Source organism: Geobacter grbiciae (assembly GCF_018531165.1).
Lineage (GTDB): Bacteria > Desulfobacterota > Desulfuromonadia > Geobacterales > Geobacteraceae > Geobacter > Geobacter metallireducens.
The window spans coordinates 688,981-735,322 of record NZ_JAHDIW010000001.1 but is presented as its reverse complement, the minus strand read 5'-3'; the positions used below and the strand labels follow the sequence as shown (position 1 = coordinate 735,322).

At 59.5% G+C, this 46,342-nt stretch carries 47 protein-coding genes, 3 tRNA genes and 1 pseudogene (1 of these 51 cut by a window edge); 30 read left to right on the top strand and 21 right to left on the bottom strand.

The window, feature by feature from the left end; all coding sequences use genetic code 11:
• Nucleotides 1-95 precede the first annotated feature (95 nt).
• From mce to KJB29_RS03285, 13 genes are all read left to right on the top strand, one after another.
• A complete protein-coding gene (gene mce / locus KJB29_RS03345) occupies nucleotides 96-500 on the top strand; it encodes a methylmalonyl-CoA epimerase (RefSeq protein ID WP_215733367.1) in 405 nt (134 codons plus the stop codon).
• 538 nt (nucleotides 501-1,038) lie between these two features.
• Nucleotides 1,039-2,382 (top strand): histidine kinase, encoded by a 1,344-nt coding sequence (locus KJB29_RS03340; RefSeq protein ID WP_215733366.1) that lies wholly within the window; start codon nucleotides 1,039-1,041, stop codon nucleotides 2,380-2,382.
• A gap of 129 nt (nucleotides 2,383-2,511) precedes the next feature.
• Nucleotides 2,512-2,790, top strand: a complete 279-nt coding sequence (locus KJB29_RS03335) for a hypothetical protein (protein WP_215733365.1) — start codon at nucleotides 2,512-2,514, stop codon at nucleotides 2,788-2,790.
• A gap of 159 nt (nucleotides 2,791-2,949) precedes the next feature.
• The gene (locus tag KJB29_RS03330; protein ID WP_215733364.1) at nucleotides 2,950-3,231 is read left to right on the top strand and encodes a type II toxin-antitoxin system Phd/YefM family antitoxin; all 282 of its coding nucleotides are present in this window, start codon (nucleotides 2,950-2,952) and stop codon (nucleotides 3,229-3,231) included.
• Nucleotides 3,228-3,650, top strand: a complete 423-nt coding sequence (locus KJB29_RS03325) for a type II toxin-antitoxin system VapC family toxin (RefSeq protein ID WP_215733363.1) — start codon at nucleotides 3,228-3,230, stop codon at nucleotides 3,648-3,650. Before KJB29_RS03330 ends, KJB29_RS03325 begins: the two co-directional genes overlap by 4 nt.
• Before the next feature lie 138 nt (nucleotides 3,651-3,788).
• Entirely contained in the window at nucleotides 3,789-4,112 is a 324-nt protein-coding gene (locus KJB29_RS03320; protein WP_215733362.1) for a nucleotidyltransferase domain-containing protein, read from the top strand.
• A gap of 70 nt (nucleotides 4,113-4,182) precedes the next feature.
• Nucleotides 4,183-5,715 carry an FG-GAP-like repeat-containing protein gene (locus tag KJB29_RS03315; protein WP_215733361.1) on the top strand — a complete coding sequence of 511 codons (1,533 nt, stop codon included), beginning with the start codon at nucleotides 4,183-4,185 and terminating at the stop codon, nucleotides 5,713-5,715.
• Nucleotides 5,716-5,723: 8 nt separating this feature from the next.
• Complete coding sequence (mntA, locus tag KJB29_RS03310; protein ID WP_246560156.1) at nucleotides 5,724-6,140, top strand: type VII toxin-antitoxin system MntA family adenylyltransferase antitoxin; 417 nt, start codon at nucleotides 5,724-5,726, stop codon at nucleotides 6,138-6,140.
• A complete protein-coding gene (gene hepT, locus KJB29_RS03305) occupies nucleotides 6,133-6,555 on the top strand; it encodes a type VII toxin-antitoxin system HepT family RNase toxin (RefSeq protein ID WP_215733360.1) in 423 nt (140 codons plus the stop codon). The genes mntA and hepT overlap by 8 nt, the downstream gene beginning before the upstream one ends.
• A gap of 130 nt (nucleotides 6,556-6,685) precedes the next feature.
• A complete protein-coding gene (locus KJB29_RS03300; RefSeq protein ID WP_215733359.1) occupies nucleotides 6,686-7,990 on the top strand; it encodes an ATP phosphoribosyltransferase regulatory subunit in 1,305 nt (434 codons plus the stop codon).
• A 13-nt stretch (nucleotides 7,991-8,003) separates the two neighbouring features.
• On the top strand, nucleotides 8,004-9,296 hold the full coding sequence (locus KJB29_RS03295; protein WP_215733358.1) for an adenylosuccinate synthase: 1,293 nt from the start codon (nucleotides 8,004-8,006) through the stop codon (nucleotides 9,294-9,296).
• A gap of 70 nt (nucleotides 9,297-9,366) precedes the next feature.
• A tRNA-Lys gene (locus tag KJB29_RS03290) sits at nucleotides 9,367-9,442 on the top strand.
• A 50-nt stretch (nucleotides 9,443-9,492) separates the two neighbouring features.
• Nucleotides 9,493-9,570: transfer RNA gene (locus KJB29_RS03285), tRNA-Glu, on the top strand.
• A gap of 147 nt (nucleotides 9,571-9,717) precedes the next feature.
• Here KJB29_RS03285 and KJB29_RS03280 read toward each other — a convergent pair.
• From KJB29_RS03280 to KJB29_RS03265, 4 genes are all read right to left on the bottom strand, one after another.
• Nucleotides 9,718-10,512, bottom strand: a complete 795-nt coding sequence (locus KJB29_RS03280) for a sterol desaturase family protein (protein ID WP_215733357.1) — start codon at nucleotides 10,510-10,512, stop codon at nucleotides 9,718-9,720.
• A 126-nt stretch (nucleotides 10,513-10,638) separates the two neighbouring features.
• Complete coding sequence (locus tag KJB29_RS03275) at nucleotides 10,639-11,412, bottom strand: lytic transglycosylase domain-containing protein (RefSeq protein ID WP_215733356.1); 774 nt, start codon at nucleotides 11,410-11,412, stop codon at nucleotides 10,639-10,641.
• 9 nt (nucleotides 11,413-11,421) lie between these two features.
• Nucleotides 11,422-12,816, bottom strand: coding sequence for a sigma-54-dependent transcriptional regulator (locus KJB29_RS03270; RefSeq protein ID WP_215733355.1), 1,395 nt, complete (start codon nucleotides 12,814-12,816; stop codon nucleotides 11,422-11,424).
• A gap of 211 nt (nucleotides 12,817-13,027) precedes the next feature.
• Entirely contained in the window at nucleotides 13,028-13,201 is a 174-nt protein-coding gene (locus tag KJB29_RS03265) for a hypothetical protein (protein WP_215733354.1), read from the bottom strand.
• 73 nt (nucleotides 13,202-13,274) lie between these two features.
• Between KJB29_RS03265 and KJB29_RS03260 the strand changes: the two genes are divergently transcribed.
• The 5 genes from KJB29_RS03260 to KJB29_RS03240 are packed head-to-tail and all read left to right on the top strand — an operon-like array spanning nucleotide 13,275 to nucleotide 18,511.
• The gene (locus tag KJB29_RS03260) at nucleotides 13,275-13,769 is read left to right on the top strand and encodes a chemotaxis protein CheW (RefSeq protein ID WP_004512702.1); all 495 of its coding nucleotides are present in this window, start codon (nucleotides 13,275-13,277) and stop codon (nucleotides 13,767-13,769) included.
• 42 nt (nucleotides 13,770-13,811) lie between these two features.
• The gene (locus KJB29_RS03255) at nucleotides 13,812-15,635 is read left to right on the top strand and encodes a chemotaxis protein CheA (RefSeq protein ID WP_215733353.1); all 1,824 of its coding nucleotides are present in this window, start codon (nucleotides 13,812-13,814) and stop codon (nucleotides 15,633-15,635) included.
• Between the two features lie 44 nt (nucleotides 15,636-15,679).
• Complete coding sequence (locus KJB29_RS03250) at nucleotides 15,680-16,513, top strand: CheR family methyltransferase (protein WP_215733352.1); 834 nt, start codon at nucleotides 15,680-15,682, stop codon at nucleotides 16,511-16,513.
• A gap of 17 nt (nucleotides 16,514-16,530) precedes the next feature.
• Nucleotides 16,531-17,424: an HDOD domain-containing protein gene (locus KJB29_RS03245; RefSeq protein ID WP_215733351.1), complete on the top strand. Its 894-nt coding sequence runs from the start codon at nucleotides 16,531-16,533 to the stop codon at nucleotides 17,422-17,424.
• Nucleotides 17,425-17,431: 7 nt separating this feature from the next.
• The gene (locus KJB29_RS03240; RefSeq protein WP_215733350.1) at nucleotides 17,432-18,511 is read left to right on the top strand and encodes a protein-glutamate methylesterase/protein-glutamine glutaminase; all 1,080 of its coding nucleotides are present in this window, start codon (nucleotides 17,432-17,434) and stop codon (nucleotides 18,509-18,511) included.
• Here the strand turns inward: KJB29_RS03240 and KJB29_RS03235 are convergent.
• Nucleotides 18,508-18,840 carry a hypothetical protein gene (locus tag KJB29_RS03235; protein ID WP_215733349.1) on the bottom strand — a complete coding sequence of 111 codons (333 nt, stop codon included), beginning with the start codon at nucleotides 18,838-18,840 and terminating at the stop codon, nucleotides 18,508-18,510. The two genes, KJB29_RS03240 and KJB29_RS03235, sit on opposite strands and share 4 nt — an antisense overlap.
• Before the next feature lie 82 nt (nucleotides 18,841-18,922).
• On the opposite strand from KJB29_RS03235, the gene KJB29_RS03230 reads away from it, so the two are divergent.
• Nucleotides 18,923-20,014, top strand: coding sequence for a class I SAM-dependent methyltransferase (locus tag KJB29_RS03230; RefSeq protein ID WP_215733348.1), 1,092 nt, complete (start codon nucleotides 18,923-18,925; stop codon nucleotides 20,012-20,014).
• Here the strand turns inward: KJB29_RS03230 and KJB29_RS03225 are convergent.
• Together KJB29_RS03225 and KJB29_RS03220 are read right to left on the bottom strand one after the other, a co-directional pair.
• The gene (locus KJB29_RS03225) at nucleotides 20,001-20,981 is read right to left on the bottom strand and encodes a beta-ketoacyl-ACP synthase III (RefSeq protein WP_215733347.1); all 981 of its coding nucleotides are present in this window, start codon (nucleotides 20,979-20,981) and stop codon (nucleotides 20,001-20,003) included. The two genes, KJB29_RS03230 and KJB29_RS03225, sit on opposite strands and share 14 nt — an antisense overlap.
• 117 nt (nucleotides 20,982-21,098) lie before the next feature.
• Nucleotides 21,099-21,419: a hypothetical protein gene (locus KJB29_RS03220; protein WP_004512710.1), complete on the bottom strand. Its 321-nt coding sequence runs from the start codon at nucleotides 21,417-21,419 to the stop codon at nucleotides 21,099-21,101.
• Between the two features lie 181 nt (nucleotides 21,420-21,600).
• Here KJB29_RS03220 and KJB29_RS03215 point away from each other — a divergent pair, with 181 nt between their 5' ends.
• The gene (locus KJB29_RS03215) at nucleotides 21,601-22,185 is read left to right on the top strand and encodes a HEAT repeat domain-containing protein (RefSeq protein WP_215733346.1); all 585 of its coding nucleotides are present in this window, start codon (nucleotides 21,601-21,603) and stop codon (nucleotides 22,183-22,185) included.
• Between the two features lie 22 nt (nucleotides 22,186-22,207).
• On the opposite strand, the gene KJB29_RS03210 is transcribed toward KJB29_RS03215, so the two are convergent.
• Together KJB29_RS03210 and KJB29_RS03205 are read right to left on the bottom strand one after the other, a co-directional pair.
• The gene (locus tag KJB29_RS03210) at nucleotides 22,208-23,554 is read right to left on the bottom strand and encodes an HD-GYP domain-containing protein (RefSeq protein ID WP_215733345.1); all 1,347 of its coding nucleotides are present in this window, start codon (nucleotides 23,552-23,554) and stop codon (nucleotides 22,208-22,210) included.
• Nucleotides 23,547-25,220, bottom strand: coding sequence for a HEAT repeat domain-containing protein (locus KJB29_RS03205; RefSeq protein ID WP_215733344.1), 1,674 nt, complete (start codon nucleotides 25,218-25,220; stop codon nucleotides 23,547-23,549). Before KJB29_RS03205 ends, KJB29_RS03210 begins: the two co-directional genes overlap by 8 nt.
• A gap of 168 nt (nucleotides 25,221-25,388) precedes the next feature.
• Between KJB29_RS03205 and radA the strand changes: the two genes are divergently transcribed.
• From radA to KJB29_RS03185, 4 genes are all read left to right on the top strand, one after another.
• Entirely contained in the window at nucleotides 25,389-26,738 is a 1,350-nt protein-coding gene (gene radA, locus KJB29_RS03200; protein WP_215733343.1) for a DNA repair protein RadA, read from the top strand.
• Nucleotides 26,739-26,839: 101 nt separating this feature from the next.
• The gene (gene dksA / locus KJB29_RS03195; protein WP_004512716.1) at nucleotides 26,840-27,196 is read left to right on the top strand and encodes an RNA polymerase-binding protein DksA; all 357 of its coding nucleotides are present in this window, start codon (nucleotides 26,840-26,842) and stop codon (nucleotides 27,194-27,196) included.
• Nucleotides 27,197-27,253: 57 nt separating this feature from the next.
• Entirely contained in the window at nucleotides 27,254-29,080 is a 1,827-nt protein-coding gene (locus KJB29_RS03190; protein WP_215733342.1) for an ATP-binding protein, read from the top strand.
• An 83-nt stretch (nucleotides 29,081-29,163) separates the two neighbouring features.
• A tRNA-Ala gene (locus KJB29_RS03185) sits at nucleotides 29,164-29,239 on the top strand.
• Nucleotides 29,240-29,349: 110 nt separating this feature from the next.
• Here KJB29_RS03185 and KJB29_RS03180 read toward each other — a convergent pair.
• Nucleotides 29,350-30,606 carry a YbfB/YjiJ family MFS transporter gene (locus KJB29_RS03180; RefSeq protein WP_215733341.1) on the bottom strand — a complete coding sequence of 419 codons (1,257 nt, stop codon included), beginning with the start codon at nucleotides 30,604-30,606 and terminating at the stop codon, nucleotides 29,350-29,352.
• A gap of 273 nt (nucleotides 30,607-30,879) precedes the next feature.
• Between KJB29_RS03180 and KJB29_RS03175 the strand changes: the two genes are divergently transcribed.
• Nucleotides 30,880-31,968, top strand: coding sequence for a PAS domain-containing protein (locus tag KJB29_RS03175; RefSeq protein WP_246560153.1), 1,089 nt, complete (start codon nucleotides 30,880-30,882; stop codon nucleotides 31,966-31,968).
• A gap of 48 nt (nucleotides 31,969-32,016) precedes the next feature.
• Here the strand turns inward: KJB29_RS03175 and KJB29_RS03170 are convergent, their stop codons facing one another.
• Nucleotides 32,017-32,160, bottom strand: coding sequence for a transposase (locus KJB29_RS03170; protein WP_246560146.1), 144 nt, complete (start codon nucleotides 32,158-32,160; stop codon nucleotides 32,017-32,019).
• A 36-nt stretch (nucleotides 32,161-32,196) separates the two neighbouring features.
• On the opposite strand from KJB29_RS03170, the pseudogene KJB29_RS19215 reads away from it, so the two are divergent.
• The 5 genes and pseudogenes from KJB29_RS19215 to KJB29_RS03145 all read left to right on the top strand — a co-directional run.
• Nucleotides 32,197-32,367 (top strand): annotated as a pseudogene (locus KJB29_RS19215) (IS5/IS1182 family transposase); the annotation flags it as partial.
• A 251-nt stretch (nucleotides 32,368-32,618) separates the two neighbouring features.
• Nucleotides 32,619-32,936 (top strand): hypothetical protein, encoded by a 318-nt coding sequence (locus KJB29_RS03160; protein ID WP_215733338.1) that lies wholly within the window; start codon nucleotides 32,619-32,621, stop codon nucleotides 32,934-32,936.
• Between the two features lie 94 nt (nucleotides 32,937-33,030).
• Complete coding sequence (locus tag KJB29_RS03155) at nucleotides 33,031-33,402, top strand: response regulator (protein ID WP_215733337.1); 372 nt, start codon at nucleotides 33,031-33,033, stop codon at nucleotides 33,400-33,402.
• A gap of 51 nt (nucleotides 33,403-33,453) precedes the next feature.
• Nucleotides 33,454-33,870: an SET domain-containing protein-lysine N-methyltransferase gene (locus KJB29_RS03150; protein ID WP_215733336.1), complete on the top strand. Its 417-nt coding sequence runs from the start codon at nucleotides 33,454-33,456 to the stop codon at nucleotides 33,868-33,870.
• Between the two features lie 59 nt (nucleotides 33,871-33,929).
• Nucleotides 33,930-34,910, top strand: coding sequence for an HD-GYP domain-containing protein (locus KJB29_RS03145; RefSeq protein ID WP_215733335.1), 981 nt, complete (start codon nucleotides 33,930-33,932; stop codon nucleotides 34,908-34,910).
• A gap of 41 nt (nucleotides 34,911-34,951) precedes the next feature.
• Here KJB29_RS03145 and KJB29_RS19210 read toward each other — a convergent pair whose 3' ends face one another.
• From KJB29_RS19210 to KJB29_RS03090, 10 genes are all read right to left on the bottom strand, one after another.
• Entirely contained in the window at nucleotides 34,952-35,785 is an 834-nt protein-coding gene (locus KJB29_RS19210) for a glycine/sarcosine/betaine reductase selenoprotein B family protein (RefSeq protein ID WP_246560144.1), read from the bottom strand.
• Between the two features lie 40 nt (nucleotides 35,786-35,825).
• Complete coding sequence (locus KJB29_RS03130) at nucleotides 35,826-36,323, bottom strand: PCYCGC domain-containing protein (RefSeq protein ID WP_215733332.1); 498 nt, start codon at nucleotides 36,321-36,323, stop codon at nucleotides 35,826-35,828.
• Between the two features lie 261 nt (nucleotides 36,324-36,584).
• A complete protein-coding gene (locus KJB29_RS03125; RefSeq protein WP_215733331.1) occupies nucleotides 36,585-37,628 on the bottom strand; it encodes a DMT family transporter in 1,044 nt (347 codons plus the stop codon).
• A gap of 241 nt (nucleotides 37,629-37,869) precedes the next feature.
• Nucleotides 37,870-39,249, bottom strand: coding sequence for a nickel-dependent hydrogenase large subunit (locus KJB29_RS03120; protein WP_215733330.1), 1,380 nt, complete (start codon nucleotides 39,247-39,249; stop codon nucleotides 37,870-37,872).
• 33 nt (nucleotides 39,250-39,282) lie between these two features.
• Nucleotides 39,283-40,419 (bottom strand): hydrogenase small subunit, encoded by a 1,137-nt coding sequence (locus KJB29_RS03115; protein WP_215733329.1) that lies wholly within the window; start codon nucleotides 40,417-40,419, stop codon nucleotides 39,283-39,285.
• Nucleotides 40,420-40,647: 228 nt separating this feature from the next.
• Nucleotides 40,648-41,400 (bottom strand): copper resistance protein B, encoded by a 753-nt coding sequence (locus KJB29_RS03110; protein ID WP_215733328.1) that lies wholly within the window; start codon nucleotides 41,398-41,400, stop codon nucleotides 40,648-40,650.
• Entirely contained in the window at nucleotides 41,397-43,211 is a 1,815-nt protein-coding gene (locus KJB29_RS03105) for a copper resistance system multicopper oxidase (protein ID WP_215733327.1), read from the bottom strand. The genes KJB29_RS03110 and KJB29_RS03105 overlap by 4 nt, the downstream gene beginning before the upstream one ends.
• Before the next feature lie 109 nt (nucleotides 43,212-43,320).
• Nucleotides 43,321-44,904, bottom strand: coding sequence for a multicopper oxidase family protein (locus KJB29_RS03100; RefSeq protein WP_215733326.1), 1,584 nt, complete (start codon nucleotides 44,902-44,904; stop codon nucleotides 43,321-43,323).
• Nucleotides 44,905-45,246: 342 nt separating this feature from the next.
• Complete coding sequence (locus KJB29_RS03095; RefSeq protein WP_215733325.1) at nucleotides 45,247-46,200, bottom strand: HD-GYP domain-containing protein; 954 nt, start codon at nucleotides 46,198-46,200, stop codon at nucleotides 45,247-45,249.
• 83 nt (nucleotides 46,201-46,283) lie between these two features.
• Nucleotides 46,284-46,342: the 3' portion of a DUF2231 domain-containing protein gene (locus KJB29_RS03090; RefSeq protein ID WP_246560142.1), read on the bottom strand. It continues 400 nt past the right edge of the window; only the last 59 of its 459 coding nucleotides appear in the window; its start codon lies off the right edge, out of view; it ends in the stop codon at nucleotides 46,284-46,286.

Here is a 46,342-nt window from a genome sequence, read left to right as displayed (position 1 = left end):
TAGCTCAATTATCAAGGAACATCAAATAGTTATAGCCGACAAAATCAAGTTACTGAACTTGCTGTCACGGTGTCAGGTCAAAGAAAGGTTTTTCAATGCTCACTAAAATCAACCATATAGGAATCGCTGTCCAATCCCTCGCCGACGCCATTCCCTTCTATCGCGATAACCTCGGCATGGCCTTCATGGGCACCGAAGAGGTGGCCGAGCAGAAGGTCACCGTGGCCTTTTTCCAGATCGGCGAATCGAAGATCGAGCTCCTGGAGCCCACGTCAGACGACAGTCCCGTGGCGAAGTTCATCGAGAAGAACGGCGCCGGCATCCACCACATCGCCTACGAGGTGGAGGACATCGAAGCGGCCATCGCCAGGCTCGTTGCCGACGGTGCCCGGATGATCGACAGCGTGCCGAGAAACGGCGCCCACGGCGCCCGCATCGCGTTCATCCACCCTAAAACAAGCCGTGGGGTCCTGACCGAACTCTGCCAGATGGGGCACTGACTGCATAAAGCCTCCACAGACCTTGATTTATCAGGATTTTTTTCTTGACATTACTTTTAATCTCTTTATAGTGTCCCTAAATTTTAGAACGGCATTTTGTAATTTAACGCTATTGCCGTAAAAACGTAACATATTCGTGACATTAACTAAGCACCATTCACCTACGCGCGGCAAAAACACGGCGAAAGCGCCCTGGCCCATGAAGTTTGCGATTGACAGAACCTGATTGATAAGTAGAATCTAACCCCTGATATGAATGCACAGGTGCCGATGTTTACACGTCATTATCACAATCTTGCATGCATGTTCGCAACCGGCGGGGCCTCCCCGCAGGTTTGGCGCGTTGACTGAACGACCCCTTTTTCCCCTTCACCAAGGAGGGTGAAAAGGGTTTTTGTTTTTGGAGGGGGCACTCACGCCAGTTACGTCTGGACATTTCTCTTGAGAAAGGTGGTGATCGACGAAACGGCACAACAAACCACGGTTTTTAGCAACACAACTCTCATATGCAGTTATTATCACCAATGAAGGAGGCAACATGAAAAAGAAAGTATTGGCAGTATCCGCCGCCTGCGCGCTGACCGCCGCAACGGCAGTTCCGGCCCTGGCGCTGGAGAACGAGTTCCACGGGATGTTCCGGGTCAAGGGGACGATCTCCAACTTTGACGACAGCGGGACGGGAAGAGCCACGGTTGCCAATGGTGTCCTTTCCGACAACGCTAAGACAAAAAACTTCGTCGACCAGCGTGCCCGCATCATGTACATCGCCAAGGCCAATGACGACCTGAAACTGGTCACCCACTTCGAAGTCGACTCCCAGTGGGGTGATAACTCCTACGCGGTAGGCCGCAACGACGGCGGCTCCATCGGGGCGGACCAGGTCAACATCGAAACCAAGAACATCTACCTCGATTTCAACATCCCCGCCGTGCCGGTGAACATGAAGGTCGGTATCCAGCCCTTCACCGACGCCTACAAGGGGATTTACGTCAACACCGACATGGCCGGCGCCCTCGCCACCGCCAGGTACGGCAACTTCACCAACGCCCTCGGCTGGTTCCGCCTCGATGACCGCAAAGATACTGTTAACACTGCAGGTGTTCATTCACCGGCTTTCAGCTCGGGGAAAGACACCCGCGACATAATAGTCCTCGACAGCAAGTACGCCCTCAACAAGGACGTGAAGCTCGGCGGCTCCTACTACCTGTACAATGACGATAAATCTGCCTATGCTACCGATAGCACTAAGTCATTTAACGACATCATCCACACCGTCGGCCTCAACGCCGAGGCAAACCTGGGGGCGGTGATCGTGGACGGCTTTGCCCTGTACCAGTTCGGCAACCTGAACGACACCCGGCACCTGAGCGCCTGGGCCGCCAACGTGGGGGCCAGGGGGAAACTGGGCATCGGCACCCTCCGCGCCCAGTTCCTCTACACCTCCGGCGACACGAGGACCAACGGCACCTCCAACTCCTTCGTCCCGGTCATCAACCACACTTCCGGGGCCGACGCCGAGAACACCTTCTACCCGGCCGACATGCGCCTCATCCTCAGGGACAAGTGGGGGACCACCGACGACCGCGCCATCGTCTACAACTCCGACAACGGTGGAGAAGGACTTTTCGGCGGCTTTGTCGGCTATGACGCCAACCTGACCTCGAAGGTCTTCGCCAATGCCAACGCCGGTTTCGTGGCCGCCGCCAAGACCAACAAGGCCAACAACTACATGGGCACCGAGGTGAACGCCGAGATCGGCTACAAGCTCTACGACAACATGACCGCCAGCATCCAGGGCGCCTACGTTTTCCTGGGCGACTACTACGACAACAGCCTGGACGACCCCTACCTGAGCCGCATCGTCCTGAACTATGCCTTTTAGGTAATTCCTGCCGCCGGGGGGAAGCAACGCTTCCTCCCGGTTTTTGCTTACGATGTGCCGTTTGACTTTACCGTGCTGTCTGGTTAACTATGAGAACAGGAAGTTCAACTATCCACTTGGAGGTCAACCATGAAGAAGATGGCTGTATTGTTGATGGCGGCATTCATGATGTCGGCTACCGTACCGGTTTTCGCTGCCCAGATGACCAAGGAAGAGAAGGACCAGTGCCTCCTGGCTTCCAAGAACTGCGGCATGGAGGTCGACACCCTCCAGAAGAAGATCAAGAAGCTCAACGCCGAGATCAAGAAGGGGAAGAAGGTCTACTCCACCGACGAGATCAAGAAGCTCCAGCAGAAGCTGGACGAGGCCAACGCCCTGCTCGACGACATCATGAAGGGCGGCAACTAACCCGTCCTGCACCGGCACCACCCCGAGGGGAGAGGCAACTCTCCCCTCTTTTTGTTTCGCTCTACGTGCTTGTATCCGAGGCTCATCTGACCCGTTTCCCGAAACCGCCACTCTGTGATATCCTTAGCTAGCCAGACTGTCTAGATTGAGGGGGGCATCATGAAAACCAGCAAGAGCAACCAGACTCGCCACGACCGGGAGTGGCAACTTCAGGAAGCAAAAAACCGCTTGAGTCAGGTGGTGGACTCGGCTCTCCACGACGGCCCTCAGACCATAACCGTTCGGGGTAAGCCGGCGGCAGTGGTTGTCTCATTTGAGGAATTCCGCAAACTCAGCCAGCCACGAATTCCATTATCGCGCTTTTTCAGGGAATCTCCTCTCCGCGCTGCGGAGCTTGACCTCACACGCAGCACTGATCCGGCCCGTGAGGTGGAATTGTGAAATTCCTTCTCGATACCTGCCTGATATCCGAACTGGTGAAAAAGGAACCGAGTACCTCGGTTATAGACTGGTTGGATCAATGCGATGAGCAGACTCTTTTTCTCAGCGTGCTCACCCTCGGGGAACTCCAGAAGGGAATCAGCAAGCTCTCTGCCGGAAGGAAAAGAGATGAGCTTCAGGCCTGGGCTGAATTCGACCTCACTGCGCGTTTCGAAGGACGCATTCTTGACCTTGACCGGGAAACGGCTGTTGCCTGGGGGCGGCTTATCGGTGAAGCAGAAAGAGAGGGCATCAGGCTGCCGGTCATGGACGCACTCATAGCCGCCACCGCTGCTGTCCATGGCCTGGTCGTGGTCACGCGCAACGTGAAGGACATGGAGCGTTGCCGAGCCAGGGTATTCAATCCGTGGGATAGGTGAGCGCCGCCGCCGGGCCAGTCTGCTCCAAGGGTTTTCCGGCGCTACTAATGCTTTGACATGGCAGGGGCGGTTTGCAATAATCCTTCGAGTCTAAGTCAAGAACAGAGGAGCGCTCGGAGACACGAGGAAGCTACTTAAATGGCTCAAGCAATCGATGTCAGAGAAATTGTAGAGCATTACCTGCAGAACCTTGCCGCGCTGGGGGTACCCGTTCAGAAAGCATTTATCTTCGGATCGCAGGCAACAGGGCTTGCGAATGAATACAGCGACATTGATCTTGCTGTCATCTCACCATACTTCGAACGGATGGGACTGTGGGACAAGGCAAAGGTGCTGGGAAGGGCAACCCGTGACATCCCCTGCCCCATGGATGTTCTGGGCTACGCTCCTTCCCAACTGAAAAAGATCCGTCCCGGCACTCTGCTGGACGAAATTGTCAAGAACGGCATCGAGATTTGCTAGGTTAACATCAGCGATGGCAGGCGTCCGAAACTATTCAGAAATGAATATTAAGTTCAACCCAGGAGCAACAATGAAAAGACTTTCCCTTCTCTGCGCAGTTCTGTTCGTGGCCCTTACGGCCGCCTCCACCCTGTTCGCGGCCCAGATCAGGGTCTACGTGTCGGAGTTCGCGGTGACCGGCGCCGCCAACAAGGATGAACTGAAGTCGACGCTGCAGACGCTCTTCGCGTCGCGCCTGAGCAATGATTCGGTGCTGTCGGTGGATTCTCCGGTGGGGGCCGATGTGCTGGTGAAGGGGAGCTATATCGCCTTCGGCAAGGTCTTCAGCCTCGACGCGGTTGCCAAGGACCCCAGCGGCCGGGTCATTGCCCGGTCGTTCCAGCAGGGGGAGAGCCAGGACGAGCTGATCCCCGCCGCCGGCAAGCTGGGGCAGATCCTGGCGGCCGAGATCGCGGCCAAGGTGAAGCCGGGGGTGGTGATGGTGCCGCAGCCGGTTTCCCAGCCGGTCCCCGCGCCGGTGCCGCTTCCCGCCTCCGACGTGGTGCGCCCCTCCGCTCCCCAGCCGGCCGCGGATGTGGTGAAGGCATCCACCACCAGTGATATCGTGAAGCCCCAGGATCTTACCCGCACCGCCTCGGGCGGTTGGATGAGCCAGCGGCTTTCGGGCACCCTCATCGGCATTGCCCCGGGCAAGGTGGCGGCCGACGGGACACGGGATTTCTACGTGGCCGACGAGCAGGCCCTGCGCCTCTATCGCAGGGGGGAGGGGCTGAAGCTGGTGGCCGAGGTATCGTTCTCTCCCGGCGACCGGGTGATCGCCGTCGATTCCGCCGATCTGGACGGCGACGGGACCCCCGAGGCCTACCTGACCGTTCTCAGCGGCGATTCGCTCGCTTCCCAGGTATGGGTGGCGGAAAAAGACTCCCTCAAGCGGGTCGCGGCCAAGCTCCCCTATTACTTCCGCGGAATCGCCCTGAACGGCAAGGAGTATAGGATGTATGCCCAGCAGATGAGCACCGACAAGGATTTTTACGGCGACGTTTACGAGGTGGTCAAGACCGGTGACCGCTTCGAGCTGAAAAATCCCATCAAGCTCCCCCGTTTCGGCTATCTGTACAACTTCAACCAGTTCCGTGACGCGACGGGTAACATCTGCACCGTGGTGCTGAACGACGACGGGTATCTCATCGTCTATTCCGCCGCCGGCGAGGAGCTGTGGCGGAGCAGCGACAAGTTCGGCGGCTCGGAGACCTACTTCAAGCGCGAGGATCTGGCCAATGTCCGCACGACCGGCGACCCCTTCCGCTGGGTCTTCCTGGAGCAGCGGATCACGGTTTCCCCCTCCGGCGAGGTGATCGTGCCGAAGAACGAGGGGATGTTCGTCATCGGCAACAACCGCGCCTACAAGAAGAGCAGCATCTATGCCTTCACCTGGAACGGCTCGTCCCTGGACGAGGTCTGGCACACCAAGCAGAGCCAGAGCTATCTGTCCGACTATCTCTATGACAGTGCCCGCAAGGAGATTGTGGCCCTGGAGGTGGTGAAGAAGGAAGGGCTCCTGGACAAGGGAGCCAGCATGGTGGTGGTGAAGAGGGTGGAGTGAGGATACCGATGCCCGTGAATGATGCCATGATCGAAACAATCCGGGCGTTTTTCTCCGGCGACGAGGCGGTAACGGCAGTCTACCTCTTCGGCTCACAGGCCACGGGGAAGGCCACGGCGAAGAGCGATATCGATCTGGCGATCCTTCTCCGGGAAAAGCCCGCGTACGACTACCGCCTGAGGGCAATGTCCGAACTTGCAAGCCTCTTGAAAACGGAGGTGGATGTACTGGTTCTGGACCAGTGCGGAATTCTCCTGCAGCGGCAGGTGCTGAAGCACGGCATCGTCCTTTATGAACGGGACAGGAGGACGCGCCTGGCATTCGAAATCCGATCCCGGAAGATGTATTTCGATTTTCTCCCCGCCCACCGGCTCTTTGTGAGAAAGATGGAGGAACGGCTTCTCAAGGGAAATTGCAATGGTTGACCGGGACGTTATGGAACGGCTGCTGGGGCTGCTGGAGGAATACCTGAACGACCTTGAGTCCGTGCGGGGGGTCTCCCTTGATTTTTATGAATCGGACAAGAAGACAAGACGATATGTGGAGCGGACCTTACAGATAGCCATAGAGGCCTGTCTGGATATGGGGTGGCACATCATCGCCGACGAAGGGCTGCCGGAAGCGGAGAGCAATAGGGAAGTTTTTTCCGTGCTTGCCGCGGCCGGCATTATCGAATCGGGTATCGTTTCGACTCTCAAGGAGATGGCATCCTTCAGAAACCTTATCGTTCATGACTATGGCAAGATCAACGACGAGATCGTGTACAGAATTCTAACGGAGAGACTCGGCGATTTCAGGGACTACGCGCGGATGATCGTTGAGCATCTTCGGCACCAATGACCACGAAGCGTCTCCAACGGACGTGCCGTGGGGGGGATTTGTCGTTGACATCAGCACCCTATACTGCTAGGATTTTCCGCGTTTTGCGCGTTTTTTCACTATCTTCCGCCAAACCGAACAGAGACCGCCGTTGACAAATCCCGCTCCCATAGAAGCGCCCCTCCCCAAGGGGGTAACCGACTTTCTTCCCGAAAAGGCCGACAAGATCGGCTACATCGAAGGGAAAATCCGCAGGGTGTTCGAACTCTGGGGCTTCCGGCGGATCATCACCCCGCTCCTGGAGTTCCAGGACGTCATGGCCGCGGGCCTCGGCGAGGATCTCAAGGAGCGGACCTTCCGCTTCGATGACCGCCAGACCGGCAAGCTCCTGGCCATTCCCTCGGACATCACCCCACAGGTGGCCCGTATCGTCGCAACCCGCATGCGGGGCTGCCCCCTTCCCCACCGCCTTTACTATATCGGCCGGGTGCTCAGGCACGTGGAGCTCCAGTCGGGTCGAAGCCGCGAGACGTTTCAGGCCGGGGTCGAGCTGATCGGGCTCGATTCCCCCGAGGCCGATGCCGAGATGGTTGCCATGGCGGTGGAAATCCTGAAGGGGCTTGGGTTCGAAGAATTCAAGGTGGATCTGGGGCATACGGGGTTCATCCGCGGGGTCATGGCGGCTTCGGGGCTCGGCGGCGATGCGCGCCGGCGGCTCCAAGAGGCTGTGGGCAAGAAGGACTCGTCGGCGGTCAGGGCAATCCTCGAAACCGAGCCGGTCGCGGACCGGATCAAGGAGGAGCTCGCCGCGCTGCCGCGCCTGTTCGGTGGGCGCGAGGTGCTGGCCGAGGCGGCACGGGTTGCCACCTCCGATTCATCCCGCCGGGCACTGGACAACATCGCGCAGGTGCTGGACATTCTGGATATCCACGGCGTTTCCGACCACCTGACCCTCGACCTAGGGGAGATCCGGGGACTCGATTACCACAGCGGCCTCACGTTCGAGGGGTTCGTGACGGGAATCGGCGAGGCGGTCTGCAGCGGCGGGCGCTACGACAACCTGACACAGCGCTACGGGTATCCAGCCCCGGCCACCGGCTTCGCCTTCAATATCCTGGCCCTCCTGAACGCCCTGGAAAAGCGGCCCGATGTGGAGGCGAGCAAGACCCGCGATCTCCTCATCTTCAACCTCAAGGACGACCGCCGGGAGGCCCTCGAAATCGCCCAGCACCTGCGGGCACTGGGTTACTCCACCGCCCGCGACATCATCCACAGGGATTTCAACGACTCCCTGGATTATGCCCGGCGGATGAATATCCTCAGAATGATGGTAATCGGCGGCGACTACTGCGCAGCCGACGAAGCATACGTTGTACGGGTGGCAGACAAACAGGGGACGGCCGTGAAGAAGGCCGATCTCATGCGGAACGATTTTTCGCTCAATACCCTTCCCTGACAAGGAGAAGAACATGGCAAACGTGGTAGTGGTTGGCGCCCAGTGGGGCGATGAAGGAAAAGGCAAGGTTGTCGATATTTACACCGAGCATGCGGACGACGTGGTCCGCTACCAGGGAGGAAACAACGCCGGCCATACTCTGGTCGTAAACGGCGAGAAGACCGTCCTCCACCTCATTCCGTCCGGGATTCTCCACAAGGGAAAGCGGTGCATCATCGGCAACGGCGTGGTGCTCGACCCCGAGGTCTTCATCATGGAGATCAACCGGCTGAAGGAAAAGGGTCGCCTCCAGGACGACAGCGCCCTTTTGGTCAGTGAATCGGTCCACATCATCATGCCGTATCACAAGCAGATCGACCTGGCCCGCGAAGCCAAGAGCGGCGACAAGAAGATCGGCACCACCGGCCGGGGCATTGGCCCCACCTACGAGGACAAGATCGGCCGTCGGGGGATCCGCCTCATGGATCTGCTCGACCCCGAAATATTCGCCCGCAAGCTCCGCGAGAACCTGGAGGAGAAGAACTTCATCCTCGAAAGACTCCTGGGCGGAGAGCCTCTCTCCTTCGATGAAATCCACAAAACCTACAGCGGCTACGCCGATATCCTCCGGAAGTATGTGGCCAACACCTCCCTGATTCTCTGCAAGGACATCGCGGCGGGGAAGAAGCTTCTCTTCGAGGGCGCCCAGGGAACCCTTCTCGACGTGGACCACGGCACCTATCCGTTTGTCACCTCCTCGTCCACCTGCGCGGGGGGTGCATCCACGGGAACGGGGGTGAGCCCCCGGGATATCCACGAAATTATCGGCATCTCCAAGGCGTACGTGACGCGTGTCGGCAGCGGCCCCTTCCCCACGGAGCTCCTTGATGCCGACGGCGAGCAACTCCGCCAGACCGGCGGTGAGTTCGGCGCCACCACCGGCCGCCCCCGGCGCTGCGGCTGGTTCGACGCCATGGTGGTCCGCTTCGCCGTGCGGGTCAACGGCCTCACCGGCGTGGCGCTCACCAAGCTGGACGTTCTGAACGATTTCGACACCATCAAGATATGCACCGGCTACACCTACGAGGGGAAACCGGTCGAGGACCTTCCGGCCAACCTGGCGGTATTCGAGAAGTGCCAGCCGGTCTACGAGGAGATGCCCGGCTGGAAGTGCGACATCCGTGGCGTCCGCCGGTTCGAGGATCTTCCGGAGAAGGCCCGGCACTATGTCCATCGGCTCCAGGAGCTGATCGGCTGCCCCATTGTCCTTGTTTCGATCGGTCCCGGCCGCGACGAAACCATAACGATCAGAAACCCGTTTGCGTAAAAATTTGAGCGACTCGAGTTTTTTTCTTGACGCATCGCAATAGGTCTGATAAAAAATGTTTTCTCTTTGAGAGCCGCTAGCTCAGCTGGTAGAGCACCTGACTTTTAATCAGGTGGTCGTTGGTTCGATCCCAACGCGGCTCACCATTCACAATCGAACGACCCGGTCGGATATCCGACCGGGTCGTTTTCCCTTCGTCCCCTTCGTCTAGCCCGGCCCAGGACACCGCCCTTTCACGGCGGCGACGCCGGTTCAAATCCGGCAGGGGACGCCAATCAAAGGCCCTTCCGTAAGATGCGGAAGGGCTTTTTTTGTTGCTACGCTTTTATCGCCTGCTTCTCCAAACCCTTTCCCCCTCCAGACTATCCTCCCTCCTGTGATGGTCCAGCTCGCATGTCCTCACCACGACAGAGCTACCGCTTCAGGTAGATTTGCGAACAAACGGCTGAACAAGGAGACGGGAAAGGGTCAGCAGTGCCGGATCACGGAACTCCTTGAGCCCGATCGTCATTTCCCCATGGCCGCCTTCGGGCTGGGGACGATAGGTACCTGCCAGACGGTCCCACCAGGGGAGATTAAAGCCGAAGTTGCTGTTAGTTTCCCGAGGAATAATTGAATGGTGGACGCGGTGCATGTCCGGCGTCACGACGACAAGCCGCAACCACCTGTCAAAGGCGAGAGGAAGCCGGATGTTGCCATGATTGAACATTGAGGTAGCATTCAGTGCCACCTCGAAAGCGACTACCGCCACAACGGGAGCTCCAAGCAGCGCAACCGCCCCAAGCTTGATCCCGGCCGAAAGAAGAATCTCGACAGGGTGAAAGCGGTTACCGGTCGTGACGTCGATGTCGAGGTCGGTGTGGTGCATCCGGTGGAGACGCCAGAGCACCGGAAGAAAGTGAAACAGGACATGCTGCAGGTAAATGATCAGGTCGAGGGCGATGAACGCCAGCAGAATCCCGGCTGATGGCGGAAGGACGACGGCGTTCATGAGTCCCCAGCCGTGTTCGCGGGCCTGTACGGCCATGTCAGCGGGGAGGACGGTAAGGGGCAGGCGTACTACCGCAGTGTCGATGGCTACCAGGGAGAGATTGGTGTACCAACGCCGTGCCTTGCTGTCAGTGAGCCGTCGGCGCGGAGCCGCCACCTCCCAGATGGCAACCGCCGCCAGCACGCCGAAGAAAAAAGCGAGCCTGATCAGCGCTTCGTCGTGCATGCCCTTATCCCCTCCCCTGTCCTGCCCAAAAGCGATGCTGCGCTACGGAGAATGTTTACCACGAAAAAGGCCCCCTCGCATCACGCGAAAGGGCCGTTGACGACCGACGGGGATCAAGTGGCGCCATCAGGCGTACTGATTGTAGTAATCTTTCACCTTGGCAAGATATTCGCGGGTTTCCCGGGGAAGGAGATGGGGCTTGCGATCGACATTGCCCGGCCCCCAATTGTAGGCGGCAAGGGCCTTGTCCACATTCCCGCCGTAACGGGCCAGGAGATCCTTGAGAAACTTTGTGCCGGCCATGACATTCTGCTCGGGATCGAAGGAGTTGGTGACCCCGAGGCCCTTGGCGGTGGCAGGCATGAGCTGCATGAGCCCCTGGGCGCCCACCGGGGAGACGGCGTTGGGATTAAAGTTGCTTTCGGCCTTGATGACTGCCTTGATGAGTCCCACCTCGACGCCATGGCGGCGCGAAGCACGATTGACGACGTCGTCGAGCCAGTTGCCACTGCTCATTGCGGGCAAAGACTCGGGAGCAGCAGAAGCAACCGGGGCAGCAGAAGATCCCCCGGCAGCCACGGGAGATGCTGGATCAACAGGTTCCCGGCTGTTTTCGGCAAAGCTCTTGAGCATGAATTCCACGGCACGCCCCATTGCCGGCGGATTCCCCCCACCTTCGGAGTCGCCAAGAGTAAAGGCGCTCCGCATCATGTCAAGCCGCATCAATTCCGCAGCAGTTGCAGCGGAGGCACGTGCCCCCGGCTGCGCGTCGATACCGGTACCGGCAGCCAGGAACTCGTCGAAGACGAGGCCCGCGCCGGCCTCTCGAACAGTGGGGCGGTCAGTCTGGGGTTTGGATTCGGATGGAGTGGAACGATTGATAAGAGTATCGATGATCATACCCACGTCTTATGCAAAAGACGTGGCAATTGTATCGAGTCTCCGTTTTTTTAATTTCTCGATGAGGGTGGTTCGCTTGAGGTTCAGAAGCAGAGCGGCCTCCTTCTTGTTGCCGCCGGTCTTCTTGAGGGCCTGGAGGATGAGGTTGTTTTCGAACTCCTCCACCACGGTATTGAGGCAAATGCCCGAATCGGGAAGGGTCATGCTTTCGGAAGGGGGGGAAATGGTGACGCCGGAGAATTTTTCGGGCAGATCATTGACACCAATGGCGCCGAACCCCTTGAGGATCACGAGGCGCTCCACGAGGTTCTCCAGTTCGCGCACGTTGCCGGGCCAGTCATAGTGGACGAGAAGGTCCATGGCGTCGGAGTCGATCCCCTTCACCTTACTCTTCTTGTTGCGGTTGAAACGCTCAAGGAAAGAGTTGACCAGGAGCGGGATATCATCCTTGCGCTCCCGCAGGGGCGGAATGAAGATGGGAATGACAGAGAGCCGGTAGTAGAGGTCTTCGCGGAACTGTTTCGTGGCGACCAGCTTTTCCAGGTTCTGGTTGGTGGCGGCAATGATCCGCACGTCGATCTTCTTGGAGCGGGTGGCACCGACCGGCTCCAGCTCGCGGTTCTGCAGCACCCGCAGAAGCTTCACCTGAAGGTTCGGCTTCATGTCGCCAATTTCGTCGAGGAACAGGGTGCCGCGGTCAGCCATCTCGAACCGGCCAATGCGGTTCGCCACGGCGCCGGTGAAGGAGCCCTTGACGTGGCCGAAGAGTTCGCTTTCAAGGAGTTCGTCGGGAATGGCGGCACAGTTGACCGGCACGAAGTTGCGAGTCCTGCGGTTGCTCAGGTCGTGGACCGCCCGGGCGACCAGTTCCTTGCCGGTCCCCGACTCACCCTGAATGAGGACGGTTGAATCGGACTCGGCAACCTTTTCGATCAGCTCGAAGAGGGAGAGCATCTTGGAGCTCTCGCCGATGATGTTGGGCATGAGGGAGCGGTTCTTAAGGGCCGGCTTGGCCCGGTAGGTCTGGCTCTGGAGGGACTGGTGCTCGAACCCGCGCTTCACGTGCGTTTCAAGCTCGTCCAGATTGAAGGGCTTTTCCAGATAGAAAAAGACCCCTGCCTTGAGGAGGTTGGAGGCCATTTCGTAGTTGCCGAAGGCGCTGTAGGCAATAATGACGGTGCCCGGACGCATGGTCTTCAGCTTCTTGACAAATTCGAGGCCGTTCACCCGGGGCATCATCAGGTCGGTGATGACAAGGTGAACCTCTTCGGTTTCCAGCTTGTCGAGGGCGTCCTGACCGTCGCAGGCCTGGACCACGTCGTACCCCTTGTACTTGAGAAAAGCAGCTACAAAGTCGCGGGTTTTTTTGTCGTCGTCGGCAATGAGCAGTCGCGGCGTATCCATGGTTTCCTCGAACAAACTGGGTATCTGGTGCGTGGTCCTCTTGATGCGGACGTCAGCGTAGTCATAATCCTGACAAAAGTCAACAAAATGACGAGCAGCGATAAATATTTTTTACGAGAACCTCTTGAAACAACTTTTGTATTCGTTCGACTCCCTCGCTAGCCCGATGCGTCCGGCGGCGCCCATTTCAGTATTTCTGTCGCACGGCGTGTCAATTTTTATCATAGGCCCATAACCTACCGAGAAACCGTCGAAAAAAATTGTTAAAATTTTCACCAGTTGCGCCGATGAATATAAATGCACGGCCTTCGCTGCGAAAAAGTCCTCTATCCGCCAGATTCATTCGTGAATCGAGCGGCATGAGAACACTCTTTGCATCGAGCATTGAAAGTGTTTCCTTACAAGCGACCAGGGCGATGACTTCCGATCAGTCGGAACGGATAAGGAGGAAGAGGGCGATGGAAACTGCGCTGCAGACCAAAGTAGAGGAATCGAGAAGCGAACTGATCCAGCTGGTGAGCTTCAAGCTGGAGCAGGAGGAGTATGGGGTAAACGTCCTGAAGGTGCGAGAAATCATCCGGATGCCGAGCATCACCCGTGTTCCCAATACCCCCCACTATATCGAGGGGGTGATCAACCTGCGGGGCAAGGTAATCCCCATCATCTCCATGCGCAAGCGTTTCAGCCTCCCCGAGGGGGAGACAAGCAGCCAGACGAGGATCATGGTCATTGACATGGAAGGGGAGCTGATGGGATTCGTGGTTGATGCGGTCTCAGAGGTGATCCGGATCTCCGAGAGCGAGATCCAGCCTCCGCCGGCCGTGGTCAACAGCGCCGTGGAGCAGGAGTGCCTCGCGGGGGTCATCAACCAGACCGACCGCCTCCTCTTCTTCCTCAACCTGGAGAAACTCATCTCCCGGGACGAGCGAAGCCTGTTCAGCGGCATGATGTGACACGCGACACAAACTTATATTCACATTCGCGAGGAGTAGCAGATGGCGATTGAGTGCGAAGACCAGGAACTCCTGGATGGATTTTTGACCGAAACGGCGGAACTGCTCGAGAAGCTTGACGACGATCTGGTAGCCCTGGAAAAGGCCCCGTCGGACACAGAACTCATGAACGGCATTTTCCGGTCGATCCATACGGTGAAAGGGGCCTCCAGCTTTCTCGGTTTTGAGCTTCTCGTGAAGGTCACCCACAAGACCGAGGATGTCCTTAACCGCATGCGGCGGGGAGAGCTGGAGGTAACGCCGGAGGTCATGGACGTGATCCTGGAGGCGGTGGACCTGGTGAAGCTCCTGGTGAGCGACATCAAGGGGGGAGACATCGTCGAGCGTGAAATCGACGGAACCGTCGGCAAACTCCTCCCCTTCCTCTCGGAAAACGCCAAGGAAGCGACGGTCCTCAAGCCAACGTCGACCACCGTGACGCCTTCAGCGCCGGCCGAGGCGGCTCCGACGCCCCAGGCGACGGGAGCGGAAACTCACCCCTCTGCCGAGCCTTCTCCGGCCCCGGAGGCAGCGCCAGTCAAGACACCCGAGCCCGCCCCCCGCGCCCAGGCGCCCCCGCCCCCTGCCCCCCGTGACGACAAAAAGGGGGATGACCTGACGGACAACACCACGGTCCGGGTGGATGTGAAGCGGCTCGACGACCTCATGAACCAGGTGGGGGAACTGGTCCTTGAGCGCAACCGGATGATGCAACTCAACACCGATTTCAACGGCGGCGGTGACGACACCTTCGGCGAAGAGTTCGGCAAGCTCTCCAAGCGGATCAGCTTCGTTACCTCGGAACTCCAGATGCAGGTCCTCAAGATGCGGATGATCCCGGTGGAAAAGGTCTTCAAGAAGTTCCCCCGCATCGTGCGCAACCTGGCCCGGGACCTGGGCAAGGAAGTGGATCTCCTCGTCTTCGGCGAAGAGACCGAGCTGGACCGCTCGGTGGTGGATGAAATCGGCGACCCGCTGATCCACCTGATCCGCAACGCCATGGACCACGGCCTGGAGACCCCCGACGAACGAATGGCGGCCGGCAAGCCCCGCAAGGGGACCCTGATCCTCTCGGCGGCCCATGAGGGAAACCAGATCGTCATCAGCATCAAGGACGACGGCAAAGGGATCGATCCCGAGAGAATCGCGAGAAAAGCGAAGGAAAAAGGGCTGGTCACCGATGAGCAACTGGCCGCCATGGGGCAGCGTGAGATCCTTGACCTGATCTTTCTCCCCGGCTTCTCCACCAAGGAGAAGGCCACGGACCTCTCGGGGCGCGGCGTCGGCATGGACGTGGTCAGGACCAACATCAAAAAGCTGAACGGCATCATCGATATCCGCAGCGAACTGGGGCAGGGATCCGAGTTCATCCTGAAGCTGCCCCTTACCCTCGCCATCATCCAGTCGCTCCTGGTGGAGGTGGAGGACGAGACCTACTCGATCCCCCTGGCGGCGGTACTGGAGACACTCCGGGTGGAGGAACGGGAATTCCACACCATCGGCGGCCAGGAGGTGCTCAAGCTTCGGGATTCGGTGCTCCCCCTCATGCGGCTGCAGAAGATTTTCAACGTCGCCCCGAGCGAGCGGAGCCGCGTCGCCTGCTACGTGGTTGTCGTGGGGGTTGCCGAGAAGCGGGTGGGGCTTGTGGTTTCGCGGCTTCTGGGGCAGCAGGAGGTGGCCATCAAGTCCCTCGGCAAGTACCTGGCGAATCTCCCCGGCATTGCCGGCTCCACCATCCTCGGTGACGGACGGGTCACCCTCATCATCGACCCCGCGGGGCTCATGGAGAACAGCGACGGAAGCGGCGGCGGCCGCATTGCCGCCTGACCCGTCGGCCGAAGGCACGATACTCAACCGAAGAAGGGACGCCAGTGACACTCTCTGACAAGGATTTCGAGGTCCTCAGGGACTTCATCTACAATCACTGCGGGATATATTTCCACACGAGCAAGAAGTATTTCCTGGAGAGCCGCATTACTCGACGGATCGAGGCAACCAACTCACCGAACCTCATGACCTACATGGGGCTCTTGAAAAGTGGCCCCGGGAAATCCGATGAACTGCTTAAGCTCCTCGTCGAAATAACCACGAACGAAACCTGCTTTTTCCGCAACCCTCCCCAGTTGAAGGCCCTGGAGAACGTCTTTCTTCCCGAGGTCGTGGCGGCCAAGGGGAAAATCGGCTTCCGCAAGCTCAGGATCTGGAGCGCAGGCTCCTCTTCCGGCGAAGAGGCCTACACCATGGCCATGATCCTCCTGGAGAAGCGGGCCACGATCCTCAAGGACTGGATCATCGAGATCGTGGGAACCGACATCAGCGAGACGGTCCTGGCCCAGGCCCGGGAAGGGGTCTACAGCGCCTACTCCGTGCGCAATACTCCCGACTATTACAAGAAGAAATACTTTCGTCAGGAACCGGGGGAGCGCTATGTCCTCTCACCCGACGTGAAGAAGCTGGTGAGCTTCAATCACCTGAACCTCTATGAAGACGCGAAAATGGTCTTCATGAAGAGCTTCGATTTCATCTTCTGCGCCAACGTCCTGATCTACTTCGACCTGGCATCCAAGACCAAGGTGGTGCAGCACTACTACAATAACCTCCAGCCCTACGGCTACTTCTTCGTGGGGCAATCGGAATCCCTGCACGGCGTGAACGACAAGTTCAAAACGGTCCACTTCCCCGGCGGATTTGCCTACAAAAAGTGAAAGGTGGAACGGATAGCGTGGAACAATTGAGCAAAATGGAAAAAGCCGCGGCTCTGATCCGCGGCATGACCGATCTCCCCACCATCCCCGCCGTGGCCACCCAGGTCCTGTCGCTCCTGGACCAACCCGACGTGGAGATCGACCAGGTGGCCGAGCTTCTCCTCACCGACCAGGTCATGGCGGCCCGGGTCCTGAAGATGGTCAACTCTCCCCTCTACCGGCCGGCCACGGTCATCACCTCCCTCAAGGGGGCGCTGGTCTATCTGGGGCTTCGGCACATCAGGGAGTTCATCCTCACCTGCTCCTTCATCCAGAGCTTCGAGGGAAAGGAGGGAGTGCTCGGGGTAAAGCCCTTCTGGGAGCACTCCTTCGGCGTCGGCATCGTAGCGCGGCTCATCGCCGCGAAGGTGGGATACCACGATACGGAGAAGGCCTACATCGGCGGCCTCATCCACGACATCGGCGAGGTATTCCTGAGCTATTACCTGAAGGACGAATTCCAAAAGGTGGTAGACGCCATCAGGGAGAGCCCGGTGCAACTGGTGGAGGCTGAGGAACGCATCCTTGGCACGACCCACTGCGAGGTGGGACTCTGCCTGGCCCGGGAGTGGCATTTCCCCGATGACTACTGCGAGATTGTCGCCTGCCACCACGCCCCCCGCGAGGCCACAAACGCACCGCGCCTTACCGCCATCGTGAACCTGGCGGACCTCTTCTGCACCGTCCGGAACCTGGATTACGGCGGGATGGAGTGGACCAGCTTCTCCCTGGCCGATGAGCCGGCTTGGACCATGGTTCAGGAGCAGGGGAAAAAGCTTGCGGAATTCGACGTGGAACGCTTCTGCTACGAACTGGACGACCAGGTGGAGGAGATCCGGGAACTGGTCACGAACATCTTCAAGGACAGGTGACAAAGCCATGCTTCCGAATCAGGAAAGAAAACTGCGCGTGCTCGTTGTGGACGACTCGTCGTTCATGCGGATGGTCATCCGGAGCGTGCTGGAGAAGGATCCCGCCATCGAGGTGATCGGCGTGGCCATGGACGGAGTCGAGGGGGTGGAAAAGGCCCTGTGCCTCAGGCCTGACCTGATAACCATGGACATCGAGATGCCCCGGCTCGACGGCATCTCGGCCCTCAGGGAGATCATGGCCAAGGCCCCGACCCGGGTGCTCATGGTTTCCACGCTCACCTGCGAGGGAGCCAAGGCCACCTTCGACGCCCTCGATGCCGGCGCCATCGACTACATCCCCAAGAACGTCACCGACAGCATTGACGCCCAGAAAGCCTTCAAGGAGGAGCTCCTGCGGAAGGTGAAGGGGTCCGGCATCTCGATTCTCGGCAGGAGCACGGTCCCGCCTCCTCCCTTTCCGCGCATCGTGGTGCCACCCCGCCCCGTCACGGTTCCCCGCCTGGCAGGGCAACGGTACCAGTACGTGGGGATCGGCGCCTCCACCGGCGGGCCGGTGGCCGTCCAGGAGGTTCTCGGCCGGATCCCGGGCAACTTTCCCCACGGAATCGTAGTGGCCATCCACATGCCCAAGGCGTTCACCGGCCCCTACGCAGAGCGGCTCAACACCAAGTGCTCACTCCAGGTCAAGGAGGCGAAGGCCGGCGACATCGTCCAACCGGGGGTTGTGCTCGTGACCCCCGGCGGGATGCACACGGCGCTGGTCCGCCAGGGAAGCACCGTCGCCATCCGGACCATCGCCACCACCGAGTGTCCCCAGTACATCTACGTCCCGTCGGTGGACCACATGCTGACCACCTTTGCCGACGCCTGCAACGGTTCGCTCCTGGGGGTCATCCTCACGGGGATGGGGGCTGACGGTTTCAAGGGAATGAAGCACCTGAAGACCAAGGGGGGGGGGACCATCGTCCAGGATGAGGCCACCTCCACCATCTACGGCATGCCCCGGGCCTGCATCGAGGGGGGGGTGGCCGACACGGTCCTGCCGCTCACCCAGATCGGCACCGAGATCACGAAGATTGCAGGTTAGCGCCGGGCAGTAAGGGCAAGGCCTTCGGGAAGGAGACGAACGCGGCACCGGGAGAAACCCAGCCGTTTGAGGCGAAAGAGGAGAAAAGGGGCGGCCAGGGCCGGGCACCCGGGAAAAAAGAGCGAAAGATCCCCCTCGGCATTCACGGCCTGTCCGGGGTCAGCCAAGATGGGGGAGATGCCGGCAGGCGCCACGGGGGTGAATCCCGGGGGGACGGAAGGAAGATGAGGGGCGGCGTTCCGCAGGGGGGCGCCGCCCGTTTTCGTCCGGGGCCAGAGGGCATTGAGCGCGATGATGACAAAGAGTTTCATTCCGGAGAAAAGGGCCATGCCGTCACCTCCTGCATCCTCTCTGGACAGGGGAAAATTCGTTGCATAGAATGGTTTCCGAATAGAGCCCCACGGGAGCCCGATGAAAAATCCCCACCATTTGCCACTGCCACACCCGCCGGCGTGCATCCGTCCCGTCATCGATCCGGACGAGACGCGGAAGGCCCTGCGCCGCCTCCTGGTCCCGGGGGTCCTCGACGACCATGACCTGCGGCGGCACATCACCCGCCTCGGAGAGCGGTTTCGCGTCTATGCCGAAACGGTTCCCTTCGGCCTCTGGGGTGAGGGGCTTGTCATCACGGCGGAGATGCGCGCAACCACCGATCTCCTTCTTCCCCTGAAAGAGGTCCGGCTGACCTTCCAGTCGCTCCTCCGCCGTGCCCTCTCCTTCGCCCCGGACATGGGCGGCACCCCCCTGCAGACAGCCCCCTCGTGGCCCGACTGCCTGGAGCGCCTCGATCCACCCCTTCGGGAACCAAACCCGGCCCGGCTCCTTGCAAAGCTTGCGGACGACGCGGAGTTCCGTACCCGTTGCATCTTCTCCCTCTTCGTTCCCCGCCGCCACGGGGCCAACGCCGACCGCTACCCCGCCCAGGGTAATTTTCTCCGCCAATGGCTCGTGACAAGGGGCAGAAGGTGCGACACGCGGCTCCGATGCCTCGACGCCGCCTGCGGGGCCGGCGAAGGAACCTACGGTCTGGCTCGGCTTCTGGCTGAAACGGGATTGGAGCCCGACGGTTTCTGCATCGTGGGCGCCAGCCGGGATCCCCTTGAAATCTTCGCGGCGGCCCACGGCTTTTTCCCCCATGATCCGCCACGGCAGGAGGCCTTCCGCCTGCTCAGGGACGAGCTCCGCCCAACCGGCGCCCTCGGGCGCGTCCGGTTCATCGCCTCTGACCTGACAGCCGATGCCGGTGGCACTGAAACCTTCGATGTCATTCTCTGCAACGGGATTCTCGGCGGGCCGTTCATGCACGAACGGCGGATTCTGGAGCGGGTCGTGGAGGGGTTGGCGAACCGCCTGGCAAGGGGGGGGATCATCCTGGCGGCCAACCGCTTCCACGACGGATGGAAGCGGGTCGTGCCGCCAGGGCTGCTCGTTGAAATCCTTGCCGGCAAGGGGCTTTCGGTGGTAACGGCCGGCGAGGGGATAGCGGGAATCAGAGGCGGATAAGGGCGCCTCCCCAGGAAAGTCCGCCGCCGAATCCCATGATGAGGACCAGCTGCCCCGTCTTGAGGGTGCCGTTGCGGAGGTTCTCGTCCAGGGCAAGCCCCACCGATGCTGCAGCCGTGTTGCCATAGCGGTCCAGGTTCAGAAGGAACCGCTCCTTGCCGAGGCCGGTCTTCTTGGAGATGAAGTCGATGATCCGGACGTTGGCCTGGTGGGGGATGATGTAGTCGAGGTCGCCGACGCTCACCCCTGCCCCGGTGGTGACCTGCTCGATGATCCGGGGGATCACGTCAGTGGCGAAGACGAAAACCTGCTTGCCCGACATCTTGAAGGTGTTGTCGTGGGCGGCGATAGTCTCCGCGGTGACCGGACACCGGGAACCCGACGAGGGGACCTGGATCAGCTCCCACCCGCTGCCGTCGCTGAAGATCATGCTCTGGAGGATTCCCCGCTTCTCCTTGGTGGCGCCAAGGATGACGGCGCCGGCGCCGTCGCCGAAGAGGGGGCAGGTCCCCTTGTCATCGAAGTCGAGGATCTTCGAATAGGTGTCGGCGCCGATCACCATGACCCGCCGGTACTTGCCGGAGCGGATGAAGTTGTCGGCCGTTTCCACGCCGAAGATGAAGCCGCTGCAGACGGCGTTCATGTCGAAGGCAACGGCGTTTTTGGCGCCGATGTTTTTCTGGACCATGCAGGCGGTGGCGGGGAGATACATGTCGGGGGTCGAGGTACCTACGATGATACAGTCGAGCTCGCCCGGTTCCATGTTGGCCCGGGCGAGGGCACTGCGGGCCGCGGCGGTGGCCAGGTCGGAGGTGGACTCCTCGGGAGCCGCGAAGCGACGCTCCCGGATTCCCGTGCGGGATGCGATCCAGGTGTCGGCGTCATCCACGAGGTAGTTGAAAAAATCATTGGGCACGACCCGCTCGGGAACGCACCCGCCTGTTGCCACGATTTCGGCATGAATCATCGCACCGCTCCATTCTGACCAGTGATACACATAAGCCCCCTGAACGGGGGCTCCATGCTAACTCGTTAGTTTATCTCATAGTTTACATGATTTTGTCAAACGCAATTATAAACCAGCTTACTCTCCTTTTCGTCGTCCCACAAAGGCGTCGACGACAGCGAAGCACCAGAGAGCCGCGAAACAGGCAAGGAGAATACGTGCTGCCGGCGCACCGGCGGCGAGCTTGCGGGTAACGGCGTTCGGATCGACACTGCCGGCCAACTGGGCTTCGAGGAGCACCGGCCCCATCCCCTTGAGGACCAGAAAAAAGGCTCCCAGGAGAAAGATATTGGCGAGGGCGATGAGTATCCCCCCCTTCACCCGCTCACCGCGGACGACCTGGCCGAGACCCGGCAGGACAAAAGCGGAGAGAAGGGCAGCTTTCACGTCCAGTTTCATCGTGTTCCTTTCAATCTGAAGAACGGCATTCGGAATGATCACGGAGAGACGGAGAACTGCTTCTTGAACAGCTTATCCACGAGGCTGCTCCGTTTTCTCTGTTTCGCTGTGTTATCAAATGCTTTTTCCTGGATTAATGGGGTTGTTGATCCGGGGGAATTCTGCTACTAATGCCACAGTCATGGAGTCTAACGCAACGGGAAAACGGCGAGAGCGGCTCGTTCCGCTCCTGAAGGATCCGGCCGGCGACGTGAGGGAAGCGGCGGCAGCGGCCTTGGAGCGCCTTGAAGGGATCGGCAGCTTTGCCGAGGTGGCCGAGCTTCTGAAAAAGGGAGACCGGGGAACCAAGGTGAAGGCCATCTACGCCCTCGGCAAGATCGGCGGCGAGCGGGTCCTCCCCCCCCTCATCTACTGCGCTTCCCGCCCCGAAGAGGACATCAAGTCGGCCGCCATCGAGGTTCTCGGCGCATTGGGCCATCCCCGGGCGTTTCCTGCCCTGGCCCAGGGACTCCAGGAAACCAGTACGGCCATTCGGGCGAAAGCAATCGCCGCCCTTGGCAATTACCCGACCCCGGAGGCAACGCGCCTCCTCATCCCCTTCCTCGACGCCGGCGATGGACTTCTCGATGCCGAAGCCGCTCTGGCCCTCGGCAGAATCGGCGGTCAAGACCTGGAGGAGCGGCTCCTGGCCCTTCTCGCCTCACCCCATCCGCAGACCCGCAAGGCGGCTGCCACAGCCCTCGGTATGCTTCCCCTCCCGGAGTGACCGGCCCACAATCCAGCGAGCCTCACTCAAGGTAGCGGGACACCTCGACAGCAGCCAGGCCAGGATCCACCACGGCGACGATTCCCACCCCCTCCTCTCGGGCCAGATCCTTCACCACCGGCGACGGCAGCACCCTCCCCAGGCCGTCCTTCACCACCTTTACCATCGGCCGTTCCCCCCCGGGGGGAGGAGGACGAAAGACCACCGCAATCTCGTTCGTGTCGAGCCGCACCAGGGTGCCGACGGGATAGCGCCCCATCATTCCCGTGAAGGTCTCCACCAGATCCGGGTTGAGCTGGGTTCCGGCAAGTCCCCTGATCATCTCCACGGCTTCCCGGGGGGTGAGGGGAGGCTTGTAAACCCGCAGCGTGGTGATGGCGTCGTAGCAGTCGGCCACGGCAATGATCTCGCATGAGCGGCCAAAGGGAAGCTCCTTGGCCCAGCCGGGGTAGCCGGTGCGGTCGAAACCGAGGTGGTGCCCCAGGACCGCCCGGGCAACACCGGAACTTATCCCTTCCATCTCATCGATGATCCGGGCGCCGTCCTCGGCATGCCGCTTCATTACCTCGAACTCTTCAGGGGAAAGCTTCCCGGGCTTGTTGAGTATCTTCTTCGCCACCCTCGTCTTGCCCACGTCATGGAGGAAACCCGCCATACCCAGCTCCCGCAACTCCTCTTTCCCCATGCCGAAGGCGGCCCCCAGGGCCATGGCAAGGATTCCCACGTTGACACTATGGAAAAAGGTATAATTGTCGTAATCCTTGATCATGGCAAGCCCCAGGAGCGTCGACGGCTCCCGGATGGTGAGGTCGGCCACCCGGTCCACGACGCCGTGGAGCATCTTCGTGCTGGGGATCCTACCGTTCTCGATATCCTCGAAGAGTGCGCTGACGGCGGTGATAGCCTGCCGGTAGGTGGCCGAGGGATCGAACTCCTCCGCCTCCTCCTGCCGGAGATCTTCCAGCTCCAGAGCCACGTGGGCACCCCCCCGCCGGGCAAGCTCCGCCGCCAGGCTCCCCCCCGTGAGTTCCCGTCGGGACAGAAGGGCCACGAGTGCCGCCAGTTCGTCAGGGACAAGGCCCCGCAGGAAGGTGACGGCCCGGATTTCCCGTGCCGTGAGAATCCCTGCCAGTTCATCCACTGAAGCGGTGGGAGTGAAGAAGAGGTGCTGCTCCAGGAAGAGGACCCCATCGTGAATGCCAAGGCGAACATCGTTCCTCCCCCTGAGAATTTGCTCTAAAATCGTGCAGACCTCTCGCAGGGGCTGGGCAATGGCAGGATGGGCCTCGGGATAGAGGGAATACCCCTTCACGGTGCCCGCCAGGAGAAGAACCACCCGTTGCGCCTGGGCCAGGGACAAGTCAGTCATGGGCTCCCTCCCGCAGTCGCTGCTCTATGGCGCCGACAGCCCCGTCGCAGGCCGCGCCGAGGCGCCCCCCCTTGGCGGCCAGTTCCGAAAGGAGGGGAAGCGTTGCCGTATCACCAATTTGGCCGAGGGCGGCGGCGGCAAGGCAGCGCAGTTCCTCTCCCCGCCGCCGGAAAAACCAGTGCCGGCTCCCCAACAGCGCCACAAGGGCGGGAACGGCCCGTCGGTCGCCGATCTTGCCGAGGGCGGCAAGGGCAACCTTCTTGAGGGAGAACGTGCTTGCAAAGAGATCCCTCCTGGCCACGACGGCAAGGAGCGGCTCCACCGCCCGGCCGCTCCGGAGCGCCCCAAGGGAGACTGCTGCAAGGTGTCGTAGGGACGGATCGCGGGACGAGTCGAGACAGGCAATGATCGCCTCCTCCGCTTCGGGACCGCCGATGCGCACAAGGCTTCTGAGGACCTCGCGGCGCACCCCCTCAGCGGGATGGCCAAGGCATTGCCGCAGTTCCGCCAAGCAGCCACCCGCGCCAATCTCGCCGAGAATCTCCGCCGCCGTCTGAACCACGGGATCGCTCCCGTCGGCAAGAAGTTCAAGCACGGGCTCGACCGCCTCGTCTCCCACGGCCACAAGCCCCAAAGCAAGATTCCTGAGGGGACGGGCCCCTTCGGCGCAGCGAAGCCGCGCCGCCAGGGGAGCCGCTGCCCGGGAGCCCAATTCGGCGAAGAAGGGGAGAAGGCGGTCCCCCTCCGTGGCCCCGTGTTCCTCCAGGTGCCGCACGAGAAAACCGACCATCCCCGTCCCCACCGTCTGGTCGAAGGCGAGGAGGGCGCTGCCGCGCCGGGCGAGTCCCATCTCCCGGTCATTGGCCTGCTGCAGGAGACACTCAAGGAGCGGAAAGAGCCGCTCGAACTCGCTGTCGTCCTGAAGGCGGAGGCACTCTTTCACGAAAGCCCGACTGAGCTCACGATAGCGTTCGTCATCGGGCTCCCGCGCCATGAGGTCGATGAGCTCTTCAGGAGTCGTCGTTTGCTGCTCCCGGGCACCGTCGGCATGGAACTCCGCCGCAGGGATCACGGAAAGCGCCGTATCTATCTCTGCCTCCTCAACTTCTTTCAGAAACGCCTCGGCAGGCTGCCATTCCCCGACAGATGGTCCCTGCCCCGCCGCGGCAAAGGAGTCCTGAATTTCCTGCCGCTTGCGGCCGATGGCGGTCAGATCGATCTCATTGGCCCAGATGGTGGTGATCCCCCGCTGCGCCATAAGCGCCTCCATGCCGCCGGCAGAGGGAATGCTCCGATAATCGAGGGAAAGCAGGGAAAGAAAGGACTCCAGGTCAGTCAGGGTAAGGTCAGCCAGAAACGCGATGCGGCGAACCCGCCGGATGAAGAGCTCCCGGGAGAGGGCCTGGGCCATGGGATTGTCCTCCACGGCCGCTTCCCCGTCGGGAACGGCAAAGCCCCCCTTGCCCACCGCAAGCAGAAGATGCTCCTCCCCCACGGCCTCGCGGAGGGCCTCGAAGGCAAGACGGAGGCTTTCCGCCCGGAGCGGATGCCCCGCAGGGTAGAATCCCATTGCTTTGAGGGCCTTGTGGAGTTCGGCCAAGGCAGCACCGCGACGGCGTGAGGCGGCATTATCACGCCGGTTGTGCTGCTCCTCCCGATTAACCATCCCTGTCTCCTTTATGGTCGGGACAACGCCCACGCACCTGTCAAAGGGAGCACGCCGGCGACAACTTCCTGACACGGGTTGTCCTGTGGCTCCGTTGACAGACACTCCGAATCGGTTTAGAACTGAGCATTGCGCCACCTCTCGAACCCGTTGCGGAGGATGATCCGTTTGAAAACCATGACATTGTATGTCTGCCAGAACTGCGGATACCAGTCGGCCAAGTGGCTCGGCAAGTGCCCCGACTGCTCCGCCTGGAACAGCCTCGTGGAAGAGGTGCGGGGCAAGGGAAAAGGCCCCTCGGTCCCCCTCTCCGGCGTGGCGCCGGTTCCCATCTGCGACGTGGCGGGGGAGGCGGAAGAACGGCTCCCCTGCGGCATATCCGAGTTCGACCGGGTCCTGGGCGGAGGGTTAGTGGCCGGCTCCGTCATCCTGATCGGCGGCGATCCCGGCATCGGCAAATCAACACTCCTCTTGCAAGTGATGGACCACCTGGCACGCACCACCGGGCCGGTCCTCTACGTTTCGGGCGAAGAGTCGGCCCGCCAGGCGAGGCTCCGCGGGGAGCGGCTCGGCATCCGGGCGAAGGGGCTCCTCATCCTGGCCGAGACTGCCCTCGAGACGGTGCTGGCCCAGATCGGCGCCGTGGCCCCCCGGGCCGTGGTCATCGACTCCATCCAGACCATGTACGCCCCGGGGCTCGAATCAGCCCCCGGAAGCGTGAGCCAGGTGAGGGAGTGCGCCGGGCGTCTCATGGTGGCGGCGAAACGGAGCGCCATCCCCACCTTCATCGTGGGGCACGTCACCAAGGACGGCTCCATCGCCGGCCCCCGGGTCCTGGAGCACATGGTCGACACGGTCCTCTATTTCGAGGGGGACAGGGGACACGCCTTCCGCATCCTGCGGGCGGTCAAGAACCGCTTTGGCTCCACCAACGAGATCGGCGTTTTCGAGATGAAGGAGGGGGGACTCTGCGAGGTCCGCAACCCCTCGGAAATATTCCTCTCGGAGCGCCCCCTGGGGGTATCCGGCTCCGCCGTCGTCACCACCATCGAAGGGAGCCGTCCCCTCCTGGTGGAGCTCCAGGCCCTCGTCACCCCCTCCTCCCTGGGGGTCCCCCGCCGCACTACCCTGGGGGTCGACGCCAACCGCCTCGCGCTTCTCGTGGCTGTCCTCGACAAGAAGGTGGGACTCCACATGGCGGGGCAGGACATTTTCCTGAACGCCGCCGGGGGCGCCCGGGTGAGCGAGCCGGCCGCCGATCTCGGCATGGTGGCCGCCCTTGCCTCCAGCCACCTGGACAAGGTCATCGATCCCCAGACGGTCGTTGTCGGCGAGGTAGGCCTTGCCGGCGAGGTGCGGGCCATAACCCAGCCGGAAACACGGGTACGGGAGGCGGCCAAGCTCGGCTTTACCCGGGCCGTAATCCCCGCCGGCAGCCTCAAGCAGGTGACCGCCGTGGAGGGGATGGAAGTAATCGGGGTCAAATCGGTTGAAGAGGCCCTGGACCGGCTCCTGTGAGCCTCTCCCCATTACCGGCGTCACATACTTTTTACTTTACTTGACCGCACAATCCCTTTATTATCTGTACGATTAAGCGTCATAAAGGGGAGACACGCGGCATGGACAAGGAGAAGCTCGAATATTTCAGATCGATCCTCAACGATGAGATCCGATCGCTCCAGGAAGAGGCGGGAAAAACCGTCTCGGAAATGACCGTCGACTCCACCAGCTTCCCCGACCCCACCGACCGGGCAACCCAGGAGTCAGACCGCAACTTCGAGCTCCGCATCCGGGATCGGGAGCGCAAGCTCATCAACAAGATCCGTGAGGCCCTCGAACGGATCGAGGACGGCAGCTTCGGCACCTGCGAGGTCTGTGGAGAGGATATCAGCGAGGCGCGCCTCAAGGCCCGTCCGGTCACCACCCTCTGCATTGATTGCAAAATGGAACAGGAGCGGAAAGAAAAACACCCGTAATCTTATCCTTTCGTCCCGCTTACTCCCCGTAGCATCTACCCGTGCCCCGGAGTCCGGATGGCTGCTCAGAATCAATTCAAGATAGCCAGCAATGCGATTCGGATAGCCAACTCCACCGAACACCCTCACCATGTCCGACTGAAAGCCTTCGCGCACCTCATTACCGAAGCCTTCCACTGCTCATCGGCAACCATCTACCTGGCCGACGAGAGAGACCACCTGCTCCACCGAAAGATCTCCACTCTCCTCCCCGACGAAATCAGCGATTGCATTATCCCCTTCGGCAAGGGAGTTGCGGGACGATGCGCGGCGCATGCCAGACCAATCTACCGCGGAATCTCGTCATTGCACCCCCACGAGCCCTCCCTGGGCACCGAACACCAAGTACATGCCCACCCCATCATCGACGGAGAGCGACTGCTGGGGGTCCTGACCATCGGCCTCCCCGACACCACCCTTCTCGACGGGGAGGATCTCGAACTTCTGCAGGTCCTCTTGATCGAGGCCGCCGGCATTATCCGCCGCAAGCGCTCCCGCGATGACATGAACAAGCGGCTTGAGGAGTTTTCTTTCCTCTACCGCATCAGCAACGCGATGCTCTCCACCATCAAGCTGAACCGACTCGTGCACCTGATTCTTTCAGCCATCACGTCGGGGACCCCCCCTGTTTTCGACCGTGCCATGCTCTTTCTGGCCAACGAACGGACCGAGATCCTCCAGGGAATGACCGGCATCGCCCGGGTCGGGGGACCTGAACCGCCGGCGGACCTGCCACCCGCCCCCACGCCGGATTCCCTGAACGTATCAGACGAAGAGATTGCCCTCCTACAGCAAACCGAATTTTGCAGACTTGTCAAGGCGACGCGGCTTCCCCTGGACAGCACCCAGAACCACATCTCCAAGGCAGTGCTCGACAGACAACTGGTCCTTGTCCGCGCCCCCCGTCGCGAATCCCCCATTGACCGATCCTTCAACCGGAAGTTCGGCGGTACCCCATTCGCCATCGCCCCACTCATCGCCCACAATCAGGTCATCGGCGCCATCGTCGTCGACAACTGCACCAGCGGACGCTCCATCACCCCCGATGAACTCAATCTGCTGCAACTGTTCACCAACCAGGCGGGAATGGCGGCGGAAAACTCCATCCTCTACAACCGGCTCGAAGAAACCAACCGCAATCTCCACGAGACCCAGGAGCGCCTCCTGCAGGGGGAGAAACTGGCGGCCATCGGCCAGATGGCCGCCGGAATCGCCCACGAGATCAAGAACCCTCTCGTTTCGGTAGGGGGCTTTGCGGGACGGCTGAAAAAGAGATTCCCCGCCGATACCGAGGAATGGCAATACGCGGATCTCATTACCCGTGAAGTCCAGCATCTGGAAACCATGCTGACCGACATCCTCTTCTTCTCGAAGAAGACGACCATCTGCTACAGCCGGTGCAGCATTAACCAGATTATCGAAGACGCCCTCTCGGTGGTCGCTCTCCCCATCGAGGAAAAAGGAATTAAAGTTGAAAAAATCCTGGCATCGCGCCTCCCCTCGGTCCTGGGCGATTACCAGCAGATCCGCCACGTTTTTATCAACCTGTTCAGCAACGCCAATGACGTCATGGAGCCTGGGGGCGTCCTGGAAATCGAGTCCCTCCCCGCCCAGATCGACGGAAGCCGAGCCGTCTCAGTCAAGGTTTCCGACACAGGAGCAGGGATTCTCCTTGAACATATCCATACCCTCTTCAGCCCCTTCTTCACCACGAAGGAAAAAGGGACCGGCCTCGGTCTGGCTATCGCCCACAAGATCATAACGGCCCATGGAGGCACCATCACGGTTAAAAACCGCGAGACCGGAGGAGCTGAATTCACCGTTGTCATCCCGGTATCCCCCTAACTTTGCCCTTTTCAAGAGAATCAGTTTACGGTATAAACACGATGTTGTGTTTGTCTAAACAGGAGCATTTACAATTCAATAACGGGGATGTAGCTCAGCTGGGAGAGCGATGCGTTCGCAACGCATAGGTCGACGGTTCGATCCCGTTCATCTCCACCAATAAAAACAAGGGCTTATACGATAACGTATAGGCCCTTTTCTCTTTCTCTGCGCTGTGTAACCTCTGATACACCCCCTTGGGGGGGGGGGGCGCACGAGAGATTCGGTTGTCACTGGGGGGGAGGAAGCATTATGGCAATAATGGCCGCAATCGCCGTCAGAAGAGACGCCAGCAGATAGGCACTCGTGAACGTTCCCTGTGCTCCGGCTATCAGGCCAGCTGTGGCAGGACCGGTAATCTGTCCGAAAGCAAAAAAAATGGTTGCGATCGCGAAGGCCCTTGCAGCCCTTGTTGGGCCGAAATAATCGCCGACGGTAGCGGTCATGATCGCGGGGATGGCAAAGATCGTTGACCCATACAAGAGAATCGAGACAAGCAATGTTCCACTGCCAAGTTTGAGCCCGGCCAACAGGTAGGCTGCTGTCTGCAGCGAAAAGACCAGCGCCATGCTTCGGTTGCGGCCGACAAAGTCTGAAAGGGTGCCGAAGCCCACGCCGGAGAAGAGGCCGAAGAAGCCCACCCATGACCAGTACAATCCCGCTTTCGCTTCGCTGAAACCGTAGTCACTCACCATCGTGGTAACAATGAAGGTTCCGTAGATCATAAAGGTGGCACCAAAAATCAAATAGAGAAATCCGATGCGCACCAGCAGTCTGCCGTTGCCGCACCCTTCACGGGACGGTACCTGATCAGTGGCGGCATGCGTCGGGCGGCCAACCGGCATAAGTCCAAGCTCGCCCGGGTGATTGCGCAGAAAGCAGGCAGCACAGGCGGCGACTGCCAACGAGATCAGGCCCAGTACAAGCCAGCTGTGCCGCCATCCATCCGCCCCGTACATACGGTTGAGAAAGGGGATCAGAATGCCAACGAAGATGATCCCCGTTCCGTTGCCCATTACGATCAGGCCAGCCGCCCTGCCGCGCTTCTCTCTCTGAAACCAGTTGGTGATCAAGGTCATCATGGGGAGATTTGCAAAACCGCTCCCCATGCCGGTGAGTGCGAACAAAAGAAAAACCATGGTGAAGCTTCGGCCGAAACTTATCCCGAGCATGCAGACGGCTATCAGGGTCAACCCGACTGATACGGCGGTACGAAAACTGAGGCGTTTGAGAAGAAGGGGGCATAAAAGGATGGCCGCCAGATAGCCGATGAAGTTCCCGGTTCCGATAAATCCCATTTTATCGTACCGAAGGCCGAGCCCCTCCCGCATCCCCGGCAGCAAGACGGTGTAGGCAAACCGGGCAAGCCCGATGCCGGTGAAGATAACGAGAACGCCAACGGCAACCACTATCCAGCCATAATGCAACGTGCCGAACAGCACGCGCTTTGTCTGCGGTGGCGCGCATTCCCCTGAAATATCCTGCATTTTAACCCCCAATCACTACGCTGAGTTTTACGGGCCGTGTATGAAAGCACTGATCTTTCATGAACAGAGCATGGAAACAATGTCTTGCATTCAGCATGCCTGCTGAAGCATAATATTTAATTAGTTGCGTAACGCATCGTAAATACGCTGATAAATATTATAAATAAAAATTACGTTGTTTTATGTATGATGTACATTCGACGATACTTCGTCGGAGGGGCGATATTTCGTCGGTGCCTGAGGCGACAATAATCGCATCGTGACAGGATTCGGATGGGAGACAGTATGGGGTTAGCCGCCAAGCCTGCGTCAAGCACTACCGATTTCTTCCTGGGAAAATTCAGCAACCTGGAGCAGTTGTTCGAACAGGCCCAGTTCGGGATATCGATCATTGATCGCGACCTGAGCTACATATACTTCAATAATCAGATGGCAACCATTGCTCACCTGTCAACGGAAGATCACATCGGAAAAACCCTCAGGGAGGCAGATCATCTGGCTGCCTCGACCTTGGAGCCGATTCTGTCCCGCACCATCGCCGAGGATCGTTCCTTTGTTGACCTTGAAATTGTTGTGCCCACGTCGCTTCCGGACAAATCGTCCCAGGAAAGAATCTGGTTGATTTGCTCGTATCCACTCAAGGAGCACGATGGGTCTGTCATGTGCTGCGGGTTGGTGGTCCAGGATATAACCGAGCAAAAAATAAAGGAAAGCGTACAGGTAGAACGCCTCCAAATTGAGGCGTTCCTCTCCAACCTCTCCTCTACGTTCATCAGTTTATCCGTAAGCGAAGTGGACCACTGGATTGAAGAGGGGCTGCAGAAAGTAGTCGATCTCCTGGGATTTGACCGAAGCAGTATCTGGCATCTTTCAGCCAATGACAAAAGCCTGCATATCAGCCATTCTTTTGCCAGGCCGGGCATCAAACCGCCGCCACCCGTTATTGCCGACATGATACCGGACTGGATCAATATGATCCTCAGTGGCACAATTTTCAGAGTTTCCGATATCGACGAGCTGCCTGACAGATTCTGGAAAGAAAAGCAATACTGCAAAGATCAGGGAGGGATAAAATCCATCATGTTTATCCCGGCCAGCGTCGGCGGCACCATCGTCGGCGCCATCACCTTCGTATCCTATCGGGTAAAAAGAGAGTGGCCCGATGAGCTTACCCAGAGACTTCGCCTGTTGTGGGAGATTTTTTCCAATGCCCTGGAACGGAAACGGGCAGATCAGAAAATCCAGAACGCCCTGGCGGAAATACAGCAGCTGAAGGATCGACTGGAAGCGGAAAACGTCTACCTTCGCGATCAGATCGATGTTGAATACAGGCATGAGGAGATTATCGGCAAATCGGGGTAATCCCAACATTTGTACTACCAGGGGCAAAGTGGCAATGAAGGTCAGCCGTCAAGCGCCAGCCGAGAATTTATATCCAGTTCGAAACGTCCATAAGGGATTGATGTGCTGGGTCAAGAGGGGACTCAGTGCCGCGAAGTCTCGGGCTGTTATACGTTCTGACCACTCCGGGTTCTCGAGCACTCGTTGGATCATCAGTGTGTTCACATAAACGAGGCTCGCCCGGAGTAAGTAGAGGACATGCGCAAGATGAAAGTTACTCCCCATGTCGCCAGCAATAAGAATGGAACCGCTGTCGACGGCCACACTACCAGGCACGGCACCTACAAACAGAGCCCGAAAGACCGGAAGAAGATCGAAGAGTTCTTCGGCTGGGCAAAGGTCATCGCCGATTTCCGCAAGCCCACGGATTGTGTGGCCGTCGACCGAAGACTTCCCCCCGAAATTCCCACCCGAAAGCCATTTCTGTCCAATATTTTCTACATAGTGCAGGGGAATATTCTCCATTTACGAATTTGAGAACAGCCGTGTGTTAAAAATTATAAGCAAAAACAGTGTGTTGCATTTTGCTGTTGGTGGCACGGAGATTGATATAACCAAGTCGACAGGGCACGAAAGCTGCCCGTATAAATCACCACAGGGAGAATGGATACATGAGAAAAAAAGCAATTATCGGGATTGCATTGGCGCTGGGCGTTTTTACGGGTGGCACCGTGTTTGCCATGGGGTGCGACAAGTGTGATGGTACCGGCGGATGTAAGGATTCCTCCGCCGTCGAAAAGCTCAAGAGCGAAACCGCCGGCCTAAGAAGCGAGCTGGCGGCGAAAGAGGTCGAACTCAGAACCGAGTACTCTTACAACAGCATCAACACCGCCCGCATCGAAGCCATCGAACGGGAAATCGGCGATATCAAGGCGAAGATCCGCGCTGCCGCGACTAAACTCGGCATTCCCGCCGGTTGCGCGGCATAGGGCGCAAAGGAGATCGACGGGGGAAGCACCGGTCTCCACGTCGGTGTTTCCCGACAGCGAAGGTCCGGCAACTACTATGGTTCAGAGTATGGTCATGGCACATCTCAAAGTTCTTGTTATCGATGACGACCCCAGTTTTTCCGCTGTCGTCATCGCCTTTTTGAGCAAGGGTAACTTCGAGGCAAAAGGGGTCTTGAGCGGCTCGGAAGCCTTCAAGGAGGCGGAGAGCGCACGTTACGATCTCGTCCTTCTCGACCTGAAGCTACCCGATGCCGATGGGATGGGCATTCTGGAGCGCATCAAGGTATGTACCCCTTCGGTGCCCGTCATCATACTGACCGCCGGTGGAGATGTGGAAAGCTATTTGAAAGCCGTAGGGCTCGGCGCCTTCGACTATCTCCAGAAGCCCGTCGAACGCTCGCTTCTGTTGAGCATGGTCGAGCGGGCGCTGCACGAGGCTCAGTAGAGGTGCCCGGTGCCGCCTGCAGCTAATAGTCGAGAGAATTGGTCCGGCTTGATGCGTGCTTCGGAATTCCCGGGTATCATTGACAATATTCAGGATACGGAAATTCAGGACAGCCCCATCCACGGGAATGGGCTGTTTGCCATGAAAGTCATTCCCGAAGGGACAACCTTGACTGTTCTCGACGGACAGCACATTTCCGTCGCTGAATTCAGGCGCTTCAACCTCGATTATGCCGCGGCGCATTGCGAATGGAATGCAGTCGGTTGCGGGGTGCTCTTGGTGAGGCCGTTCAGGACAAAGTACGGTTTCATAAACCATTCCCGAAGGCCGAATCTCAGGCTGGAGCGGGACCCACTGCGAATCGTGGCCGCTACGGAAATCGGGAAAGGGGCCGAGCTGACCCTCGACTACCGAAACGAGCCGCTGCCCGAAGAGTATCTGCTGACGCACGGGGTAAAATACCTCTGACGGTATGCGCGCACAGCCTCGAGAATGGCTGAGTCAGCGCATGAGACTGGGGGCAGTCCGTGAACGACAGAAGAGCAAAGACAGCCATCCTGATCCTCGCGGTGGCGATCGTCACCCTCTTCCACTTCCTGATCCCGACGGCGCCGCACACCTACCACAAGCTCCACATCGTTTTGCGAAAGCTCTATTTTCTGCCGCCGGTCGTTGCAGCTGCGTGGTTCGGGCTGAGGGGGGCAGCTGTGGTCACTGCCCTCATCTCTGTTGCTTTCGTTGCGCACGCATTGCTCGACTGGCCTGGAAACTATATGGAACAGGCCAATCAGCTTGGCGAACTTGTTGGCTTCTGGGTGGTAGGGCTTCTTCCCGGGTGGCTCTTCGATCGCAGGCGGGTTCTCATGGAGAGTCTCGCCCGGGCCAACGAAGAAACCCTCCTCGCCCTCGTGTCGGCCCTTGATATGCGGGAGAAAAACACCCGGCTCCATTCGCAGCGAGTGAGGGAATACACCCTCCTGCTCGCCGCCCGGTTCGGCGTCAAGGAAAAGGAGCGGCGGGTCATCGCGCTCGGCGCGCTCCTCCATGACGTGGGGAAGATCGCGGTGCCCGACCATATCCTGCTCAAGCCCTCAGGGTTGTCGGAGGACGAATGGCGGGAGATGCGCCGGCATCCCGGGGAAGGGTACCGATTGCTGCGCCGGATCGGCTTTCTTGAGGCGGCGGCGGAGATCGTCCATGCCCACCACGAACATTATGACGGAACCGGCTATCCCCGTGGACTCAGGGGTGAGGAAATCCCGCTCGGCGCCCGCCTCTTCATGGTGGCCGACGTCTTCGACGCCCTCACCTCGGAGCGACCCTACCATCGGGCTATGGGGTACGAGGAGGCTGCCCGCGTCATCAGGGGGAAGAGAGGGAGTCACTTTGATCCGGCCGTGGTGACAACATTCGATGCGATTCGCGCCGAAGAGTGGGAGGAGGTCCGAAAGCACTACACAGAGCCAAAGGGAAATGCTCTGGCAGAGTGTCCGCCGGCCATCCTCTGAATGCCCCGGTCTTACTCCATGGGCCGGAGAATCACGGAGGATCAAACGACCGGCCCAAGCTTTCTGAACGCCTCCCAGTCGGGGGAAGCATAAACCTCCCGCCTCCACCGCAGCCCGCTCTCCCTTATGATCCCCGGCCGGTCGGCCTCGAAGAGGAGCCGGAAAGCCATGTAGAGAACGGCAAACTGCTGGTCCCTCTTTCCCGGCTCCCCGAGGGCGTGCCCGAACGGGAAGCGGAGGTAGAGAGCCCGGGGCGGAGGGGTCTTCTCCGTCACCTCCCTCACGATGGAGAGGGAAACGGTGGCGACCCCCGCGGCCTCGATCTCTCTCGCTGCCAGTCCCACGGACCGGTTGCACCCCCCTCAGGCCGGGACGAGGAGGGCGTAGTCCACCTTCGCCTCGGCAAGCCTTCTCGCCACCTCCGGGGCGCTCTTTTTCCGAAGTGTCAGCAGGTGGGGGCCGTCGATGTGCCCCATGAAACTGTAAGCGGTGCCATGGAGCCTTCCGAGAGCGCCCTTTTCAACCATCTCCCTGAGCCTCTCCGCGGGGAAGACGAGATTCAGGTCCCGTTCCGCGTCCCGGTGGTTGTAGTAGTCGTGGGTGATAGTGAGGCTCTCCCTCGGGGCATCGACCGGCACCTCCCGGAAGGTGGGGTCTCCGTTCGGGTCGGTCATGTCGAACGGCTCCTGTGTCGTCAGATGAACCCCTCCGGTGGTCACCAGGGCAACCACCGCCTCACGCAGCGGTTTTCGCGGCTCAGACCATGGTATCTCGCCGCCATGCATCGCAAGCCGCCTCCCCCAGCGCTCGGCAAGGGACGGAAAGGCAGTGAACACCCTGGCAAGGAGCCTGTTCTTCAATCGTGAAAGCCCCATTTCCTTTCACCTCCCCAGTCGAAGACGGCAAGGGCACTTCTTAAGGATACGTGATTCCCTCGGGTATCGGCCTTTCCGGCACGAACCTCTTCTTCATCCCCTCGATTATCTCCTGGTCGGTAGCCCCCAGTTCTGCCCAGAGGAAGGCAAGCATAGCCTCGCCGTAGCAAATGGTGCAGAAAACGGCGTGTTTTTCGAATACCCCCGGCTCGCCGTTCTTGAAAAAACAGTGCAACAGGTTTTTGTGCCCTATCTGCTCGCAGGGGCAGTAACAGTGGATTTTTGCCAGCAACTCCGGCCTCTTTACGGCGATCTTGTAGGCCGCCTCCACCGACTCATTGGTGAAGACATAGTCGGGGAAACGGTGGCCTTCCCACTTCTCATCCGGGTACCTCTTCGTCAAGGCAGCTCGGGCGTATTCGGTCAACTCATCCAGGGACATAACGAATATCCTGTGGAATTCCTTTTCCTGCTCCTTGTCCATGGCGAAGGCAGATACAGAGACGCACACCAGCAAGACGGTGAGAAAGGAAAGCAAGCGCCCAAATAATCTCATAAGCTTACCTCTGCTGATTTCACTAGGTTATTTTTCCTGAGAGAGGGGGTACAAGTTACGGTATTGCTATACATGATATCGCACATTTCACCGATTTCACCGCCTTCCTGGTGCGGTGTGGGCGAGTTAACCAGTAGTCACGCCAGCCAATAACCACGGCTTTGATACCTATGAGAATCCGTTATGATCTAAATACAGGGCTGTGGGTCGTTCTGACAGGGGTGGCAGGAGCCCATGCTAAGGTCAGTGCCGATGCCGATGGTGGATATCCGGCCAGTGCACATGAGCGTGGACGAGTTCCTTGTGAACGTGGAAATGCTGATGGGCGCCCTCCGCTTCCCCTTCGTAGTGGGAGTGCAGGTGGTGCTCGTCGTGGACGTGCGGGTGGTCGTGGGCGAGCGCTTCATGCTCGTGGAGATGGACATGCTCCTCCCGGAAGAGCAGAAACAGCCCGGCGAGCATCAACCCCGCCGCCAGCCAGAATCCCCCTGAAGTTTCCTCCCCCAGCAGCGTGACGGAGAGGAGAGTCCCCACGAACGGTCCCGAAGCGAACCAGGTGGCGGTGCGGGCCGAGCCGATCTGCCGCAGCGCGTGGATGAAGAGGACGAGGCTGGCTCCGTAGGAAAGGGCGCCGATGGTGAGGGAAGCGCCCGCCTGGAATGGGGTCGCCGTTGCGGAAAGGAAGAAAAAGCCGACAAGGATGTTGAACAGTCCCGCAACAAGCCCCTTCGCCGCGGCCAGAACCGTCGCCGGCAACTCTTCCAGCTCCCTCGTCAGGTTGTTGTCGATCCCCCAGAAAAAGCAGGCTCCCAGGACCGCCAGCCCCGGCACCGAAACGGAAAGCGCCGAAGCGTCCCGGACCACGAGAACCACCACGCCGAGCACCACCAAGAGCTTGCTCATCCATACCCTCATCCCCACGTACTCATGAAAGACAAAGGCCGCGAGAACGGTCGTGGCGACAGCCTCGAAATTGAGCAGGAGCGACGTCTGCCCGGCTGTGCAGTACTTGATGCCGTAGGCCAGGAAAAGGGGGGCCAGTATCCCGCCGGAGAGGATGGCCCCGCCCAGGAAAACGAGTTGCCGCGACGAAAGGTCCAGCATGGGGGACAAAAACGGCTGCCGGCGCAGGAAAAGAAAGAACGACAGACCGATCCCGGATCCGAGATAGAGAAGCCCCGCCAGCGTGGCGGCGGACATTTCTCCCACGATGGCCTTGCATGCCACAGGCGAGACACCGAACAGGACGGCCGAAAGTATTGCTGTAACGTTTCCCGAAGTGCTCATGCATGCATGGTAACAGAAGGAGCCGCGCAATACCAAGCTCTCTGCGCATACCCTGCCCATGATCTCGCTCCCCGTCACCGCTTCCCCCGGCCGCCAGGTGCCGCCCAGCGGGAGGAGGTTAGACAGCGATATGGCCAGGCATGGAAGCGTGTTTGTGAATAAATTATGACAACCCCTGAGGCACGCCGGTGCGATCTCTCACACTGATACCGGTGTTGGAGTGCTTGCCGCGGCAAGCCGACTACGGTGGAGGGACTTCGAGTACATGCACTGAGCAGCTGACGCAGGGATCGTACGAGTGGATGATCCTCAGGAGCTCAACGGGCTGTTCCTCCGATTGTATTGATGTCCCGATCAGTGCCCATTCCATGGGGCCGGGATTTCCCTTGTCGTCCCTCGGGGAAGCATTCCAGCAGGTGGGGGTGATTATCTGGTAGCGACTGATCTTGCCCCCATAATACTGCACCCAGTGACCGAGAGCGCCTCGTGGGGCTTCCGTAAGTCCCACCCCATAACCCAGAGGGGGTAACGATATGTCGGTATAGGTGGCTGCGTCTGCTGTCAGCCGGTCGATCCAGAGGGGCAGATATTCGACGAGCATCTTTGTCTCCAATGCCCGTGCCATGATTCTGTCCATGACGGAAACGGAGCCCTTGTAGTAGCCGTTGATGGTCATCCGGGCCAGCGGTCCGGTTTCGTAGGCGTTGTCCTTGTATCGCGGTGCTTTCAGCCAGCTGTATGCTCCTGACTTGCCGAAAAGCGGAACCGTGTCGCCGTCTTTCGGATTCAGGCCGCTGCGGCTCGAATAGTACGCGAATCGCACGAACTCCTTGATCTCGGACAAGCTCAACTGTTGCCTGGAAAAGTTTGTCATAAGCCCTTGCCGGAACAGCGACTTGTTGCCGGGAAGATCGAAGGCGCTGAAGCAGAGCAGATTGCCGTTTCCCTTTCCGACCCTGAAATAGTCGCCGTAGACTTCCGCCAACAGGTAGGTATCCGGCAAGTATTTATTCAGTACGAAATCCCTTACGACGGCAAGGTACCCCTTCAACTGGTCGATCTGTGCCTGGCTGGGGGATTGGGTGACTCCGCCCGGCACGATGCTCATCACGTGAGGAATGCGGCCGGCCAGGATGGCCACCATTTCCTGAGCTTGCCGGCGTATTTTGAGCCCTTCGAGGTAATTGTTGAAGAGGGACGTTGTTTGCGTCGGACTGAAACGCATATCCACGCTGTAGCCGGGCCTCAGCGGCGTCAACTGCGGCGGCGATATGTAATCCGGCAGGTTGAGGTGATAGAAATGGAGAATATGATCGGATATGAAATAGGCTCCCTGGATGATGGCCCTGATTAGCAGGGCCTGGTCGTTGGGCGCAAAACCGGCGATCTGTTCCGCCGCCCTGGTTGCGGTGATGGCGTGGGAGACCGGACAGACGCCGCAGATCCGCTGTGTGATGTGAACCGCATCCCAAGGTTGTCTCCCCTTGAGGATATTTTCGAAGTCTCTGAAGAGATTGCCGGCAATGTACGCTTTTTCGACAGTGTGACCATCGGTTTCAACTTTAGCCTTTAGATGTCCCTCAAGCCTAGTGACCGGGTCTATGGTGATGGTATTTCCCATGGTTGAGTATCCTTTTATGGTGCCGGATATCGGCTATGCGGTTGCTGGTGTGGTGGTGCCGCCAGTGGCGGTACAGTCCGAACAATTCATGAAATTGGGACAATCGGAACAGACGGAGAGATTGGTGCAATCGGAACAAGCTGTTGTTTTGGGGCAGTCTGGGCAGGTGCCCGCATCGGCGCAGTTGCCGCTGCAATCCGTACAGCTCCCGGAACAGCTCGTGCAGGCGGCGCAACAGGTCGTATCGTTAGGTGGACTGGTCGGCTTGTTGCACATCGTGTCACCCTTCGCGTAGAACGGCGATGACGGAAAATCGGGCGACGCACAGCCGATGCAGACGCTGTTTGCCTTGTCGATGCACCAGTTTACCCCGTTGTTCCATTTGAGCCGAGGGCAGGTGAACTCGGTGTGCGGCCCTTTGCAGCCCACGTGTTCATAGCAGCCGAAGACCCCGATCTGGTCGACCATCGGCGTGGGAAGCCTGGGACAGATGTGGTGGACAGAGGTGTCGTAATATCTGGCGGGACGACCGTGGTGGTCGAGCGCCGGCATCCCCGCTGTAATCAATTCCACAATGGTCCCCACCAGCACGACGGGATTAACGGGGCAGGCGGGGATGTTGATGACCGGGTTGCGGGTTTTCCCTGCCATAAGATCGGCGACGCTCCGTATGCCGGTGTATTGTGATGGCTTGACTATCCCGCCGAAGGAGGCACAGGTTCCGACGGCGAGGATGTATCTGGCCTTGGGGCCCAGTTCATTGAGGGCATCGAACATCGTCCAGGGGCGGCCGTCTTTCTCTCCGATGATCGCATAGTTGCCGTTGATGCTGGTTGGCACCCCTCCCTCGACACAAAGGATGAATTCCCCCGCGTGGTCTTCGACGGAGCGGCTCAGCGAGGCGATGGCAAGGTCGCCCGAGAGGGTCGTCAGGTTCTGGTGGTATTCCAGACTGATGGTCTGCGTAAGGACATCGTCTATCTCCGGTGCGGCTGTATTGAGGAGGGAAATGGTGCAGCCGGTGCATACCGCTCCCTGGAGCCAGATCACTGGCGGCCCTCCATCGCCGGCCAGCGCTTGCTCGACCTTCAGCAGATCGAGGGGGGTCAGGCCGAGCGCAACGGCTGCGGCCGAGGCTAATCTGAGAAAATCCCGCCTGCTTATATGCATCGCCATCTCCTCATCATTCTGTTCATTCAGCCAATGGGGCTCCCCGTTGGACGCAAGTCAAGGGCCCTCCTCCAGCCGATAGATGACGCTGGCAATGCAGATTCTAGGCCAATTAAAAGTATAATTAATTTGAATGGTTGCGGGTGAGGTGCTGGGCAGGTTGTGGGTAATTTCCCTCAAAAAGGCTCTGGAGAAGTAGAATATTCTCCGAAATCATTGTCAGGCCGATCAGAACCACAGACGCACTCCAGCCACGAACGACAGCTCTTCCGCATCATCGCCGTCACGTCGGGCAAGCTCGGCGGTCTGACCAACCAGCCGTTTCCAGTTGACCCCCACGTAGGGGGCGAAGTCCCGCCGAATTTCATAGCGCAGGCGCAGTCCCGTATCAATGTCGTTGATGCCCGACCCGATGCCGAATCGCTCCACCTTCTGCACGGCGGCGTCAATCTCCAGGCGAGGCTGCAAGATCAGCCGCTGGGACAACAGCAGGTCGTACTCCACGGTGAGCCGTGCGGAAACGTCGCCGTCTTCGCTGACGGCGATCCAGTGTTCGACGTCGAACCAGTACGGCGCCAGTCCTTGCAAGCCGACGACCGCGAAGGTACGCCCATCGGCGGAGCCGGAACCGTTGATGCGGTCGTGCCGGATTCCCGCCTGTAGATCCCAGAACGGAGCGATCAAGCGGCCGTACAGGAGCTGGAATTCGGCTGTGGCCTTGTCGGCGTCGGTGTCACCTTCGGTCTTGAACCAGAGGCGGTTATAGTCACCGCCGGCCCAACCGACGACATCCCATCGCAGCTGGTTATTCTTCCCTCCTTGGTACTCAAGGAGATCAAACAGCAAAAAAGAATTAAGCTGCTCGTCCTCCTTCGGCTGCGGCCGGATCTCTTCGGCATCGACGCGGGCCGCAACTATGAATGCGACAAACAGGCAGGCAAAAAACCATGCCTTCGTGCGGGGATAAACGATGATCTTCATGGCTTCACCCCGCCGGTTTCGGGACGCACGGATACTACCCGGAACATTCCCGTCATCATATGGTTCAGGATGTGGCAATGGAAGGCCCAGTCGCCGGGGGCGTCGGCCGTAATGTCGACCGAAAGCCTCTCGGCAGGCTTGACACTCACGGTGTGCTTGCGGGGGCGTTGCGGGCCGGCTCCGTTGTCGAGTTCCATCCACATGCCGTGCAGATGGATCGGATGCTCCATCATCGTGTCGTTTACGAGCGTAAGGCGGAGCCGCTCACCCAGTATGAAGCGGATCGGCTCGGAGGCTTCGGAAAACTTCTTGCCGTCGAACGACCACATGTAACGTTCCATGTTGCCGGTCAGGTGAAGCTCGATCTCCCGCTGCGGCGGACGCTGGTCCGGCAGAAGGTGCAGGCTGCGCAGGTCGCCATAAACCAGTACGCGCCAGGGTGCGTCCTCCAGGCCGAGGCCCCTTTCGTGGGTGCGGCGGCGTGACATCATGGCCACCATGGAGTTTCCTGGGCCGTGATGGTCGGGGCCATGCATGACCGGTCGGTCTCTCCCCGCCCCATGACCCCCCTGATCCGTGCCGGACATGCCGGGCATGTCACCGTGTGATGAAGCGGCATCTCCCATCGTGGCATGTCCCTGGTCGGAAGACCCCATCTCCCCCATCCCGTGGTCGGCACCCATTCCCATGTCGGCCATGGTAAGGATGGGCCTTGGACGCCTTTGCGGCAGCGGCGCGTTCATGCCGGTGCGTGGTGCCAGCGTCCCACGGGCAAAACCGCTACGGTCCATGGTTTCGGCAAAGATGGTGTAGGCTTGTTCTTCACGAGGGGCGACGATCACGTCATAGGTTTCGGCAATGGCGATGCGGAGTTCGTCTACCGTCACCGGTTGCACGTTCTGACCGTCGGCCTGGATGACGGTCATTTCCAGACCGGGAATCCGCACGTCGAAGTATGTGCCGGCTCCCGCATTGATGAAACGCAGCCTGACCCGTTCGCCGGGCTTGAAGAGTCCCGTCCAGTTGGCCGCCGGCGGCAGACCGTTGAGCAGATAGGTATAGGCATATCCGGTCACGTCGGCGATGTCGGTCGGGTCCATCCGCATGCGTCCCCACTCGATCCGATCGGCCAAGGTTGCTTTCCAGCCGTTTCGGATGGCGTCGCGGAAGAGGTCTTGTACGGTACGCTTTTGAAAGTTGTAGAATCCTGCCACCTTTTTGAGGTTGGCGAGAATCTTGTGCGGATCGTCGAACGTCCAGTCGGAGAGCATGACTATGTACTCCCGGTCGTAGGGGACCGGCTCCTCCTCCGCGGGATCGATGATAAGCGGACCGAAAAGTCCCAACTGCTCTTGCAGTCCACTGTGGCTGTGGTACCAGTAGGTTCCGTTCTGCACCAGGGGGAATCGGTAGGTGAAGGTTTCCCCCGGCTTGATACCGTTGAAACTGACACCGGGCACGCCGTCCATGTTCGCCGGCAGGATGATGCCGTGCCAGTGGATGGACGTGTCTTCTGCAAGGTGGTTGGTCACCCGGATGACGGCGGTCCGCCCCTCGCGAAAGCGCAGCAGCGGGCCGGGCATGGTGCCGTTGACGGTGACGGCCGTTGCCTCGTGTCCGCTAATTGTGATGGACTGTTTCCGGATTGCCAGATTGATTTCCGTCTCTCCCTCCGGACCCATGCTGGCGGCATGGGCAAGACGTCGCCGCGCATAGACTGGAACAAGGCTTTGCAATCCCGACAGGAGCGTAAGGGCCGTTGCCCCTAGCAAAAAGCGACGTCTGGTAATGTGGCTGAATTTAGTTCTCATGAAAGACAGTTCCCTTGCGATCAAGCTTACCCTTCAGACGGGCAAGGAGCAATTCATCCGTGCAAAGAAAACCCCACGATACGTGGGCTTTTCTTGAAGGTCGTGCTCCTCATCTAACCATGTAATTCACCATCATCCCCATGTCCTCATGCTCCAGGTTGTGACAGTGGAAGACGTACTGCTGCGGCCCGGCATAGGGGATCGATAAGTCGACGGCGACGCGGATCGTCTCGCCTGGCCAGATGAGGATCGTATCCTTCCACCCGAGATCCGACGGCAGCCGTCCGCCGTCGACCGCCAGCCCTGCCGTCTGCTGTGGGCTTCCCTCCCGGCCGAGAACCTGGAACTGGAAGCCGTGAATGTGCATCGGGTGGGGCATCCCCATCATCTCGTTCATGATCTCCCACACCTCGACGCTTCCGCGCTCCACCTCGAATGATATCCGGGTCGGGTCGAAGGTCTCGCCGTTGATGGCCCATTTCATAACTCCCGGTCCGGCCTGGGCCAGGGTCAGCTGCCGCATCATGGCGTTCGCGGTGTTGATTGGCGCCACCACTGAAAGGGAGCGGGGGATCCGGGCGTAGCTCCAGGCCCTGCGCTTCACGTTCAGCTTCATCACGTAGAACTCCTCGCCGTTTGCAATCCCCATGGAGGGCTCCGCCGCCATGCCGCCCGCCATCTGCTCGTTGTCCATCGGGTCGAAGGGGAGGCTCTTGAGGAAGAGGGAGTCGCCGACCCTGAAGTCGGAGAGGTCGAGGAGGATGTCGGCCCGCTCGCCCGGGGCCAGGAAGAGTTCCTTCACCGTCCAGGGGCGGTCGAGGAGGCCGCCGTCGGTCCCGATGAGGGAGAAGGGGACCACCCCCTCCGGCGAGACGAAGGCAAGCCGGTAGATCCGGGCGTTGGAGCCGTTCAGGAGCCGGAAGCGGTAGAGCCGCGTGGCCACGTCGAGATAGGGCTTCACGGTCAGGTTGGCGAGGATCGTGTCGCCGAGGAACCCCATGAACCACTCGTTCTCGCTCGGGTTGTAGACCACGTTCCCCATGGCGTCGAAGCGCTTGTCCTGGATCACGAGGGGGATGTCGGTGTGGCCGGGCTCCAGGTCGAGGGCATGCCGGAGCCGCAGCTCGTCCTCGTCCTCGACGATGAAGAAGCTCGCCATTCCCAGGTACGCCTGGGCCGAGGTGAGCTCGTAGGGATGGGGATGATACCAGTAGGTGCCGCCGCGGTTGGCGACGGTGAAGTCGTAGCGGTAGCTCTCCCCCGCCCCGATGGCGTCGGTGGGGATGCCGTCGTTCTTTGAGTCGACGATGAGGCCGTGCCAGTGGATGATGGTGTCCGCCGACAGCTCGTTCTTTAAGGTCGGCAAGAGCCGCTCCCCTTTCCTGACCGTGAGGATCGGGTTTACGTAGCTCTTGCATCCGTCGGTCACCCCGTAGACGAGAAGGTCCGAAGTTTTGCCGGGAAGCACGGGAGCCTGCGCCCTCATCGCCTTGATGGTGAAATCGCCGTGGGGGTCCAGGTACCCGAGAAGGCCGCCATGATGCCCCGGCCGCTTCAGGGCGTTCACGAAACCGCCCGGGTCGCGGGGGTCGAGGCTTCCTCCCATCGTGTCGCCCATGGCGAGTAGGGTCCGAGGGGTCGCCAGGGAAAGTACACCCATACCGGTAAGCTTCAGAAAGTCACGCCTTTTCATGGCAAGCACCTCCACATGTAATTTTGTCACAAACTAATAACAGTGAATGTTTATCTGTCAAGTAAAGAATTTGTCAATATTATCTGGTTGTATAATAGTCTTAAATCTGGTGTTGAATAATGTGCAAATTGACATTGTCCAGATATACAATGCAGTGATTTTTGCAGCAATATTTACTGCACAGATTTGATGCCAGCTGCTCGCATAGCCTGTGAAAATATCTTGGCTCGCGGTTGACAGCGGAGACCCCTGTGGTTTGCTATGGGTAGCGGGCCCGAGAATGTCACGAGGTGAACCATGAAGCGCGAGAGCCGTTTGCTAATCGGCTTGCCCGGGTTCCGCTTACTCAACCATGGCGCTCGTCACCCGCCTCAATTCGTCGCAACCGATTCCCGCGAAAAGGTCCACGAGTTTTGGATCGAACTCTCTTCCCGACCCCCCCCGAATCATTCTGACAGCCTCTTCGCACTCCACGGCACCGGTGCCGGTAACGAGTGTCTCGAAAGTGTCGGCGATCAGCAACATCCTTGCGCCGACAGGAATTTCCTCTCCTTTGAGGCCTCGCGGATAACCGCTCCCGTCGTAATGTTCCTGGTGAGCGCGGACGATCTCCGCTGCTTCACGGAGAAAGCCGATCTTCCTCAACAAGTTGTATCCCTCTTCGGGGTACGCCCGCATTTCCTTCAGCTCTCTTTCCGGAAGACCGATCCGTCTCAAAAGAGTAAACACGGAATCGTGGATTGCAACTTTTCCTACCTCGTGGAGCAATGCCCCGAATCCTATCGCCTTCCTTTCTTTCTCGCTTACACCAAGGCGGTCGGCGAGATGGAGGGCATATTCCCGTACCCGCAGGGAATGGAGACGGCTGTTTTTCGCCCTCATATCGAGGGCCGAAACGAGAGCCAGGAGCGTTTCCTCGTTGGCCGTGGCAATATCCGCGAGAAGCGCGCGCTGCCGGTCGAACAGCCAGCCGGGGACAAGCCCCACGACCCAGAAACTGGCAAGTTCCCCTACCTGATTGGCTTGCTCCATGTAGTTCCCCGGCCAGTCGAGAAAAGCATGGAGGGAAAAAAGGACCGTAACGGCCGATGTCGTGCAGACGGCGCCCCTCAGGCCGAACCATGCACCGGCCATGACAGGGGGAAGGAAGTAGAGCTTGCGGAGCACGATATGCAGCGTATGGTATGTGTGGGACTCGGTCGGTACGACAAAATGGAACAAGGCGATAACGGACGTCAGTAAAGCCAGGATGACGACCCTGCAATTAGACCCATGTATGAAGTGAAGTTTTTTCATCGTTCATTCTCATCGGTCGTGGGTAATCCCGCTACCTGCCATAAAATCGATCATTCTAGCGAGCCGGATTCTCCTGAACCCGTTCATTTCCGCCGGTACGCCAGTTTCCCGCCGTAGTGCCCGAGCAACACAACAATCGGCA

Coding starts and splice junctions, on each gene's coding strand:
- KJB29_RS03120 (WP_215733330.1), bottom strand. CDS start 39,249: ATGGGAAATACCATCACCATAGACCCGGTCACTAGGCTTGAGGGACAT.
- KJB29_RS03215 (WP_215733346.1), top strand. CDS start 21,601: ATGGAGTCTAACGCAACGGGAAAACGGCGAGAGCGGCTCGTTCCGCTC.
- KJB29_RS03105 (WP_215733327.1), bottom strand. CDS start 43,211: ATGAGAACTAAATTCAGCCACATTACCAGACGTCGCTTTTTGCTAGGG.
- KJB29_RS03175 (WP_246560153.1), top strand. CDS start 30,880: ATGGGAGACAGTATGGGGTTAGCCGCCAAGCCTGCGTCAAGCACTACC.
- KJB29_RS03110 (WP_215733328.1), bottom strand. CDS start 41,400: ATGAAGATCATCGTTTATCCCCGCACGAAGGCATGGTTTTTTGCCTGC.
- KJB29_RS03210 (WP_215733345.1), bottom strand. CDS start 23,554: ATGACTGACTTGTCCCTGGCCCAGGCGCAACGGGTGGTTCTTCTCCTG.
- KJB29_RS03100 (WP_215733326.1), bottom strand. CDS start 44,904: ATGAAAAGGCGTGACTTTCTGAAGCTTACCGGTATGGGTGTACTTTCC.
- KJB29_RS03315 (WP_215733361.1), top strand. CDS start 4,183: ATGAAAAGACTTTCCCTTCTCTGCGCAGTTCTGTTCGTGGCCCTTACG.
- KJB29_RS03255 (WP_215733353.1), top strand. CDS start 13,812: ATGGCGATTGAGTGCGAAGACCAGGAACTCCTGGATGGATTTTTGACC.
- KJB29_RS03320 (WP_215733362.1), top strand. CDS start 3,789: ATGGCTCAAGCAATCGATGTCAGAGAAATTGTAGAGCATTACCTGCAG.
- KJB29_RS03340 (WP_215733366.1), top strand. CDS start 1,039: ATGAAAAAGAAAGTATTGGCAGTATCCGCCGCCTGCGCGCTGACCGCC.
- KJB29_RS03205 (WP_215733344.1), bottom strand. CDS start 25,220: ATGGTTAATCGGGAGGAGCAGCACAACCGGCGTGATAATGCCGCCTCA.
- KJB29_RS03170 (WP_246560146.1), bottom strand. CDS start 32,160: ATGATCCAACGAGTGCTCGAGAACCCGGAGTGGTCAGAACGTATAACA.
- KJB29_RS03230 (WP_215733348.1), top strand. CDS start 18,923: ATGAAAAATCCCCACCATTTGCCACTGCCACACCCGCCGGCGTGCATC.
- KJB29_RS03095 (WP_215733325.1), bottom strand. CDS start 46,200: ATGAAAAAACTTCACTTCATACATGGGTCTAATTGCAGGGTCGTCATC.
- dksA (WP_004512716.1), top strand. CDS start 26,840: ATGGACAAGGAGAAGCTCGAATATTTCAGATCGATCCTCAACGATGAG.
- KJB29_RS03265 (WP_215733354.1), bottom strand. CDS start 13,201: ATGCTCGATGCAAAGAGTGTTCTCATGCCGCTCGATTCACGAATGAAT.
- KJB29_RS03125 (WP_215733331.1), bottom strand. CDS start 37,628: ATGAGCACTTCGGGAAACGTTACAGCAATACTTTCGGCCGTCCTGTTC.
- KJB29_RS03155 (WP_215733337.1), top strand. CDS start 33,031: ATGGCACATCTCAAAGTTCTTGTTATCGATGACGACCCCAGTTTTTCC.
- mce (WP_215733367.1), top strand. CDS start 96: ATGCTCACTAAAATCAACCATATAGGAATCGCTGTCCAATCCCTCGCC.
- KJB29_RS03150 (WP_215733336.1), top strand. CDS start 33,454: ATGCGTGCTTCGGAATTCCCGGGTATCATTGACAATATTCAGGATACG.
- KJB29_RS03270 (WP_215733355.1), bottom strand. CDS start 12,816: ATGGATACGCCGCGACTGCTCATTGCCGACGACGACAAAAAAACCCGC.
- KJB29_RS03260 (WP_004512702.1), top strand. CDS start 13,275: ATGGAAACTGCGCTGCAGACCAAAGTAGAGGAATCGAGAAGCGAACTG.
- KJB29_RS03295 (WP_215733358.1), top strand. CDS start 8,004: ATGGCAAACGTGGTAGTGGTTGGCGCCCAGTGGGGCGATGAAGGAAAA.
- KJB29_RS03235 (WP_215733349.1), bottom strand. CDS start 18,840: ATGGCCCTTTTCTCCGGAATGAAACTCTTTGTCATCATCGCGCTCAAT.
- KJB29_RS03330 (WP_215733364.1), top strand. CDS start 2,950: ATGAAAACCAGCAAGAGCAACCAGACTCGCCACGACCGGGAGTGGCAA.
- KJB29_RS03280 (WP_215733357.1), bottom strand. CDS start 10,512: ATGCACGACGAAGCGCTGATCAGGCTCGCTTTTTTCTTCGGCGTGCTG.
- KJB29_RS03190 (WP_215733342.1), top strand. CDS start 27,254: ATGGCTGCTCAGAATCAATTCAAGATAGCCAGCAATGCGATTCGGATA.
- KJB29_RS03115 (WP_215733329.1), bottom strand. CDS start 40,419: ATGCATATAAGCAGGCGGGATTTTCTCAGATTAGCCTCGGCCGCAGCC.
- KJB29_RS03180 (WP_215733341.1), bottom strand. CDS start 30,606: ATGCAGGATATTTCAGGGGAATGCGCGCCACCGCAGACAAAGCGCGTG.
- mntA (WP_246560156.1), top strand. CDS start 5,724: ATGCCCGTGAATGATGCCATGATCGAAACAATCCGGGCGTTTTTCTCC.
- KJB29_RS03240 (WP_215733350.1), top strand. CDS start 17,432: ATGCTTCCGAATCAGGAAAGAAAACTGCGCGTGCTCGTTGTGGACGAC.
- hepT (WP_215733360.1), top strand. CDS start 6,133: ATGGTTGACCGGGACGTTATGGAACGGCTGCTGGGGCTGCTGGAGGAA.
- KJB29_RS03225 (WP_215733347.1), bottom strand. CDS start 20,981: ATGATTCATGCCGAAATCGTGGCAACAGGCGGGTGCGTTCCCGAGCGG.
- KJB29_RS03220 (WP_004512710.1), bottom strand. CDS start 21,419: ATGAAACTGGACGTGAAAGCTGCCCTTCTCTCCGCTTTTGTCCTGCCG.
- KJB29_RS03275 (WP_215733356.1), bottom strand. CDS start 11,412: ATGATCATCGATACTCTTATCAATCGTTCCACTCCATCCGAATCCAAA.
- KJB29_RS03160 (WP_215733338.1), top strand. CDS start 32,619: ATGAGAAAAAAAGCAATTATCGGGATTGCATTGGCGCTGGGCGTTTTT.
- KJB29_RS03335 (WP_215733365.1), top strand. CDS start 2,512: ATGAAGAAGATGGCTGTATTGTTGATGGCGGCATTCATGATGTCGGCT.